Origin of the sequence: Micromonospora sp. LOL_013 (genome assembly GCF_048060315.1) — a bacterium.
Taxonomy (GTDB): domain Bacteria; phylum Actinomycetota; class Actinomycetes; order Mycobacteriales; family Micromonosporaceae; genus Micromonospora_E.
Genome location: NZ_JBHMIQ010000027.1, coordinates 1 through 55,149, shown reverse-complemented (window position 1 = coordinate 55,149; position 55,149 = coordinate 1). Strand labels below are relative to the sequence as shown.

Sequence of the window (55,149 nt, the reverse complement as noted above, 5' to 3'; positions counted from 1 at the left end):
TCACCGTCGAGGATCTGCGCCGCGTCGTCGACGTCAACCTCGTCGGCTACGTCCTCTGCGCCCAGCAGGCAGCCCGCCGGATGACCAGCGGCGGTGTCATCGTCAACGTGTCGTCGGCAGCCGCCACCCTCGGCAGCCCCGGCGAGTACGTGCACTACGCCGCCGTCAAGGCCGCCACCGACACGCTCACCGTCGGCCTGGCCAAGGAGCTCGGACCCCGGGGTATCCGGGTCAACGGTGTCGCGCCGGGCACCGTGCTGACCGGCATCCACGCCCTGTCCGGTGAACCGGGCCGTCCGGCCCGGGTGGCACCGACCGTGCCGTTGCGCCGGGCGGGGCGGCCCGAGGAGATCGCCGGCGCCGTCGGCTGGCTGCTCAGCGCCGAGGCGTCGTACACCACCGGGACAGTGCTGCGGGTCGCCGGCGGACTGTGAGTAGGCGTCCGCGCGTGGACACCGGGGTCTGCCCGGACGGCGGTTCCGGGACATTGCCGATATCAGTTCGATAATGAACATTATGTCAACTAGAGGCCTGGGTGAAGGCGACTGGCCGGCTCGGTTCGGCCCGAAGTGACCTCGCCGGGGGTCGGTGAATTCTTTCCCGGACCTCCCGTCACCGGACGTCCGACGACGCGACCGGCGCGCCGCCGGCGACACGTCCGCTTTCAGCCTCGCATCCGAGGTGTCGCCTGACCCGTACGGGGCGCTGGCGGATGCCGGGACGCTCGATCCGCTCCTTTGGTCGACATCCCCTGCCGGCCACAGCCCTCGGACAGCTCTGGCGGCAATCCGAGAAACATGCATAATATCCCTTATGCACCAATTTGTGGATCTGGTGGCGGTACGGCTCGTCGAGGACTTCCTCGCCGACCGCGCCTCCCGCAAACCCTCCCCGCACACCCTGGACGCCTACCGCCGCGACCTCGTCGCCGTCCTACGCCTGATCGGCGACTCCACCGAACCGACTCCCCTGCCCTGGACCGACGTACCGCTGGACGCGCTCGACCAACGACGGCTCCGCGCCGCGTTCGCCCGGTTCGCGGCCCCCCGCTCCCCCGCGTCGGTGCACCGGGCCTGGTCGACGTGGAACTCGTGGTTCAACTTCCTGGTCGCCGATGGCATCGCCGCCGGAAACCCGATGCCCGCCGTGGGCCGCCCCCGGGCCCCGGTGCCACTACCGAAGCCGCTGCGGGGCGAGGAGACGCCGGAGACGCTGCTGGCTGCCGCCGCCCGGACCGACCCCGGCCAGCGCGACCCGTGGCCGGAGCGTGACCTGCTGGTGGTCGCCCTCGCCCTGTGCGCCGGTCTGCGGCTCGGCGAACTGCTAGGGCTGCGGGTCGGCTCGGTCGCGGGACGTCCCGGTGAACGCCGGATCGAGGTAGCCGGCAAGGGCGGTCGGCTGCGGACCGTCCCGGTGGAGGCGGCCGTCGACGTCGTCGTCGACGGCTACCTGGCCAGCCGGCGGCGACGGTTCGGCCCCCGGTCGGTACGCCCCGGAGGTCCGCTGCTGGTCGACCGGCGCGGTGCCGCCCTACGACGCGGCGGCCTTCAGTACCTGGTGCGGTCGTGTTTCCGGCGGGCCGGGATCACCGAGCGGGTGCCGCGGGGGGCGCAGCTGCACGCGCTGCGACACACGTTCGCCACCCGGTTGGCCGAGGACGGGGCGAACGCCGCCGAGATCATGCGGCTGCTGGGCCATGCGAGCCTCACGGCCAGCCAGAACTACATCGAGGTGACGGCCGACCAGCAGCGGGCGGCGGCGCGGGCCAACCGGTCGAACCGGTCGCTGCGCCAAGTCGTCGGGCCGGCCTGAACCGGCGGTGACGGCGCTGGCCCCGAACCGGTCGGGGCCAGCGCCGTCACCGGGTGCCGGTCGAGACGGTGACGGTCAGTGGGCGGTGGTCGGAGACGGCGACGTCCGGTGCGGCGACGGCGGTCACGGCGGTCAGCGCGGGCGGCGCGTCACGCGGATCGAGCAGGATGTGGTCGAGTTGGATCCGGGGCCGGGCGGCCGGGTAGGTGGGCAGCCGGCCCAGTGGCCGCCAGCCGGTGGCCGCGGCGGCCACCCCGGCCGGCATGTTGAGGTCGCCGAGGAGGAGCCGCGGTGGCGGCATGGCCCGCAGGGCACGGGTGACGATCCGCAGCTGACGCAGGTTCCAGCCGGGTACGAACGACAGGTGGGTGGCGGCGACGGTGACCGGGCCGTGCGGGGTGTCGAGGACGGCGGCGAGCAGCACCCGTGGTTCGTCGCGTAGGAGCAGCAGCCGGGGGCCGGGGCCGCCGACGGCGACCGGAGCGGGTACGGGGGCCGGGCCGAGCCGGAGGGTCCGCCAGTGCCGGGCCGGGTACCGGCTGATCAGGCTGACCCCGTAGCGGGGTTCGTCGTGTCCGTCGTGGTCGTGACGGGGCACCCGGTAGGTGCTGCCGGGGGTGCCGACGAGGGCGGCGGCGAACCGGTGGGTGCCGGCGGTGAGCGCGGCGGCGGCCAGCGCGGTCAGGTCGAGGTGCCCGCTGCGGGGTTGGGCGTGGTCGACTTCCTGCAGGGCGCAGATGTCGGCGTCGAGGTCGACGATGGTGGCGGTGATCCGGTCGGGGTCGACGTGCCCGTCGTGGGGTGAGCGCCCGTGCAGCAGGTTGTAGGTGGCCATGCGCACACGGGCACCTTACGGGGCGCGGGTGGTGTGGCAGGGTGGCGGGATGGTGGTGAAGGCGTTGTGCTGCAGCGCGCCGGTGTTCCTGGCGGCGGGCTGGTGCGGGGTGTGGCTGCGGCGGCGTCGGGGGCGGTGAGGCGTGCCGGCCGTGCCGGTGGTGTGCCGGTCGGCTGTGGGCGGTGCAGGCCGAGGTCCGTGGGAGGTGCGGTGTCGACGGTGGAGTGTCCGGACGTGGCGGCGACGGTGGCGGCGGTGCGGCGGCGCCGGCCGGAGCTGGTGGATGCGGTGACGGCGGCGGTGCCGGGGGCACGGGCGGCGGTGCTGGCACGGTTGTGGGGTGCGTTGGGGCGTGAACCGGTGCCGGAGGTGACGGACCGTCGGGTGGTTGACGGACGGCTGGTGCTGGGGTTGGTCGACGGGCGGCGGGTGGTGGGACCGGCGGAGGCGGCGGAGTTGTTCGCGGCGGCGGGCCCGGGGCTGGGGGTGTCGGTGGTGGGGCCGGCCGGTGACCGGGCGGTGGCGGATCCGGCGGAGTTGTTGTCGGTGCTGGGGTGGCCCGGTGGTGGGGCGGTCGCCGGCGAGCTGGCGAACAGTGTGGCGAATCTGGCGTTGGCGCGGGGTGCGCGGGCGGTGGCGGGTGGTGGCGGGGGTCTGGTCCGGTCGGCGCACGGCTGGGAGCAGGCGGTCGTGGACGGGCATCCGGTGCATCCGGGGTGCCGGACCCGGGTGGGGATGTCGACGGAGGAGGTGCTGGCGTACGCGCCGGAGCATCGGCCGGTGGTGGAGGTTGAGTTGGTGGCGGTGCCGGGTGACCGGTGGGTGAGTTCGGGTTCGGGGTTGCCGCCGCTGCTGCCGGTGCATCCGTGGCAGCGGGATCATGTGCTGGGCGGGTACGGGTGGTTGCGGCCTACCGGCCGGGTGGTGCGGGTGCGGCCGTTGTTGTCGTTGCGGACGGTGGAGCCGGTGTCATCGGGTGGGGGCTGGCAGTGGAAGACGGCGGTGGATGTGCAGATGACCAGCGCGGTCCGGACGGTGTCGGTGGCGGCGGTGCGTAACGGTCCGGTGGTGACGGCGTTGGTGGCGCGGTTGGCGCGGCATGTGCCGGGGTTGTGGGTGTTACCGGAGGTGGCTGCGGGGGCTGTGGTGGTCGATGGGAGGTTGTGTCGGTCGTTGGCGGTGGTGCGACGGCGGGTGCCGCAGGTGGGCCCGGGGGTGCAGGTGATGCCGTTGGCGGCGTTGGCGGCGCCGGTGGCGGTGCCGGGTGGTCCGTCGGTGGCGGCGGGTCTGGTGCGGGCGGGGTACGGCGGTGATCCGGTGGCGTTCGTGTCGCGGTTGGCGCGGGTGGTGCTGGGGCCGGTGGTGAAGTTGCTGGGTCGAGGGGTGGGGCTGGAGGCGCACGGGCAGAACGTTTTGCTGGTGTGGCGTGGGGGTCGGCTGGTGCGGGTGTGGTATCGGGACGTGGGTGGGGTGCGGTTGGATGTGCGGCGGCTGGCTGCGGCGGGGGTGCCGGTGCCGGCGGTGTACGGCGATGTGGTGGCCGAGGATTCGGCGGAGGTGGCGGTGACGGCGGTGGCGGCGGTGGGAACGGCGTTGGGTGAGCCGGTGGCGGTGCTGGCCCGGGAGTTCGGGGTGGAGCCGCACGTGTTGTGGCGGGCGGTGGCGGTGGTGGCGCGGGACGTGGTGGCGGGGTTGCCGGCGGCGGTGCGGGGGTCGGTGGCATCGGCGGTGCTGGGTGGGCGGTGGCCGGTGAAGGCGATGTTGTCGATGCGGTTGGCGTCGGATCCGTTGACGCCGCGGTGGGCGTGGGTGGCGAGTCCGTTGGCGGGTGCGTGGTGAGCGGGGCTGGGTCGGCGGTGGGGGTGCTGTCCGGCGGCCGGTCGTGTGGTTGCGGGTTGGGTGTGGTCGGGGTGGACGCGGCGGTGACGGCGGCGGCGGCCGGGTTGGGGCGGGTGGCGCCGGACCTGGTGACGGGGTTCGGGGAGGCGGTGCCGTGGGCGGCGGGGGTGGTCGGTGGACGGCTGGTGGACGCGTTGTGCCGGGAGGATGTGGGTGGGGTGCGCCAGGCGTGGCGGGGCGCGGGCCGGTGGCACGGGTTCGACCGGTTCGTGGCCGACGCGGGGTCGGTGGCGGATCCGTTGGCGGTGTTGCCGGTGTCGGTGTTGGCGCGGCGGCGGGGGTGGGCGTTGGCGGCGGAGTTGACCGACGCGGTGGTGAATTTGGCGGTGGCGGCGACGCGGCCCGGTCCGGCGCGGGGTCCGGATGATCCGGACGGCTGGGGGGTGTGGGCCGAGCGGCTGGCGGTGACGGGGCACAACCTGCACCCGTGTGGGCGTACCCGGTTGGGGTGGTCGGTGGCGGATGTGGTGGCCCACGATGTGGAGTCGCCGGCGACGGGGGTCGGGTTCGTGGCGGTGCGCCGGGATCTGCATGTGGGTGAGGACGTGGCGGCGGAGTTGGCGCGCTGGTATCCGCAGGTGCCGGTGGCGCAGCCGGGCTGGGTGGTGCAGCCGGTGCATGTGTGGCAGCGGTCGGTGGTGTCGTCGCGGTACGCGGATCTGCTGGACCGGGGGGTGGTGCGGTTGTTGCCGGCGGTGGTGCCGGCGGTGCCGACGGCGGCGGTGCGAACGGTGCTGTTGCCGGCGGGGCGCGACGGTGCGCGCCGGTATCTGAAGTTGTCGGTGGACATTCAGGTGACGTCGACGCGGCGGACGATCTCGATGGCGAGTGTGCGTAACGGTCCGGCGTTGTCGACGGTGCTGGCGTCGTTGGTGGCGGCCGACGAGGTGGCGGCGCGGCGGCTGGTGTTGTTGCCGGAGGTGGCGGGTGCGGCGGTGCGGGTGGGGTCGGGGCGGGACATGTCGGTGATCGTGCGGGGCGGGTTGGCGGGGCGGCTGGTGCCGGGTGAGGTGGCGGTGCCGGGGGTGGCGTTGGTGACGTCGGCGCAGTTGGCGCGGCGGGTGGCGGATTTCGGTGGGGTGCGGGGGCTGGTGGGGGCGGTGGCCGGGTTGGGGTTCCTGGGGGCGTACGCGCGGGTGGTGTTGCCGCCGTTGCTGCGGTTGGCGAGCCGGTTCGGGGTGGCGTTGGAGGCGCATCTGCAGAACTGTCTGCCGACGTTCCGTGACGGGGTGCCGTATCGGTTGGTGGTGCGCGACTTCGCGGGGCTGCGGTTGTTGTTGCCGCGGTTGGCGCAGGCGGGGGTCGAGGTGGGGTTGGCGCCGGGTTCGGTGGTGGGTACCGACGACGCGGCGGTGATGCGGGCGAAGTTGGGGTACACGGCGTTGCAGGCGCATCTGGGTGAGGTGGTGTTGGGGTTGGTCACCGGGTGGGGGGTCGACGAGGCGGCGGCGTGGCGGGTGGTGCGGGAGGTGGTGGACGAGGTGTACGAGGGTCTGCGGTCGGCTGGTGGGGTCGAAGCCGGGTGGGCGGCCGACGATCATCGGGCGTGGACGGCGCCGATGGTGGCGCACAAGGCGTTGGTGCGGATGCGGTTGTCCGGTGCCGGGGACGTGTACGTGCCGGTGCGGAACCCGGTCGGTGATGCCGGGTTCGACGGCGGTCCGCCGGTGGGGGCGCGGTGACGGTGCCGGCTGTGGTGGTGCCGCCGCGGGTGGCGGCGGTGGTGGCGGAGTTGGCCGCCGGTGACGAACCGGTGTGTGCCTACGTGTACGACCGGGCGGTGTTGCGGGAGGCGGCGGCGCAGGTGCGGGCGGCGTTGCCGGCGGGTTCGGTGCTGCTGTACGCGATGAAGGCGAACGGGCATCCGGCGGTGGTGGCGGAGTTGGCGGCGGCGGTGGACGGGGTCGAGGTGGCGTCGGGTGGCGAGTTGGCGGCGGCGGTGGCGGCGGGTGCCGGTCAGCTGGTGTTCGGTGGGCCGGCGAAGACGGACGGGCAGTTGGCGGCGGCGGTGGCGGCGGGTGCGGTGGTGAACGTGGAGAGTGTGTTGGAGTTGCGGCGGCTGGATCTGGTGGCGCGGGCGGCGGGAGTACCGGCGGTGGCGGCGCTGCGGGTGAACCGGCCGGGTGGCGGGTTGGCGGGTAGTCACCGGATGGTGGGTGCGGCGACGCAGTTCGGGGTTGACGAGGCCGATCTGGGTGCGGTGGTGCAGGTGGCGGCGGAGCTGCCGGGGGTGCGGCTGGTGGGGTTCAGTCTGCACGCGGTGTCGAACAATGTGGATGCGGTGGCGCATGCGGGGTTCGTGGTGGATGCGGTGGGCTGGGCGGTGGCGGCGGCGCGGCGGTGGCGGGTGGGGTTGGAGTATGTGAATGTGGGCGGCGGGTTCGGGGTGGACTACCGGGGTGGGCGGCGGTTCGATGTGGCGGCGTTGCGGGCCGGGCTGGCGGGGTTGGTGGTGCCGTCGGGGGTACGGCTGGTGTTCGAGCCGGGTCGGCTGCTGGTGGCGGACGCCGGCTGGTATGTGGCGCAGGTGGTGGATCTGAAGCGGACGCAGGGCCGGTGGTTCGCGGTGGTGCGGGGCGGTACGCACCATTTCCGGTTGCCGGCGGCGTGGGGGTACGACCATCCGTTCGGGGTGGTGCCGGTGGACCGGTGGCCGTATCCGTTCGCCCGGCCGCAGGTGGCGGCGGTGGCGGTGGATGTGTCGGGTGAGTTGTGTACGCCGCGCGACGTGCTGTGCCGGGGGCAGGTGGTGGGGCGGCTGCGGGTGGGTGACGTGGTGGTGTTCGGCCGGGCCGGCGCGTACGGGTGGGACATTTCGCATCATGATTTCCTGCGGCATCCGTACCCGCGGATGGTGGTGGTGTGACGGGGCCGGCCGCCCGGCGCCGGGGTCGGGCGGGGGGTCAGCGGCGGGCCCAGTGGGCAGCGCGGATTTCACGTAGCGCCCGGCGTCGGGCGTCGCCGCGCAGGGTGTCGACGTAGAGGCGGCCGTCGAGGTGATCGGTTTCGTGTTGCAGGGCGCGGGCGAGGAATCCGCTGCCGGTGACGGTGACGGGTTGGCCGTGCTGGTCGACGCCGTGGACAGTGGCGTGGCGGGCCCGGGTGGTCGGGAAGTACAGGCCGGGGATGGACAGGCAGCCTTCGTCGTCGGTGTCGTCGGGTGACAGCTCGCCGGCGGGTGGTTCGAGCCGGGGGTTGACGACGTGGCCGCGGTGGCCGTCGGCGTCGTAGACGAACACGCGGGCGCTGACGCCGATCTGCGGGGCGGCGACCCCGGCGCGGCCGGGGGCGCCGAGCAGGGTGTCCATCAGGTCGGTGACCAGTGCGCGCAGGGTGTCGTCGAAGTCGGTGACCGGTTCGGCGGGGGTGCGCAGCGCGGCGTCGCCGATGATCCGGATCGGGCGCATGGTCATGGCGGTCAGGCTACCTGGGCGTGGTGCGGGTTGCCGGATGGCGGGCCGGGTGTGCGGGTGGTGCGAGTCGTTCAGGGCAGGCAGTGGGCGGCGGCCGGGGCCTAGGATGTGTGGGAGCGTTTCCACGCCGACCGGTCGGACATGCCTCGGCCGAAGGGAGGATTCTTGGTTCCGCAGGCCGTCACCTGCTCGGAACGGTGTCGTTCGGCTTGGTAACGTTCATCACTGGTCATGTGAACCATGACACAGCACCCCCCACAGTTCCCGGAGATCCCGATGTGCCAGCACCAACCGATCTGTCCCTCGGCTGACGCCGTCGACCGGGAAGCGGCCCGCGTCGTCGCCTGCTTCCGCGAACAGGGCTGGAGCCTGCTCTGCAACGGTGTCATCGTGTTCGAGGACACCGGCGAGCTGCTTCCCGACGGCAGCAGCATCGCCCCGCACCGCGGCCCCGCCCGGCACGCTCTCGCCGCCTGACCGGCAGCAGCCACCGCAGGCTCACCGTCGAGCCGACCCGACCTGTCCTCAGCCGGCGGCGAACGCCTCCGGCGGAGGACACGCGCACACCAGATTCCGGTCCCCGTAGGCGCTGTCGACCCGCCGTACCGGTGGCCAGTACTTCCCGGTCCGCTGCCCCGGCCCCGCCGGGTACGCGGCCACCGACCGCGGATACGGCAGCGCCCATTCGTCGGCGGTGACCAGCGCCGCCGGGTGCGGTGCCTGCCGCAGCGGGCTGTCCGCCACCGGCCACCGGCCGGCCGCGACGTCGTCGATCTCCGACCGGATCGTGATCATAGCGTCACAGAACCGGTCCAGTTCGGCCAGGTCCTCGCTCTCGGTCGGCTCCACCATCAGCGTGCCGGACACCGGAAACGACATCGTCGGCGCGTGGAACCCGTAGTCGATCAGCCGTTTCGCCACGTCCTCGACGGTCACCCCGGTCGCCCGGGTCAACGCCCGCAGGTCCAGCACACACTCGTGCGCCACCAGGCCCTTGTTACCGGCGTACAGGACCGGAAAATGCGGCCGCAGCCGCGCCGCCACATAGTTGGCCGCCAGCACCGCCGCCCCGGTCGCCCGCACCAACCCGTCGGCACCCATCAGCCGCAGATACGCCCACGGGATCGGCAAAATCCCGGCCGAACCGTACCGGGCACCCGACACCACCGGCCGGTCAGCATCGCCGCCGACCGGATCACCCGGCAGGAACGGCGCCAGATGCGCCCGCACCGCGACCGGACCCACCCCCGGCCCGCCACCGCCGTGCGGAATGCAGAACGTCTTGTGCAGATTCAGGTGCGACACGTCCGCCCCGAACCGACCCGGCCGGGCGAACCCCAGCAACGCGTTCAGGTTCGCCCCGTCGACATACACCTGCCCGCCGGCGTCGTGCACCCGGGCACACAACTCGGCGATACCGTCCTCGTACACGCCGTGCGTCGACGGATACGTCACCATCATCGCCGCCAGGTCGGCACCGTGTACGGCGATCAGCCGCGCCGCGTCGTCGACGTCGACGTTGCCGTCGGCGTCGCAGCCGACCACCACCACCCGCATGCCCGCCATCACCGCGCTCGCCGCGTTCGTGCCGTGCGCCGACGACGGAATCAGACACACGTCCCGCCGCGTCTGCCCCCGGGACCGGTGGAAGCCGCGGATCGCCAACAAACCAGCCAACTCCCCCTGCGACCCGGCGTTGGGCTGCACACTGACCGCGTCGTAGCCGGTCACCTCTGCCAGCCAACGCTCCAACTCGCCGATCAGCTGCCGGTAGCCGGCCGTCTGCCCGGCCGGCGCCAGCGGGTGCACGTCGGCGAACCCAGGCCAACTGACCGGCTCCATCTGCACCGCCGCGTTCAGCTTCATCGTGCACGACCCCAACGGGATCATCCCCCGGTCCAGGGCGTAGTCGACGTCGGCGAGCCGCCGCAGATACCGCAGCATCGCCGTCTCGCTGCGGTACGCGTGGAACACCTCGTGGGTGAGGAACTCCCCGGTGCGCCGCCACCCGGCCGGAATCAGCACCGGCGCCTCCCCCGCGTACGCGGGCACCCCGAACGCCGCCCACACCACCGCCAGGTGCTCCTCGGTGGTGGTCTCGTCGCATGCCACCGCCACTGTGTCGGCGTCCACCAGCCGCAGGTTCACCCCCCGGTCCGCCGCCCGCGCCACCACCGCGGCGGCCCTACCCGGCACCACCGCGGTCACCGTGTCGAACAACGGCCCGTCCGCAACGGCGACCCCGCCGGCGGCCAACCCGGCCCGCAACCGGGCCGCCATCGCATGGGTACGCTGCGCGATCGCCGTCAACCCCTGCGGGCCGTGGTACACCGCGTACATGGCGGCCGTCACCGCCAACAGCACCTGCGCCGTGCAGATGTTGCTGGTTGCCCGCTCCCGGCGGATGTGCTGTTCCCGGGTCTGCAACGCCAGCCGGTACGCCCGGTCACCGGCCACGTCCCGCGACACCCCGACCAGCCGGCCCGGCAGCATCCGTTCCAGACCGGAACGCACCGCCAGGTAACCGGCGTGCGGACCGCCGAACCCCATCGGCACCCCGAACCGTTGCGTGGTGCCGACCGCCACGTCCGCACCGTACGCCCCCGGTGGCCGCAGCAGTGTCAACGCCAACAGGTCCGCCGCCACCGTCACCAGCGCCCCTGCCGCGTGCGCCACCGCCACCAGCGGGGCGTCGTCCCGCAGCCGCCCCGACACGCCCGGGAACTGCAGGTGCAGCCCGAAGAACTCGTCCGGCAGGCCGGCCCGCACGTCACACACCCGCACCTGCACACCCAGCGGCTCCGCCCGGGTCCGCAGCACCGCCACCGTCTGCGGCAACGTGTCGGCGTCCACCACGTACACGTCGCTGCGCGCCTTCGACGCCCGCCGTGCCAACGTCATCGCCTCCGCCGCAGCGGTCGCCTCGTCCAGCATCGACGCGTTCGCCGTGGCCAGCCCGGTCAGATCCGACACCATCGTCTGATACGTCAGCAGCGCCTCCAACCGGCCCTGGCTGATCTCCGGCTGGTACGGGGTGTAAGCGGTGTACCAGGCAGGATTCTCCAGCACGTTGCGGCGGATCACCGCCGGTGTGTGGGTGCCGTGGTAGCCGGTCCCGATCATCGACACCGCCGCCGTGTTCGCGTCGGCCAGCCGCCGCAACGCGGCCGTCATCTCCGGCTCGCTGACCGGCTCCGGCAAGTCCAGCTGGCCCCGCCAGCGGATCACCTCAGGAATCGCGGCATCCATCAGATCAGCGACGCTGGAGTAACCGACGACATCCAGCATCCGCTGCTGGGCGACCGGATCGACGCCGACGTGACGGTCGACAAACAGGGACGAGGCACTCACCAGGCGGCTCCCGGGACGAGGTCGGCAGGCAACCTCCCCCTCTGTCGGCGCCGCCGCCTCCAGAGTCGCCAACCCGTGTGGTCCTTCTGCCTGAGAGGTTCCGGGGAGGATTTGCCCCTTCGGCGCCGCCCACCGGGTAGCGGACGGTCTCTCCCACACGGGATGTACGGCGGTCTACACGCTACCGGCAGCACCCGCCCTGCCGGGCGGTGACGTCGATCACGAAGCCAGCTTCGCCCGTGTCGCCCCGGCCGCCGCAGCTGCGGCGCGCGAATTCAGCCGGCGCGGCGGCGCGCCCGGCGCGCCGCCAACTCGTCGCCTCCGGCCACCGGCACCACCACCTCCGGCTCGGAAGTCACCGCCGGCTCCGCCGGAAGCTGCGACAACGATCCCTGGATCTCCTTGAACGCCCCGCCGATCGCGATCCCGAACACCCCCTGGCCGCCCTGCAACAGGTCGACGACCTCCTCGGGGGACCGGCACTCGTACACCGTCGTCCCGTCCGAGATCAGGGTGATCCCCGCCAGGTCCCCGACCCCGCGGGACCGCAACGTCTCGATCGCCCGACGGATGTTCTGCAGCGACACACCGGCGTCCAGCAGCCGCTTGACCACCTTCAGCACCACCAGGTCGCGGAACGAGTACAGCCGCTGCGAACCCGAACCTGTCGCGTCACGCACGCTCGGCACCACCAGCGACGTCCGCGCCCAGTAGTCCAACTGCCGGTAACTGATCCCCACCGCGTGGCAGGCGGTCACTCCGCGATAGCCGACGGCGTCGGCGTCCGATCCGGCACCGTCCACGTCACCAGACGACCCCGGCTCCGGCTCTCGCTGTGCGGGCATACGGAAACCTCCCCGTCAGGGCGGCCCACACCAGGACGGAACATGAGCCGATCGACAGGACCAGCGTAACGCCGGCAGCGGGCCGTACCAGGCAACCCGGGCCGCGACACGCCGCGTACGGGCTGCCACGCCACGGGATGACACCCGCCGGCAGCGGTCAGCCCGCGAAATCCTCTGGACGCACCTGGTCCAGAAACTCCCGGAACTTCTCGACCTCGTCCTCCTGCTCATCCGGAATCAGGATGCCCGCCTCGGACAGCACCTGCTCAGCACAACGAATCGGAGCACCGACCCGCAACGCCAATGCGATCGAATCACTCGGCCGAGCCGAAACCCGCACACTGTCACCGATGACCAGGTCCGCGTAGAAGACGTTGTCCTTCAACTCGGTGATCTCCACCGCCTGCAGCGGCGCCCGCACAGCGGCCAGCACGTCCCGCAACAGATCATGCGTCAACGGCCGCGCCGGCTTCACGCCCTGCTGCTCGTACGCGATCGCCGTGGCCTCCACCGCACCGATCCAGATCGGCAGGTAACGGTCCCCGTCCACCTCACGCAGCAGCACGATCGGCTGGTTGGTGGGCAACTCCACCCGCACCCCGACCACGCTCAGCTCACGCACCGCCGCCTCCGTGTCGTCGTCACCAAACCCGCTCCGGCCCTCCCTGCACGGTACACGGACCACAGCGCCACCGTCCGGTCCCGCCAGTCACCTCACCGGCCGAGCGCCCCCCGCAGACCTGCCCGCACCAGCGCTGCGTGAAGCTGCTGCGACAACCCGATCAGCTCCCGCGCCGTCTCCGCCGCCCGAGCCCGGGCAGCCGGATCACTCTGCCGCGCCAACGGCGCCACCAACTGGGCGAACAGACCCGACTCGCGGTCCGCCGCCGCCCGTACCGCCCGCAGATGACGCACCTCGAGGCCATGCCGCAGCAGCCCCGCCACCGCCGTGGCGATCACCAGCGCATCGGCGTCGTACCAGCCCGGCGCCACCGCGACCACCAGACCCAGCCGCTCCACCTCGGTCAACGTCACCGACTCGAGACCACTGCGGGACAGCAGCTCCGTGCGGCTCAACCGGGACTGCGCCAGCTGCCCCTGCGCCGGCACCGGCGACCGGCCCGGCACCTCACCGGACGGACCGACCGCCACCAACGTCGGACGCGACCGGCCCGCCGCCGACTCGGCGTCCCGCGCCGCCAGCTGCTCACGAATCACCCGCAGCGGAAGATACTGGTCCCGCTGCGCCGTCAGGACGAAACGCAACCGATCCAGATCGTCCCAGCTGTACTTGCGGTAACCCGACGGCGACCGCCGCGGCTCCACCAGGCCCTCGGCCTCCAGGAACCGCAACTTCGAAATCGTCGTGTCCGGAAACTCCGGGCGGAGCTGGGCCAGCACCTCGCCGATACTCATCAACGACGAACCGGCCACGTCCTCCCGGGCCGCCGCCTGCTCACTCACCACGACACCCCCGGCTCACCGACCGGCGTCACCCACACACCGCGCACGAAGCCACCTCCGTCCGCGCCCCGGACGTCAACCGCGGCCGGCCTCCTCGTCCGGCCGCGGACCGGCGATGAAGACCAGCCGGAACTTACCGATCTGGACCTCGTCACCGTTGCTCAGGGTCGCCGCCTCCACCCGCTCACGATTGACATAGGTGCCGTTCAGGCTACCCACATCGCGCACCGTGAAGGTACCGCCGTCACGGTGGAACTCCGCATGCCGCCGCGACACCGTCACGTCGTCCAGGAAAATGTCACTGTCCGGATGCCGGCCGCTCGTCGTCACATCGTGGTCCAGCAGGAACCGGGCCCCCGCATTCGGGCCCCGCCGCACCACCAGCAACGCCATCCCCGGCGGCAACGAACCCGACATCCGGCTCGGCACCACGTCGGCGTCCGGCCCCTCCAGCACTTCGTCGAGCGAACCGAGGTTCAACGTCGACGTGACGTCGAGCGGGGGGAACTCGTCGTCTGGGCGCGTCATGGACCACCTCACGGATCTGTTCGGTCGGCGTCGGGTGTGTCGGGTCGGCCACCAGACCTTGAACGATCGCAAGGCGCAAGCTCCCCCGTGCCAGGACGGCAATTTCCGCAACGCTCAACTGTTGTTGGCTTCTCGGTCGACTGGGCGAGCCTAGCCAGCGCCGAAAACAAGGGTCAACAAGACTCGCGGGCACACGATACCTCGCCGACGCCGCCGGGTCAGCGCTCGGTGAGCTCCCGGTACGCCGCGGCGTCGAGCAACCCGCTCACCGCCTGCGGATCAACCGGCGACAACTGCACCAGCCAACCGGCGCCGTACGGGTCGGCATTGACCGTCTCCGGTGCGTCCACCAGCGCCTCGTTACGGGCCACCACCGTGCCGGTCAACGGCGCGTAGATCTCCGACACGCTCTTCGTCGACTCGATCTCACCGCACGGCTCGCCCGCCGACACCTCGGCGCCGACCGCGGGCAGCTCGACGAACACGATGTCGCCCAACGCCTCCTGCGCGAAATGGGTCACACCCACCCGCACAGGACCGGCGGCGTCACCCGCCACCCACTCATGCTCCGCGGTATACCGCAGATCCTCTGGAATCACGGCCGGTCCTTCGGTCTGTGCACCACTCACCACCACTGACAACCCGCCCACCGACGACACCCCGTCCGATCAGGAGACCGGGCGGGCGTACCGCAGCTGACTCGGATCACTCAAGGCCGACACCTCGACCACGTCGCGCTCCTCGACGATCACCGTACCGCCGTCACCGGACACCGAAGCCACCACCCCACCCGGAATGTTCAACGCCGTCCGCATCGTCGACGGCTCACCGATCACCAGCACCTCGTACGGACCGGTCAACCGTACGCCGTCCACCTCCACGCCGCCGTCGACGTCCAGCAGGTAGCTGCTCGCCACGATCCGCACCGACTGCCCGTCCCCGCCGCTGACCTGCATCACCTCGGCACCCGCACCCCGCAGCTCCTGCACCGCGTCCAACAGCTCCGACGCCCGGATCGGCTCCCGACCGGCGACGAACCGCACCCGCAGGCCCGGCCCCTGCGCCGGCAGACTGCCGCCCAGTACCCCCAGCTCGTCCGCCCGACGCGACGCTTCCTCCAACGCCGCCGCCCGGCCCTCGGCACCAGAGGTCAACTGCCGCTGACTCGCCTCCAGCTCCGCGATGTCCTGCCGCAGCCGCTCCTCCCGGGCCTCCAGGTCCGACAGAATCCGTACCAGATCCTCCTGGCGGGCCGCCGCCAACGTCGGATCCGTCGACGTGCTGCGAACCTGAACGGCCAGGGTGAACCCGAGCAGCACCAGCAGACCCACGATCATCAGCCCGGCAGTGGACACCCGCCGGGAACCCCGACCCGCGCCGGCACCCGACGACCCGTCCTCACCACCGTCGACCCCAGCGCCTGGACCGTCCGGAGCTGGCACCCCGGCGGTGTCCAGCGGCTCACCGGACCCGGCCGGAACCCGCCCACCCGCACCCGGCGACCGCGCCGCGTCCGGCCAGCCCGTACCGGTACTCCTACGTTGCACCATCAGCCACGCCTCACGCCCGGAACAGGTGCCGTCGGATCGCCGCCACGTTGCCGAAGATCCGCACCCCGAGCACCACCACCACGCCGGTGGACAACTGCCCGCCCACCCCCAACTGATCGCCCAGATACACGATCAGACCCGCCACCAGAACATTCGAGATGAACGAGATCACGAACTGCTTGTCGTCGAAGATCCCGTCCAAACTGGCCCGGACCCCGCCGAACACCGCGTCCAACGCCGCCACCACCGCGATCGGCAGGTACGGCTGCAGCACCGCCGGCACCACCGGGTCGAAGTAGATCCCCAGCAGCATTCCGACGAGTAGCGCCAACACGGCGATCATCGAGGGCTTCCTCCCGAGGCGGTCACGGACGGGTCGGCGCCACCCGTCCCGGATGGGCTGGCCGACGCCGACGGCGCACGGGCGTACCGCAGCTGCGGCCCACTCGCCGCCGGCAACATCAGATCATCAGCCGAACGGACCCCGAACGACAACCCGTGATCAGCCGAGACCGCCCGCAGCACCGCGGCTGCCTGGCTGGTCCTGAACGCGTCGGCCATCGACTCCGGGCCGATCGCCGACACCTCGTATGGGCCGGTCACCGGCCGGAAATCGACCAGGATGGCGCTGCCCGCCGCCCGGATCGTCGAGGTCGCGGTCAGCCGTCTGCCGTTGACCGCGACCGCCTCGGCGCCGACGCTCCACAAGGCGTTGGCCACGTCCTGCAGATCCCGGTCCAATACCCGACCCAACTCACTGACCGAGCCCTCACCGGTCACCGGATCCACCATCTCCGGCGCGTCCGCCAACTCGACGACCACTCCGTCCCCGGTCACCCGGGCCAGCCCGGCGGCGGCTTCCAGGTCACGCAGGTCCGCCGCCCGGGCCCCGTCCAGCACCGTGTCGCGCTCCCGGGCCACCTCGTCCCGCAACGCGTCCACGCGGTTCTGCAACTCGTCGGTCTCCGCCTGACGCTGGGTCACCTGCTCCACCAGGCCGGCCCGTGCCTGCGACCGGCTCGGTTCGTCCGCCACCGTCTTCTGGTAGGCGAGCACCACCAGGAAGCCGACCGCAGCCATCGACAAGGCCATCGCCGCCCGTGCCGTCACCCGCCGCCAGCCCTGCGGTGGTCCGGTCACCGACCGGCGAGCCGCCGCGTCGGTGTAGCCGGGATCCAGCGGCGCCCGGAACAGTTCGGTCAGAAAGTCCGGCGCGTATCCACGGTGCGGGCCGGACTCGCGGCGGTCCGCCTCGCTCATGCCCGCTCCGTTTCTGCCCCGGCGGCCCGGACCAACGCTGCGGCCTGCCGTACGTACAGCAAGCCCGCGATCCAGTACAGCACCAGACCCCACCAGGCCAGACCCCATCCGACCGCAGCCGCCACCGACGCCGCCGCAGTGAATCCCAACACTGCCGACAGCAACAGAATGGGAAACGCCGCCAAAAGTACGAAGGTTGCGGTCTTTCCTACATAGTGCACCTGCGGCGGTCCGTAGCCAAATCGGCGCAACACGACAAGGCAGCCGGCCAGTAGCACTTCGCGACTGAGCAACGCCACTGTGAACTGCCAGGGCATCACCTCGCGGGCGGTGAACGCCAGCAACGTGGCCAGGATGTACAGCCGGTCGGCGAGTGGATCCAGCAGTTCACCGAGCCGGGACACCTGACGGATCCGGCGCGCGACAAACCCGTCCACCCAGTCGCTGGTCCCGCCGACGGCCAGGACCAGTAGCGCCGCGATATCAGCACGATGCACCAGAAAAAGGTACAGAAACAGAGGTACGCCCAATAAACGGACAAAGCTGATCAGATTAGGAATGGTGAAGACCTGGCTCGCCACATCGGTCCGCGTCGACGCGGACTGCGCGGACGGACGCGACACCGACACTTCCTCTCCCCCGCTCCGACCGGCCTGTCCCACCGGACCGGAATCGAGCGGCGGCGAACGAGCCCGACGGTCCCCCAAGGGGCACTGTCACCTGGCGAGCGCCACTATAACGCGCCCCTCACCCATCACCTGCCGACTCACCGTGGCCGCCCCCGCCGACGGCCACCCGGCGACGCATGAACGACTGCCAGTAACCGATCATCCGCTCCACCCCGTCCACCCCGTCCACCAGTTCAGCCAGCCACCGGGCCCGCTCCGGGCTCCACAAGCCGTCGCTGACGATCCAGCCCTGGCCACCCAGTTCGTTGAGCACCTCCAGCCGTCGGCCGGTCAACACCTGGCACCGGTGCCCTGCGCCGTCAGCGACCACGGTGACCGTCGGCCCGGCGGCCGGCTGCCTACCCCCTTCGGCAGGTGCCACCGTCTGCACGAAGTACAGGTACCCGTACTCCCAACGATCGTCGAGCGGTGACCCGACGCCCACCGTCGGTGCCACCGCCTGCCGCTGCTCGGCCACCCGGCCCGGCTACCCGCGCGTACCGGGTGGCAAACCCCTGCCCACCCGGTACGACATCCCCGCTACCTGCGACCCCTTGCCATGGGACGGCAGTCGATCATGCTTGGATGATGGGCATGCCGGCCCACCACGAACCAGACGCCCGGCGTGACCGGTCCACGGCCGACGCCTCGCCCGGCGAAATCTCCCGCCGTCGTACGCAGCGGACCCGGTGGTACCCGGTCGACCAGCTCAGCCCGCTCGCCCGAGCGCTGCTCAGCGACGACCTCGGCGGTCGCGACGTGGTGCCGCAGCACGTCGCCGACCGGGTCAACGCGGAGGCTGACCAGTGGGCCAGCCATGGATTCACCGAGCAGACCGTCCGTCCCTGGCGGGACCTGCCCCCGGCCGCCGCCGGGCACCTCGCCGGCCGGCAGGTCGACCCGAGGGTGCTCGATCTGCCCGTCGCCGTCGTCGCCGGAACCCCGCCGGTGCCGTTGCGGATCGCGATCGTCACCGGCCGGCTGCCTGCTGAACGGGCCTACGAGCTGTTGGTGCTCACCGGCGAACACCAGCCGGCAGAGTCCCCGGTGAGCAATCCCCCGCCGACGACCCCCGAGCCTCCCCGGGCCCGACCGGTGACCCCGGTGCTGTTCTCCCATGCCCAGCCTGACGATGCCGCCGGGCGGAGCTGACCAGGTACTGCTGCGGTGTTGGTGACTTCGTTGGTGCTGTCTCATGTGTGCGGGGTCGGCATATTTCCTTGAGGAGGCTAGGACGCTAGGTTGAGTCATGCGACAACATCGCCGCCGGGCTGCGATCAATCGAGAGACTTCTCTAGTATCGGAATGTCCCGTGCCGGTCGTCGTCTTCGGTGGGCGCCCGGCTGCCAGGAGGTGAAACCATGTCCGAGCTCCGGGCCGCCGAACCCCGCAGCTACCCCTTCTCCGCGCCCGACCGTCTCCACCTCGACGACACCTACCGGCAGCTACAGCAGGACCGGACGCTGGTCCGGGTCCAGCTGCCGTTCGGGGAACCGGCCTGGCTGGCCACCCGGCACGCCGACGTCCGGTTCGTCCTCGGCGACGCCCGGTTCTCCCGCGCCGCCAGCGTCGGCCGCGACGAACCACGGATCACCCCCCGACAGATCGAGGGCGGAATTCTGTCGATGGACCCGCCGGAACACACTCGGTTACGGCGCCTGGTCGCCAAGGCGTTCACCGCCCGGCGGGTCGAACAGCTCCGACCGCAAACCCGGCAATTCGCCGACGAACTGCTGACCGACATGATCGCCGACGGGCCGCCAGCGGACCTCGTCGAACACTTCGCCACCCCGCTGCCGGTCCGGGTCATCTGCGAGCTCCTCGGTGTGCCCTACGCCGACCGGGAACACTTCCATACCTGGAGCGAAGCCGTCGTCTCCACCACGTCGCTCTCCCCCGACCAGGTACGGGGGTATCTCGAGAACCTGCACGGCTACATCGCCGGACTGGTCGAACAGCGCCGCCGGCACCCGACCGACGACCTACTCGGCGCCATGGTCCAGGCCCGGGACACCGACGCAAGCCGGCTCACCGAGGCCGAACTCGTGCAGCTCGCCGCCGGGCTGCTGGCCGCAGGCCATGAGACCACCGTGACCCAGATCCCCAACTTCGTCTACGTCCTGCTCACCCAGCCGGACCAGTTCGCCGCCCTGCGCGCCGACCCGGCCCTGGTACCGGGCGCCGTCGAGGAGCTGACCCGGTACGTCCCGCTCGGCGCCGCATCCTCATTCGCTCGGTATGCCGCCGTGGACGTCGAGGTCGGCGGAGTGCTCGTTCGGGCCGGTGAACCCGTCATCGGATCGTTGTCGGCGGCCAACCGCGACCCCGAGGTCTTCACCGACCCGGACCGGCTGGACCTGACCCGGACCAGCAACCCGCACGTCGGCTTCGGTCACGGCGTACACCACTGTCTCGGCGCCCAACTGGCCAGGATGGAGCTGCAGGTGGCAGTGGAGGCGGTGGTGCGGCGGCTGCCGCAGCTACGGCTGGCCGTACCCGAGGATCAGCTGGTGTGGAAGACCGGCCTGCTGGTGCGCGGGCTGAGCGCGATGCCGGTGACCTGGGGATGATCCTCCTTCCCGGGCCCGACGCGGGCCGTGCCGTCCATCGAAGATGAGTCGTCCCAGTCCCCTGCGGCCGATGCCATGGCTGTTCTCCGGAGGTGACGATGAACAAGCGGTCCTGGCAGGTCAGCGTCGACGGGCAACGGTGCGTCGGGACCGGCATCTGCGCCGGTACCGCCCCGGGACATTTCAGCCTGGTCGACGGGGTGTCCCGGCCGGCCGCGTCCGACATCGACCCGGCTGACACCGTCGTCGACGCTGCTGAGTCATGCCCGGTCGAGGCGATTCTGGTCCGCGACTTCGACGGCACCCCGCTGGCACCGCTGCCCTGACCCCGGCGGGTCGGGCCCGATCGACGGCCATCCGGATCTGACCGGAGGGCGGACCGGACGACCACCGGCGGTCGGCTTGCACACATCCGGCCCGGTCGACAACGATTCATCCCGGCACGCACGCGTCCGTTCCTGGCGCTCGGCCCACGAAACGACCGACGGCACCGGCGGTCGGTACGCCCACGACCCGCCCGGAGTCAATCGCGATGAACCGTTGCCCCGGTCGCACCGAACTACCAGGAGTGAGACAACGACGAGCCGCCCGGCGGGCCCGGCACGCCGCAGCCGGCGTCGCGGCACTGCTACTCGGCGGCATACTGGTGATGGTCGCCCCCGCCGGCCCGGCGGCCGCACACGCGGTGCTGGTCACGGCGGAGCCAGCCCCCGGATCGGTGCTGGGCAACTCGCCCCGGGAAGTGGTGCTGACGTTCAGCGAACCGGTCCGCCCGGTCACCGGGCGCCTGCAGGTGCTGGCGCCGGACGGTAAACGGATCGACGACGGAACGCCACAAACCAACGGGACCACCGTCACCGTCCCGGTCCGGGTCGCCGACCGCCCGCTCGGCACCTACCTGGTCAGCTACCGGGTGATCTCGGCGGACAGCCACCCGGTGGGCAGCGGTTACACGTACTCGGTGGGAGCGCCGTCCGCGACCGTGCCCGAGCCCCGCGACGGCGGACAGCGGCTGCCGGTCGCGATCGCCGTGACCACCGCGAAGTACGTCGGCTACGCCGGGGTGCTGCTCGCCGTCGGGCCCGCGCTGCTGCTGGCGCTGCTGTGGCCGCCCCGGCTGAGCCGCCGGCCCGGCAAGCTCATGGTCGGCACCGGGCTGGGGCTTGTCGGTCTGGCCACAGTGGCCGGACTGTACCTGCAGGCACCGTACTCGACCGGCAGTGGACTGCTGGAGGTCTCCGCCGGGGACCTGGCCGCCGTCGTGGACAGCGGGTACGGGCTGGCGCTGCTCGGCCGGCTGGTGGTCCTGGCCGCGGTGGCGGCACTGGTGTCACCGGCCCTCGCCGGGGTCGGTGGCACCCGTCGCGGGCTGGCCCTCGTCGGGCTGGGCGTGGCCGGCCTGGTCACCTGGCCGCTGACCGGTCACGCGGTGGCGGCGCCGCTACCGCCGGTCAGTATCGCCGCCGACACCGTGCACATCGCGGCGGTCGGGGTGTGGATCGGCGGGCTGGTGACCCTCGGCGCGGTCCTGCTGCGCCGCACCCACCCCCGTGTGCTGGGCCGGATCCTGCCGGTCTGGTCCCGGTGGGCGACGGTGGCGGTCAGCTGGCTGCTGCTGGCCGGTGCCGTCCAGGCGCTGATGGAGACCCGCGACCCGACCGCACTGGTCACCACCGCGTACGGACGGTTGGTACTGGTGAAGATCGCGCTGGTGGCGGTTCTGCTGCTGACCGCCGGGTACGCGCGACGGCTGGTCGGGCGTTGGCGGGCGTCGCAGGTGCGGCGACTCACCGGCCTGGTCGGTGTCGAGGTCGCGGTGGCCGTGGTGGCGCTCGGGGCCAGCGCGGTACTGGTGCAGACGACACCGGCCCGTACCGCCGTCGTCGAGGCCCAGGCCCTCGGGCAGGACACCTTCGCCCAGACGCTGACCAGCTCGCTGTACACCCTCCAGTTCGACATCTACCCGGTACAACTCGGCGAGCACAACACGGTGCACGCCTACGTGTACACGCCGGAGGGCGCGCCGGTACGGGTCGAGGAGTGGACGATGACCACCTCGCTGCCGGCACAGGACGTCGAACCGGTGACCACCCTGCTACTGGGGGTGGACGACAATCACGCGGTCGGCGCGGTCGCGTTCCCGGTGCCGGGCGAGTGGGAGCTGCGCTTCACCATCCGGCTGTCCGACATCGACCAGGCGACCGTGCGTACCACCGTGCCGGTGCGCTGAGCGGCGGCGGGCCGGCGTGCGGTAGGGAGACCGGGACGGCAGCGGTCACTGTTCGGTGAGCCGCCAGGGGGTCGTGCCGCCGGTGACGACCAGTTCGCCCTCGTCGTCGGCGGTGCCGCTCGGGTCCGCCGGGACGCTGCGGTGGTGGCGGCGGCTGCGCCACCAGACGACGGCCGCGCCGATCGCCGCTCCGCCGGCCAGGCCGGCCAGCAGCAGTCCCATCCCAGTGCCGGCGGCGGCGTCCGAGCCCCCGGCGGCGGCCGGTGCCGGGGGGTCCTGGGCGGCGGCCGGTGCCGGGCCGCCGTGCTGGGCTCCGTGACCGGCCGCCGCCGGGTCGGCCGGCCCGAGGGTCAGCACCGGGCCGGGCCGCTGCGCGGCCGGGCCGCCCCAGCGGACCGCGGTGCCGTCGGAGTAGGTCTGGGTCACCGCGAAGTCGATCCGGTCCGCGTCCGGCAGCGGGCCGACCGACACGGTCAGCAGCACCGGCGCCGGTTCGTCGGCGGGTGGGGCGACCAACTGCCAGATGATGCTCTCGGCGGCCTCGGTCATCAGGCCACCGTGCAGGCCGGGCAGCGGCTCCGGCAGGGTCCGGTTGATGATCCGGGGTGCCCAGTCGTCGACCGACATCGGGTAGACCTCGGCGATCGGCAGGTCCGCCGGCAGGTCGAGGCGCACCTCGGTGGTGTGTGTGTCCGGCCGTTCCTGCGGCAGTTCGAAGGTGAGTTGGATGCCGGCTCCACGAGGTGCCTGAGTCGGTTCCAGGCCGATGCCGGCCGCAGCCACTGCCGGACCGGACAGCGCGACCGCCAGCACCGGACCGGACAGCACCGCGCCAATCCGGACGGCGTTCGCGCGCAGACAGTTGACCATGAGCCTCGCCTCCCGTACGTCGGCGGCCGCTGCCGCCGGATCCTGATCCACCGGTAAGGGGTTCGGCGGACGAGGCCGAACGGTTCAATCCGACCACGGACCCTTTTCGCCGGACGGGGCGGGGGCGATCGGCGGCGGTACCGCCGGTGGGCACGGCCACACGTACGGTACGGGGGCGAGGTCGCCGAACCGGGGACGGTAGTGGTCGGGGTCCTTGTGTACCAGCGCGGCGCGGTGCGACAGGTGCAGGTCGGCTCGGCCGAGCCAGGCCGGCAGTGCGGTGGCGGCGCCGAGTTCGGCCTGGTCGCGGACCAGGGTGCGGCCGGTCGCGGCGGTGAATTCGCGGCGCAGGGTGTCGGCGACGGTGTCGGCCCGGCCAGCCCGGGTCCATTCGACGCAGACCGTCAGCCCGTACCGGACCAGTGCCTCCAGGTGGCCGTGCCACATCCGGACCGCCGGATGGTGACGCCAGCCGTACCCGGGCACGGTCAGGCCGCGCAGCACCTGCAACGCTTCGACGCGCTGTTTGCCTAGTCGTCGGGCGTCGAGCACGGCGGCGCTGGCCGCGAAGTCCGGGTACGGCAGGAACGTCTGCATGGTGCCGAGGTCGACCGGAGTGGTCAGTCCGGTTGGTCGTCGGATTCGCTGTCGTCGGCGGCGGCCGGCGGGTGAGGACCGTACGGCGAGACCTGACCGGCCGGGACGGGCCGGTTGCCGCCGCCACGGCGCCCGGGCCGGCGGTCGGCTCCGTCGGGACCCTTGCTCTCCTGGACCAGCGGGTTGTCCCCACTGCGACGCATCTCCGGTTGCTGGACGTTGGTCACGATGCCTCCCGGTGATCTGGTCGGTCATCGTCCGGTTACCCGGTACGGGCGGCGGTATTCCGTCGGCGGGTCGGGCTAGCCCGGCCGAGGGTGGTGGATCATCCGCCGTCGGCCGGCGGCGCTCATCCCGGCCGGCGGGCATGGCGTCCGGGGTGCCGGGTATCTCGCTGCCCCGACGAGCGCTGAGCGAGGAGGTACCACGATGAGAAGGACCGTAGTGACCCGGCTGGGGCTGTTGGCGGGGCTGACCGCCGTCGCGTTGATCCCGGCGGCCGCGCACGCGACGGCACCGTCCGAGCAGGACAGCGAGTACCTGCGTACGATCCACCAGGTCAATCTGGCCGCTGTGCAGATCGGCCAGTTGGCGCAGGACAAGCAGGATGCCGACCAGGCGGTGAAGGACCTGGGCGGTGCCATGGTGGCCGACCACACCCGGCTGGATGAGGAGGTCACCCGGGTGGCCGGTGAGGTCGACGTCACCCTGCCCGACTCGCCCACCCGGGAGCAGCAGGACGTGGTCACCCGACTGGACGGGTTGTCCGGTGCCGAGTTCGACACGGCGTTCGTGGAGAGCCAGCTGACGGGATACGCCCAGGCGATCGAGGTGAACAACGCCGAGATCGCGCAGGGCTCCGACGAACGGGTGGTGAACCTGGCGCAGGAGGCCGGACCGGTGCTCGACGACCTGTACGCGGCGTTGCAGCGCCTCGCGGCGCAGCTCGGGCTGCCGACCTCGCCGAGTCCCGGGGTGAGCCCCACGGTTGACCCGACCGTGCCGGGCACCGCCACGCCCGAGCCGACGGTGAACCCGACCCTACCGTCGCCGACGGTCAGCCCGCAGACGCCCCTGCCGGCGCAGAGCTGACCCGGACCGTGGCCCTACGCCGGTGCGGTCGGACCGGGACGACCGCACCGGCGGGCACGGACGAGATGATCGCTCACAGTGGTCGACCGGGTTGGTGCACAGTCCGAAACGGGGCTGGCACATCAGCCGCACATACCGTAACGTGACGGCTCACACACCGCGCGCATCAGCGGATATCGGCAAATACCAATGCCTCAACACTCTCCCTCCCCGGCACCCGTCGCCACCCGACCGGAGGTACGACGTGGATTTCGTCATCACCAGGAGCTACCAGGGCACCACGGTACGACTCGCCTTGCACGGTGAACTCGACCTCGCCACAGCCGGCGAGGTCCGCGACGCGGTCACCGCGCTGCTCGCCCGGTCCGCACCCGAGCGGATCGTGCTGGACCTCACGTACGTCAGCTTCATCGACTCGACCGGGATCGGCAGCCTGGTCGCCTGCCACCAGGCTGCCGGGGTCAGCGGCAGCCGGCTCGAGCTGGAGAACATCAGCAGCTTCACCCGACGGCAGCTGTGGGCGACCGGGCTTCTCGGGCTGTTCGGCTTCCCCACCGACCACGCGACGCCGTCCGACCTGCCGGTGGGGCGCTGACCGTACGGTCACAGCACCCGGCCCAGTTGGGTGTGCCGGCTGCGTCGCGACTGCCGGCTGGCCCACCGGGCCTCCACGACTCGCAGGTAGCAGGCGGTCAACGGACCTGGGTGGTACATGGTGGCGGCGAACCCCCACTGGGCGGCCAGGCTCTCCCCTCGACGGAGGAGGTTGTCAACGTCATGCAGGGTGAGCCGCAGCCGCCAGACCGCCGTACCGATCACCGCCCGCCGTACCGCAATGGAACGACGGGATTCGATGTCAGCGATTTCGACGTGCTCCCCGAACTGGTAGCCGACGATGCGGATCACCTCGTCGGCGGAGACCGGTTCCCGGCCGGCGGCGGTCAGCCGTACCGCGGTGTCGGCGAAGCAGCGCAGCTCGGTCAGTGGGAACCCACTACGACCCAACTGGTCGACGACCGTCACGAAGGCCCCCTCGGCCACCCCGAACAGGGCGATCGGATCCAGGCCAGCGCCCCGGCGCTCCAACTGACGGATGAGCCAGGACTGGCCGAGGACGCAGGCCCGCAGGTGGTGTCCCTCAAGCGTGGTCAGCAACTAGCCCTCCCCGGTCGGCATCCGTCCCGAACCGGGACGGATGCACCCACGCCAGCCGGATGATGGAGCTATCCACCGTCCAGCCATCAAACCCGACCAAACGTTACCGCGAACCGTACGTCGGGACGAATCCTGGGGCCACGGCGGCACCCACCAACCATTTGATTGATTAGTCACGCAACTGCCCTGCTGCCGGGTCAGCGTAGCGAGACCCGGCACAGGGCACCGAACGGGATCGTCCGCGCTCCGGGGCACTGGTCGGGACACCGGATCCGGCCGTCAACTGGGCGATGCCGCAACGGTCTGGCAGGATGGGTACGCATGTGCGGACTTGCGGGTGAGCTGCGCCGCGACGGTTCCCGCGCCGACATTGGTGCGGTGGAGCGGATGGCGGCGACAATGAGTGACCGGGGCCCCGACGACGGGGGTTCCTGGTCACACGGAAGTGTGGCCTTCGGACACCGGCGCCTGAAGATCATCGATCTGTCTGCGGCCAGCAACCAACCGATCGTCGACTCCGCCGCCGGCCTGACCGGCGTCTTCAACGGCTGCATCTACAACTACCGCCAGCTGCGCGAACAGCTGCAGACACGGGGGCACACGTTCTTCTCCTCGGGCGACAGCGAGGTCGTCGTCAAGGCGTACGCCGAGTGGGGTGTCGACTTCGTCGACCATCTGATCGGCATGTTCGCCATCGCGATCACCGAGCGCGACAGTGGCCGGCTGGTCCTGGCCCGCGACCGGCTGGGCATCAAGCCGCTGTACGTCGACGAGCGCCCCGGCGTGGTCCGGTTCGCCAGCACCCTGCCGGCGCTACTGGCCGGCGGCGGGGTGGACACCGGCATCGATCCGGTGTCACTCGCCCACTACCTCAGCTTCCACAGTGTGGTCCCCGCGCCGCGGACGATCCTCAACGGCATCCGTAAGCTGCCCCCGGCCACCGTACGGGTCTACCAGCCCGACGGCCGGGTGGACGAGCGCTGCTACTGGGATCCGCCGTTCGGCCGGGACCCGCGCCGCGCCGACTGGTCGGAGCAGGACTGGCAGGACGCTCTGCTCGAATCGTTGACCACCGCGGTGCAGCGCCGGATGGTCGCCGACGTGCCGGTCGGCGTCCTGCTCTCCGGTGGGCTCGACTCCTCGCTGGTCGTGGCGCTGCTGGCCGAGCAGGGCCAACGTGGTCTGGCCACCTTCTCGATCGGCTTCGACGCGGTCGGTGGACGGGAGGGCGACGAGTTCGTCTACTCCGACCTGGTGGCGCAGCGGTTCGACACCGACCACCATCAGATCCGGGTGGCCGCCCGTGACCTGGTGCCGCCGCTGGAGGCCGCCGTCGCGACGATGAGCGAACCTATGGTCAGTCACGACTGCGTCGCGTTCTACCTGCTCAGTCAGGAAGTCGCCAAGCACCTCAAGGTGGTGCAGTCCGGCCAGGGCGCCGACGAGATCCTCGGCGGGTACCACTGGTACCCGCCGCTCGCCCGGGTCGGCCGTGACCAGGCACTGGACACCTACGCCACGGCCTTTTTCGACCGCGACGCCGCCGGTCTCACCCAGGTACTCAACCCGGAGTACCTCGCCGCCGGTGATCCCGCCCGCGAGTTCGCCGCCGCCCACCTGGGCCGCGCCGGCGCGCAGGACGCGGTCGACGCGGGGCTGCGGATCGACACCACCGTGATGCTCGTGGACGACCCGGTGAAACGGGTCGACAACATGACGATGGCGCACGGGCTGGAGGCCCGCGTGCCCTTCCTCGACCACGAGTTCGTCGAGCTCGCCGCCACCTGCCCGCCCGAGCTCAAGTTGGCCCAGGGCGGCAAGGGGGTACTCAAGGAGATCGGCCGCCGGGTGCTGCCCTGGGAGGTGATCGACCGGCCGAAGGGGTACTTCCCCGTACCCGGGCTGACCCACCTGGAGGGCAAGCTGCTCGACCGGGTGCGCGACGCCCTGCACGCGCCGCCGGCCCGCCGGCGCGGGCTGTTCCGCGACGGGTACGTCGACGGGCTGCTGCGCGACCCGAACGCCGAACTCACCCCGCTGCGGGGTAACAAGTTGTGGCAACTCGGACTGCTGGAGATGTGGCTGCAGAACCATGGCATTGACTGACGACACGAGCGCCCCCCGCCCCGACTCCCCCGCCCTCCGGCGGGAACGGATCGGCCCTGGTGGCGACCCGGTCGTCCCGGGCGATCCGCCGGCCAAACCCACCGACAGCGCCGACGTCATCCTGGAGTGCGGCTGGGGCCGGCTGGTCTTCGGTCAGACGTTCGCCGACCCCTCCGACGTCGCCGACGTGCTGCGTTCGGAGGCCGCCGGCTCCCGCGACATCTGCATCTACCTGCCCGACCCGCACGTGCTGGTGTCGCGGCTGCCGGACGAGTTGTTCATCGACCCGTCGCTGACCTTCCGGCTGGATCTCACCCAGGTACGCGAGCCGCAGCCGCCGGAACCGGGGCTGCGGATCCGGCTGCTGCGCGACGATTCCGACGCCGACGCGGTCAACCGGATATACGCCCACAACGGGATGGTCACCGCCCCGGTCGACATCCTGGTCGACAACGCCGCGACCGAACGTTTCGTGCACCTGGTCGCCGAGTCGGTCACCGGGCAGGTCGTCGGTACCATCACCGGCATCGACCACGTGGCGGTCTTCGACGACCCGGAGAACGGCTCCAGCCTGTGGTGCCTGACCGTCGACCCGCTGCACGCACCGCCCGGCACCGGTCAGGCGCTGCTGCTGGAGCTCGCCGGCCGGCTCGCCGACCGCGGCCGGGTCTACGTCGACCTGTCCGTGCTGGCAGAGAACGACGGTGCGATCCGTCTCTACGAACGGCTCGGTTTCGAACGCACGCCGACGCTGTGCGTCAAACGCAAGAACCCGATCAACGAACGGCTCTTCCTGGCCAGCATGCCGGACGGCTACGACGAGCTGAACCCGTACGCCCGGATCGTCGCCGACGAGGCGATGCGCCGCGGCATCCGGGTCGAGGTGATCGACGCGTCCTGGGGCGAGCTGCGGCTGACCAACGGTGCCCGCAGCATCGTCACCCGCGAATCGCTGTCCGAGCTGACCTCGGCGGTGGCGATGAGCCGATGCGACGACAAGCGGGTGACCCGGCGGGTGCTGCTCGACGCCGGGCTGGCCGTGCCGCACGGCCGTACCGCCACCGGCGACGCCGACGACGAGGCGTTCCTCGCCAAGGTCGGTGAGGTGGTGGTCAAGCCGGCCCGCGGCGAACAGGGCACCGGGATCACCGTCGGTGTCACCGACGCGACCGCCCTAAAGGCCGCCGTCGACCTGGCCCGCAGGCACTGCCCGCAGGTGCTGATCGAACAGCGGCACCAAGGGGAGGACCTGCGGGTCCTGGTAATCGACCACGAGGTGGTGGCTGCGGCGGTCCGCCGCCCAGCGGCGGTCACCGGCGACGGCGTACACACGGTGGCCGAGCTGGTCCGGCGACACAGCCGGCGGCGGGCCGCCGCCACCGGGGGCGAGTCGAAGATCCCGATGGACGGCCTGACCCGGGAAGTGGTCACCGAGGCCGGGCACACGATGGACGACGTGCTGCCGGCCGGCGAGGTGCTGACCGTACGGCGGACCGCGAACCTGCACACCGGCGGGACGATCCACGACGTCACCGACCGGTTACACGCCGACCTGGCCGCGGCGTGCGTGGCCGCCACTCGGGCGCTGGCCATTCCGGTGGCCGGGATGGACCTGCTGGTGACCGCTCCTGATCAGCCCAACCACGTCTTCATCGAAGCCAACGAACGGCCCGGGCTGGCCAACCATGAGCCGCAGCCGACCGCGGAACGCTTCATCGACCTGCTGTTCCCGGGCACCAGCGCGCAGCAGCGGCGGTGGAGCCCGCCCGGCCCCGGCGGGGCGCCGGCAACGCCGTGATCGGCGACGGTACGGTCTTGGCATGCCGGCCGACCCGAACTTCCCCGCCCCCCTGAAACTGGACCTCGATTACCTTCAGCAGGTGGTGCTGGAGCTGCTGGACATCCCCAGCCCGTCCGGCCGCACCGACCACGTGCAGCAGTACGTCGGAGAACGGCTGTCCGCTCTCGGCATCCCGTTCACGGTCACCCGGCGGGGCGCGCTCAGCGCCTCGCTGTGCGGGCCACGGACCACCGGCGCGGATCGGGCGATCGTGGTGCACACCGACACGATCGGCGGGATGGTCAAACGGTTGAAGGAGAACGGCCGGCTGGAGCTCAAGCAGATCGGCACCCACAGCGCCCGGTTCGCCGAAGGTGCCCACGTGCGGGTCTACACCGACAGCCTGGACCGGGTGATCACCGGCCAGGTGCTGCCCTTGAAGGCCAGCGGCCACCGCTACAACGAGGATGTCGACCTGCAGGGTGTCGGCTGGGAGCAGGTTGAGGTGCGGGTCGACGAGCCGGTCACCGACATCGCCGGACTCCGCGCGCTCGGCATCGACGTCGGCGACTTCGTAGCGATGCTGCCGGCGCCGACGATCACGTCCAGCGGGTACGTCAAGTCCCGGCATCTGGACGACAAAGCAGGGGTGGCGGCGGTGCTGACCGCGGTGAAGGCCATGGTCGACGCCGGCCAGCAGCCGCCGGTCACCGCCCATCTGCTGATCACCTGCACCGAGGAGGTCGGGCACGGTGCCAGTCACGGCCTCGACCCGGACGTGGCCGAGATCGTCTCGGTCGACGCCGCGGTGGTGGCGCCCGGACAGCAGTCCCGGGAGAACGCCGCGACCCTGGCCATGGGTGACGGCGTCGGTCCGTTCGACTACCACCTGACCCGTAAGTTGGCCGGCCTGGCCGCCGATCACGGCGTCGATCTGGTCCGTGACGTGTTCGACTACTACCGGTCAGACGTGGCGGCGGCGGTCGAGGCCGGCGCGCACGCCCGGGTGGCGCTGCTCGGCTTCGGAGTGGACGCCACCCACGGTCACGAACGCACCCACCTGGACGGGCTGCGTCATCTCACCCAGTTGCTCTGCCTCTACCTGCAGAGCGAGCTGGTGTTCCCGGAGTGGGACGCCGAGCCGGACGGCGACCTGGCCGACTTCCCGTCGCTGGCGGTGCAGCCGGCGCAGGAAGCCGGGCCCCGGGAAGGGCCGATCGGCGTGGCCTGACGCCCGGTCGTCGGTCGGCCTCAGCGCCGGTTGCCGAGCAGGGTGGCCAGCACCGCCGGATCGCTGGCCGACGCGGCCTGGGCCCACGCCTCGTACTGCACCGAGGCATCCAGGCCGGACGAGGCGGCGATCCGGACGCTCTGCTTGACGTGGCGGACCAGATGCGGGTCCAGGTCGGCGTAGCGGCGCGCGGCGGCCAACGCGGCGGCCAGCGGATCGTCGACCACGTCGAGCACCAGACCGAGGTCGTGGGCCCGCGCGGCGTCGAGCATCGCGCCGTCCAACAGGATCTGCATGGCCCGCTGCGGGCCGAGCGCGTCGACCAGGAAGTAGGTGCAGCCGCCGCCGGGGTGCAGGCCGATCCGGGTGAACGTCGCCCCGAACCGGGCCTGGCGACCGGCGATCCGCTGGTCGCAGCACATCGCCAGGTTGAGACCGGCACCCACGGCGGGTCCCTGTACTGCGGCGATGGTCACCAGGTCCAGGTCGCGCACCGCGAGGAAGCTGCGGTAGATCTCCTCCAGGTCGCGGCGGGTCTGGCTGACCGGCCGGATGGGGCCGCCGAAGATCTCGTCGAGGTGCGCGCCCGAGCAGAAGGCGCTGCCGGCGCCGGTGACGACCAGAACCCGGGCGTCGCGGTCGGCGGCGACGATCGACACGGCCTCGGTCAGTTCCCGCTTCATCAGGGCGCCGATCGCGTTACGCCGGTCGGGATCGTCGAGGGTCAGCACCCGCACACCCGGATGGTCGGCGGTACGCAGCGAAACGGTCTGCACGTCAGCTCCTGATCCGGTCGGTGAGGACCCACTGCCATAGGTCGCCACCCTCGGCGACCACCATGTCCAGGGTATGGGACGCCGTGCGGGTGGTGACCGGCTCGTCGCGCCGGGCGAGCAAAGGGCGCCGCGCAGCGCCGACCGGCTCTGCTCCCGCTCCCCCGCCATGGTCGCCACCGCGTACCGCTCGTCGCGGTCCGGGTCGAGCCAGCCGGCCTCGCCGAGCAGCCAGCTCGCCTGCATCGCCTCGTCAGTCGCTTCGTCGGCGCCTGCCTGGCCACCCGCCTCGACGACTACATGACCGGCAACCACCGCTCGCACGGGCACCCGATCGCCAAGGGTGCCCGGCTGGACCGGCTGATGGCCGAACCGCTGGGCCGCGCCGACGGCCGGACCCGACTGGACGTCGGTCGGGTCGCCGTGCTGACCGCCTCGTTCGACCACCGGGTCTTCGACGGCGCGTACTGCGCCGCCTTCCTCGGCCGGTCCGGCACCTGGTCGAGTCGGCCGCCGACCAGCGGTAGTCGTCACCACCAGGGGATACGCCGGGCGGGACGGTTCCGTGCCGGTCCGCCCGGCGGTAGGTTCAGACCAAACCTGCGTGACGACGACGTTTCAGGAGAGTTCCGATGAGCCAACACGTCCGGGGTGTGATCTCCCGGAGCACCGGTACGCCGGTCGAGGTCACCATGATCGTCGTACCGGACCCCGGCCCGGGCGAGGCGGTGGTGCGGGTGCAGGCCTGCGGTGTCTGCCACACCGACCTGCACTACCGCGACGGCGGCATCAGCGACGACTACCCGTTCCTACTCGGCCACGAGGCGGCCGGCATCGTCGAACAGGTCGGTGACGGGGTGACCGACGTCGCCCCCGGCGACTTCGTGGTGCTGAACTGGCGGGCCGTCTGCGGCACCTGCCGGGCCTGCGTCCGGGGCCGACCCTGGTACTGCTTCGCCACCCATAACGCCACCCGGAAGATGACACTGACCGACGGCACCGTACTCTCCCCCGCGCTGGGCATCGGCGCCTTCGCCGAGAAGACCCTCGTGCACGCCGGCCAGTGTACCAAGGTGGACGCGGCGGCCCGGCCGGCCGCCGTCGGCCTGCTCGGCTGCGGAGTGATGGCCGGGCTGGGCGCCGCGATCAACACCGGCGGCGTCGGCCGCGGCGACTCCGTCGCGGTCATCGGTTGCGGCGGCGTCGGCGACGGCGCGATCGCCGGGGCCGCCCTGGCCGGTGCGACGACCATCATCGCCGTCGACACCGACCCCCGGAAACTCGACTGGGCGCGCGGCTTCGGCGCCACCCACACCGTGGACGCCCGGCAGACCGACGTGGTCGAACGGATCCAAGAACTCACCGGCGGGTTCGGCGCCGATGTCGTCATCGACGCCGTCGGCCGCCCAGAAACCTGGAAACAGGCGTTCTACGCCCGGGACCTGGCCGGCACCGTCGTCCTGGTCGGCGTACCGACCCCGCAGATGCGCGTCGAACTGCCGCTGCTGGACGTGTTCGGTCGCGGCGGCGCGCTCAAATCCAGCTGGTACGGCGACTGTCTGCCGTCGCGCGACTTTCCGATGCTGACCGAACTGTACCGGCAGGGCCGGCTCGACCTCGACGCCTTCGTCACCGAGGAGATCCCGCTCGACCAGGTCGAGCAAGCCTTCGGCAAGATGCACCACGGCGACGTGCTCCGCTCGGTGGTGGTGTTCTGATGACCGCCCGGATCGACCACACCGTCACGTCCGGGACGTTCTCCCTGGACGGGGAGACCTTCGATGTCGACAACAACGTCTGGGTTGTCGGCGACGACACCGAATGCGTGGTGATCGACGCCCCGCACGACGTCGAGGCGATCCGCGCCGTCATCGGCGCGCGTACCGTCCGGGCGATCGTCGCGACCCACGCCCACGACGACCACGTACGGGTCGCGGCGCGCCTGGCCGACGAGACCGGCGCGCCGGTGCTGCTGCACCCGGCCGACCGGGTGCTCTGGGACCAGGTCCACCCGCAGCGGCCCCCGGACGCCGCACTGGCCGACGGGCAGCAGCTCACCGTCGGTGGCACCACGCTGCGGGTCCTGCACACCCCCGGGCACAGCCCCGGTGCCTGCTGCCTGTCCGCGCCCGAGCTGGGCGTGGCGTTCACCGGCGACACGCTGTTCGCCGGCGGCCCGGGAGCCACCGGCCGCTCCTACAGCGACTTCGGCACGATCCTTGCGTCCATCCGCGACCGGCTGTTCACCCTGCCGGACGACACGATCGTGCACACCGGACACGGCGACAGCACCACGATCGGCGCCGAACGGCCGCACCTCGACGAGTGGATCGCCCGCGGCCACTGATTGGCCACTCCGCGACCGGGCCGGCGGGGCACCGGGAATCCCGGTCAGTTCGCCGTCGACGGCGGCGTCCGGCGCCCGCTGCAGCATCCCGCCGGAGAACTCGTGCGGGTACGCCCAGGCCCGGGACCGGGCGTTCGGCACGCCGACCAGGTCGAGCAGTTCGACCGCCCGGTCGGCGGCCGTCCGGCGGGACAGCCCCCGGTGCCGGCGCACCGACTCGACGATCTGCTCGCCGATGGTGAACGCCGGGTGCAGGTGGTGCTCTTGCCGCAGCCCGACTCCCCGACCAGCCCTACGGTCTCACCTGCGGCCACCTCGATCGACACCTTGTGAACGAGGTCGGTCCAGCCGCCGGCGGCGCTACCCACCGCGACGGTGAGGTCGGTGACCGGCGAGCACGTTCGTGGCCAGCACGGTCAAGGTGATCACCGCGCCGGGGGCGACCGCCAGCCACCAGGCGGTGTCGATGTACGGCAGCGCCCGGCCGAGCAGCGCGCCCCAGCTCGCGTCCGGCGGCTGGACACCGAGCCCGAGGAAACTCAGACCGGCCTCAGCGAGCATGGCGAACCCACTGGCCACCGCCACCTGCACGACGACCGGGCCGATCACGCCGATCGCCGGCAGCAGCACCGCGAGTAGCCCGGTCGGCACTCCGAAGCCGACCCCGACCGCAGTCACACGCGCCGGGTTCAGCTCGGCGGATGCCGCGAGACCATCAGGACTGGCGGACGAACGCCGCCGCCGACTCTGTCCGGGACAGGGCACGAGGGATCAGCTGATCGCTCGTAGCTGCCGGCCGGACTGCCGCCCCGAGTCCGTCATTGCGGCGACCAGGTCCTCGCGGGCCCGAGCGACCCGGGACCGGATCGTCCCGACCGGGCAGCCGCAGACCTCGGCGGCCTCGGCGTAGCTCAACCCGAGCATCTGGGTCGCCACGAACGCCTCCCGGCGGTCGGCGGCCAGGCCGACCAGCAGCTGACGCAGCGCCACGGCTTCTTCGAAGCGTGGGCCGGTGACCGCGGCCTCGGCCACCGCCTGCCAGTCGGCCAGGTCGGCGACCCGGGGCCGTACCACGACGGCGCGGATATGGTCGACGGCGACCCGCCGGGCGATGGACAGCAACCAGGTACGCGCGCTGGAGCGCCCAGCGAAGCGCGGCAACGACCGCATCGCCCGGAGGAACGTCTCCTGGGCGAGGTCCTCCGCCTCGGTGTTGTCCACCAGATGGGTGAGGAACCTCTGCACCTGACCTTGGGTGGCCCGGACGAACGACGTGGCGGCCGCCCGGTCACCGTCGCGGGCTGCGAGGGCCCAACGGGTGATCTGGGCGTCGTCCGGTGCGGCGTGCGGCATGCCTGAAGAGTATCCGGGAAGCCTCCCCCCGCCATAGTCCACCCACCGGGGTGGTGCCTGCCCTGCCGGCGCTACCCCGGTGGGAACCGTCCCGGCCGACGGGCCGACTATTGACATGTGGGGTGCGTGGACTTTCGTGAGCTGCTGTCGGCCGAACTCGACGGGGAAACCGACGCCGCCGAGTCGGCTGCGGCGCGGGACCATCTGACCGGCTGCGCCGGGTGCCGATCCTGGTACGCCGACGCCGACATGGTCACCGACCTCGCCCGGCGTACCGGCCCGGAACCGGTCGGCACCGTCGACGAGTCGGTGCTCGACGCGCTCGCGCCACCCCGACGGCTGACCGCGGCCCGGGTCGCCCTGCTGCTGCGGTACGCCCTCGGCGTGCTCGGAATCGCGCAGTTCCTGCTCGGTGCCGCCCAGATCGGCGGCGTCGCCGACGGCCATCTGCATGTGCCCGATCCGGTCGGTGGAACTGCCCCCAACCACCTGTGGCACGAGTCTGCGGCCTGGAACGTCGCACTCGGCGCCGGCTTCGTGTGGATCGCCGTCCGGCGCACCCGGCCGGCCGGGATGCTGCCGACCCTGACCGCGTTCGTCGCGGTACTGGCACTGCTGTCGGTCAACGACGTGATCACCGGGCGGGTCGACTATCCGCGGCTGCTCAGCCACGGCCTGGTCGTCGCCGGATATCTGCTCATCCTGACGCTGCGCCGACGCGGCGGCGACCCGGACACGTCACCGGGGGACGCTGGCCGCACCCGATCACGCTGGCGCGTCGAACTTGACGACGAGCCACCAGCGACCGGCCCGACACCATTGCGGGTGGTCCGGGGTGGCGCGGCCAGCATCCGCCGGGACCGGGCGGCCTGATCCGTCGGCCCGGTGCCGTTGATCTGACAACCCGGCCGGTCAACCTCCGCTCCCGCTGGCGGGACATGGTGACGACGAAACAGCCTCCGGCTTCGTCCGGGAGCATCCGCAACGACACCACCGTCCAGTACCGGCCAGGGAGCAGTCATGCCGGCCACCCCGCCCGCCGAGCGCCCGACGAACGCCCAGATCGTCAGCCGGTACCTCGCCGGAGCGCCGATCAGGCGCATCGCCGCTGAGCTCGGCGTGTCGTACAGCTACGTGCACCGGCGACTGCACTTCTCGGGCGTACCCATCCGCGGTCGCGGCGGACGCCGCCCGGATCCGACCGTCCATGCTGACCGTACGCCTGAGTCTCAGGACAGCGTCACAGGCGCTGATCAGGACACACTGGACTAGGTCACGACGCATACGGTTAATCGTCTTGCCTGGGTCCTAGACTGACGGATGCACCTCCTCCGCCCCCAAGATGGCCACAAGGTCACCGATCACATTGGCCAGAGAGCCACCATGGTTGACTGCCGAATCCGGCTGGGTCCGCCAGGCCGGTTCGTCGCGGAAGGTGCCAGCAAGTGTCCGCTTCACCGCTACACGACCAGGGAGACATTGGTGACTTCCCGCAGCCGACGAGAGCACATACTCCACCGGGCTGGCGCACTGTTCGCCAGCCGAGGCGTCGCCGGCACGACCGTCCGCGAGATCGCCGACGACGTGGGCATCCTGTCCGGTAGCCTCTACCACCACTTCGAATCCAAAGAGGCGATGGTCGACGAGATCATCTCCAGCTACCTCGCCGACCTACGCGCCCGCTACCAGCAGATCCTCGACGGGCCGGACGGGCCGGACGACCAGCTGCGGCAACTCATCCGGGCCTCGCTCGAGTGCGCCGCCAGCCACCCGCACGCCACTGAGATCTACCAGAACGACGCGAACTACCTGCGTGGCCTGCCCCGGTTCGGCTATCTCAAGGGCGTGGCCAAGGAGGTGGAGAGCGTCTGGCTCACCGTCATCGACGCCGGACGCCGGGACGGCACCCTGCGCTCCGACATCGACCCGAAAACCTTCTACCGGCTCACCCGCGATGCGGTTTGGCTCACCGTGCGATGGTTCAGGCCGGGCGGCAAGTACTCGCTGAACCGGCTCATCACCGACTGCACCACCCTCTTCTTGGACGGCATCGCCGCACGCCGCTGATCAGCGGCGCTACGGCCGGCCCGGCGATGCGCCGCAGTTTACTGGGTGGTTGAGCAACGCTCCCGCCCAACCGCTGCGCCTCAGCCGCCGGTCGGCCGGTCCAGCTCTGACGCTCCACTGCAGACATTCTCGTTGGTAAGTAGCTGATGGACGTTCACGTCCGCTGGGCGGGGGCGCGCACAGTCCCTATGGCATCCTAGGAGGCTGGGTTAGCTTCCGTGCCCGCCGCTGCCGTACGCGCCCGCCCCCTCGGTACCGCGCGGCCAACCACCTCCCGCCCGGCCGGCGTCAGCCACCCACGAAACGTCACGGAGAGTCGCCCGACCACTTCGTCGTGGGCGGCGTTGGTCGCACGATCGACCATCGGCCGAGTACATCGGTGCACGCCACCGGCGAGATCACAGCGGTTCGGGGAAACGCGACAGTGCATGAGCCTCGAATGCGTGTTCACACCGAGTCATGTCGATCCGGTCCTCGGCAACACGGCGGGAGCTTACGATATCCGGCGGGAGCGCCCGACATCTTCCCTGATCGTCAGAAGACGACGCGACTCGGCATCCCCCACCTCCTGGTCCGCAATATCCGAATAGGCACCAGGCATCGACCCCTGCCGCGCCCGGTCGTCGGGGAAGTATCGTCGGCCGAGCAACGTTACGACCTGTCCCGGCGATCAGAGGCAGTTTCCAATAATGCGGTACGAGCTCCGGTGAGCGGCACGGGCCGCAGCTCGCGCCTGCCACCAACCGGCACGGCGGGCACCGTGACGGCGTACCGACGAGGTGATCCGATCTGGATCCACCGTACCGGGGCCTGGCGGCCCGGAGTGGTGCTCAACTTGTCCGACACCGCGGTCACCGTCCGGTACCGGGTCACCGGCGCGGAGGGCACCGGCGTGGACACCGTGGTGCTCGGCCGCCCCGAACTCGCGCCCCGCGCCGACCGGCGGCCACCGCCCGAACCAGTGCGTGCCGCCCGAGCGGCGAGGCCCGCGACCGGGCCGGGCCCACCGAACGGCCGCACCATGACACCGACCTGCCGACCGGAACGCGATCCGCCCCGGCGTCCCCAGCGCCAACCGGCGGCACGCGTCCGGCCTCAGCCGGCCGGTCGACCCGCCCCTCCAGCCAGCGGGCCCATGGTCGATCGACGGGTCTCCGACGGCGTGGTCGAGCTGCGGGTCCTGGTCCGATCGCCGGGTGGCCGGCCTGCCGAACTACCGCTGCGCTGTGCCGTGGACCGGCGTACCGGCACGGTCGCGCTGCGGCTACCCGACGGCCGCACCGGACAGTTCGACCTCACCTTGGCGCGGGCGGCCAGCATGATCCTGCATGAAGCGGTACTGGCCTGTCTCGACCCGCAGGAGCTGCGTCTCTGGATTCAACGGTGACCACGAGCGGTATCCGCGCCGCTGTGCTGATCCGCGGCGATGACCAGCTGCGCCCGACCCGGTTCTGCCGAGGTCACCGTCACGGTCAGCGAACCGACCCCCGCCGTCTGCCCGACCGGGATGTAATAGGGCTGTCCGGCGTAGACCACGGTCACCGATCCGGCGGCAAGATCCCGGAATTCCATCTGGTGATCGAGAATCTCCACGCTTGCAGTTTCGGTTGTCTTGACGGCGACCGTACAACTGTTATTTCGGCATTTCGCGCTGGTCGCGCTGCAGGCAGACAGACACAGCAGCAGAACAAGGAGGATCCCGGCATGTCGGGCCGTTCGTGACGGGCGCATGCCATCGACGATCACATCTGTCCGCAGCGAACGGACCCGGCCGCCCCGTAGATGGCACTTTACCGGGAGACGGCCGGGCGATCAGCCGACGACGAGCAGCAGGACGACGCTCAGCACGGACCCGACCACGCCGACCAAGCCGATCACGATCGCTGCCAGCGCCCTGCCCCGCTGGTCTGGAACCCGTCGACCCGGACCCGCCAGCGCGATCGCTGCGACAGCCGGTACCGCGCCAGCGCCGTAGCAGGCGGCGAACGGCAGCGACGCGACGGCCATAACCAACGCAGCAGAGGTACGCCGGGCTCGGGACCGGTCGGCGACGGACGAACCGACGACCGGCGTACCAGGGTCCCAGTCGAACCGCCGTGGCAGCTCGGCCAGTTGCGCAACGAGCTCCCCCGACGTTGTCGCCGCAGTCGCCTCAACCAGCCGCCGCTCGTACTCGGTGAGGTCCAGATAGCCCTCACCGAGCGCCTGGGCGAGCAGCTCGATGACGTGGTTGCGCTGCGCGTCACCGACCCGCTCGTCACCGACCCGCTTGCTGACCCCGTCGCCGCCTTCCACCGTGTTTCCGAGGCTACCCCATCTGACGGTCTCCGCAGGTCACGCTGGACCAGCGGGCCGAAATCCCCCATCATGACTACGTTCGGTACGCGATGCAGTCGTGGCGCCCCTCCGGGTATGGCGCAGACCGGATTCCTCTTCCTTCAGGAAGAGGACGTCAAGGGGGTCCGTCGGCATGACGCCCAGGGGTGGCAGGACCTGGCCGCTGCTGTTGGTCGCGGTCGCACTCGCCGCGCTCGGCGCGGCCACCGGCGGGATGCTGGCCCTGGCGTACCGTCCCATCGGGCTGGCGTATCTGGACGTGCTGACCCGTTGCCCGCCCTCGGCCAGCGACCAGACGATGTGCCTGACCGAGGTGACCTGGGCCGTCGGCGCCCTGATGACCTCCGGGGCGGCGATCGCGCTCGGCAGTGGTCTGGCCGGGACGCTGGTCACGACGGTACGCGCCCAACACTGGATCGCCCGGTTACCCCCGGCCCATCCGATGGCCGAGGCGCGTTTCGAGGAACTCTGCCGGCAGCACAGCTTGGTCGGTTCCCACCGGCCTCGGTTGCGGATCGGCGGCCATCGGACGGACAGCATCGCCGGTCCCGGCCAGCGGACGGCGGTCGTGCTGCCGGCGGCGGCGGTCCGACAACCGTTGGTTCCGGTGGTGTTCGACCCGCTCGTCCGCGCCGAACTGGACCGGATCACCTCCGGCCGGAGCACTCGCCGCGCCGTGCTGCGCGGCTGGCCGTGGCTACTGGCCTCGGTGAGCGCCGCACTGGCCGCAGCGGCCGCGTTCACCGGACCCGCGTTCACCGGGTTAGGGCCCGGCACGCTTGCCGGGTCGACGGCCCGCGTGCTGCTGCTGGCCGCCGCCGTCGCCGTCCTGACTGTCGGATTGCGCCGCGGCCCGGGCGGGACGCGCGGCGCCCGGGCTGCGGTCTGGTGCGCCGTGCCAGCCGCCGGGGTGATCGCCGGTGCGGGGGGCCAGGCCGGGGCGTCCGTCCTGTGGCACCTGGCACCCGCCGCGGGAGATTGGCTGGTCGCCGGCGCCGCACTGGCACCCGCTCTGCTGGTCCTGGCCGGCCTGCTGCCGGCGCTGACCGCTGGACGGCCCAGCGCGGCCGGATCCTGGGGCACAGCTGCCGTCCCGGCGATGTTGGCGGGAGTAGTCGCCGGTCTGCTCGCCTTCCCGGTGGACACCGCGGCCGCGCCGAATCTCGCCGCACCGCTGCTGGTCCAGCCGTCGCCCGCCGTCCCGGACAGCGGATCCGACCCGGGCGGCGGAGCCGACCCGGACCACGCCCGCCGTGCCCGTCCGGATGGCCCGAGGACCGCCGGTCCCGTCCCGATCGACACGACCGCGGCGGACCGGGTCGCCCGAGCCGTCGAGCTCGTGCTCGGCCCGGCGTGGCGGGCGGATCCGCTCCCGGCACCACCACCGGCTGGGAGTCGACCGGCCGGCTGTCAGCCGTCGATCGTCAACGACTATCTGCGCCGGGCGGCCGCCGGACGTACCGGGCGGGGCGTGGCGCGCTACGCGACGCTTGCACCGGGCGGCGGTGGGCTCGGCAGGACCACCCTGCAGATCGACGTCGTGTCGTACCGGCCGGACGCGATGTCCTCGACGCGGCCGGTGGAGATGGTCTTCGCCGCAGTCGAACGGGCCGGCGCGGCCTGTCGGGAGTTCACCGACCGACGATCCGGGCTACGGGTCCAGTCGCTGCCCCGCGCGGCACCGGCCGTCGGCGATCGCGCCTGGCGGATGGACCTGGTACGGACGCTTGGCCGCGGTGCCGGACGGGTCACCGCGACGACCGCACTGGCTGTCATACAGGTCGACACCACGCTGGTCGTGGTGTCGATGACCGCGTCGCTGGCCGTCGTCGACGGGGAGCTGTTCGAGCAGGCCATGCGGCGGACGGTGGCCGCGCTGGTGGCCGAGCGGTGAGCCGGGTCCAGCCTGTCGACGGCTCCAGCCTGTCGAGTCGGGTACGTCACCCGGTCAGGGCGTCACCGGGACGGTCAGTCGCCAAGCGTCGATGATCTGCACCGGCCGCATGCCCTCGGAAAGGTACAGGCGCAGCGCCAGCCGCCGGGGGTCGGTATCGACGTGCAGGAAAGGTGCCCCGCCGCTGGTCGGCGACGTCGGCGGCGAACGCCCGGCGCAGCAGCAGGCGACCCAGGCCACGCCCCTGCCATTCAGGTCGGACCGCGAGCAGCCGCATGTAGCCGCTCTGCCCGTCGGCCACGAAGGCATGCGACCGCAACACAATCGCGGCCGGGACGCCGTCCAGGTATGCGACCTCACCCAGCGACCAGTCGTGGTCACTGTGCGACTCGAGATGCCGGACCCAGTCGGGGTAGGCCTTGGCCGCGAAACCGAAGTGGTCGGCGAAGGCGGCTTGGTGCACCGTCCATGCCTGGTGACGGACCTCGAGATCGTCGCCGGTGCTGCGGATCCGCACAGCGTCGGGTTCCCCGGGGTCAGCCATCGGGCTCGCCGCGTCGTGCGGGACGAATAATCGGTTCAACACGGTCGCCACCGAGAAGCCGAGCTCGGTGCGCCGTCCGGCCGTGGCGGTGTCCTCCCGGTAGCAGCCGACGTCCAGCACGGCCCGGGAATGGCCCAGTTCGGCGGCGATCGCGACGTCGGGCCTGGTACCAGAGCCAGTCGCCGGCCGCCGGCTCGGTGTCGAGATGGTACGCATCGATGTCGGCGGTGTCGCTACTCCCCTTGCGGCACACCCAACCCCAGCCGACCGTCACGCCACCCGGGTCCTGCACCAGCCAACCGTCCCGCGTCGGGTCGGCCGATGACCGCGGTGTTGCAGGTGGCGATCAACTGGAAGACGGCTGGTGCGTCATCGGGCCCGGCGGGCCGCTGGGTGTATCCAGCAGGAAGTGACGGAATCTCGGTGGTCGCTGTCATCGGGCGATTGTCGGGCCGGCCGCCACGCCGGCACGAACGAATTTCAGCTGCCCCGGAAAACCAGATCTGGGCGCATATAACCAACTTAGGGTGATTTAATGCCTATATCGATTATTAGGTTCTAGAAAGTAGGAGGACATGGCGAACACACCGGTGGTGATCGTCGGCCAGGGATACGTCGGCCTGCCCGTGGCAATGCGCGCCGTAGCGGTCGGACACCTGGTCGTCGGGCTGGACACCGACGCCGAGCGGATCCGGATGCTGCGCGCGGGCATCTCGTACGTCGAGGATGTCACCGACGCCGAGCTGCACGCCGCGTTGAGCAGCGGCCGCTACACCGCGACCACCGATTACGCCGCAGCCGCGGGATTTGACACCGCAGTGATCACCGTGCCGACGCCGTTGCGGGACGGCGCACCCGACCTGCGGTACATCGACCAGGCGGCCCGGTCGCTCGCCGAGCAGCTCACTCCCGGCGCGACGGTGATCCTGGAGTCGACGACCTACCCCGGCACCACCGACGAGTTTCTCCGGCCGCTGTTGGAGAAGGGCAGCGGTCTGCAGGCAGGGCTCGACTTCCACCTCGGGTACAGCCCGGAGCGCATCGACCCGGGCAACCGCGAATGGACATTCGTCAACACTCCGAAAGTGGTCTCCGGGATCACCCCCGAGTCGTTGCGGTCGGTGCAGTCGTTCTACGACGGTCTGGTGGACCGGACGGTGCCGGTCGCCGGCACCCGGGAGGCCGAGACCACCAAACTGCTGGAGAACACCTTCCGACACGTCAATATCGCCCTGGTCAATGAGCTGGCGGTGTACGCGCACATGCTGGGCATCGACATCTGGGAGGCGATCGACGCCGCCAGCACCAAGCCGTTCGGCTTCCTACGGTTCACCCCCGGCCCGGGCGTCGGTGGGCACTGCCTGCCGGTCGACCCGTCCTACCTGTCCTGGGAAGTCAAGCGGACCCTCGGCCGCAACTTCCGGTTCGTCGAACTCGCCAACGACGTGAACAACTACATGCCGATGTACGTCGTGGAACGGTTGACCAACGCGATGAACCGGCGCAGCCGGGCGTTGCGGGGCGCGCGGGTGCTGCTCATCGGGCTGGCGTACAAGCGCAACAGTGGCGACTGTCGCGAGTCTCCGGCTGTCCGCGTCGCCGAACTGCTGCACCTGGCCGGCGCGCAGGTGCACGTCGTCGACCCACACCTGCGCCCGGAGCAGATGCCAGCCTTCGTGCGGGCGGTGCCGCTCACCGTCGACCAGGTCGAAGCCGCTGACGCGGTGGTCGTGCTGACCGACCACGACGGGATCGACTACTCCCTGCTCAGCGATGCGCCACTGGTGCTGGACACCCGCCGGAGGCTGGCCGCCACCGCCGGCACGGAACTGCTGTGACCGGCCCGCCGCCTACCTGGGCGGCGGGGCGCTGACCCGGTCTCAGCTCGTCGGGGCGCGTTCCCGCGCCCGGGCCGCCAGTGCCACCGGCATCGGACGACCGGCCATCCGGACGGCACGGTAGAACATCGCCCGCCGAGGTGCCACGAGCTCGGTGCGGTAGCCGCGGGACCGGACCAGACCGGCCGCCGCCACCTCGACCATCCGCTGCGGCTGGTTCAGCAGCCGCCGGACCACCTCGGCCAGCGTCGCCGGATCACCGGGGCTGACCAGACAGTCCGCCTCGAACAGGTCCGGCGGGCCCACCGCCGCGACGGCGACCACCGGCAGGCCCCGGGCCATCGCCTCGACCACTACCGGGGAGTGCGCGCCGGCGGGAGTCGGCGACACGAACACGTCGGCGGCGTCCAGCCAGGACCGGATCTCGGTAGCGGGACGCTCACCCGCGATGACGACCCGGTCGGTCAGTCCCAGCCGGGCCGCACGGCGTTCCAGCTGCGGCCGGGACCGGCCGTCGCCCAGGTGGACCAGGTCGGCCCGGATGCCGTCGTCTGCCAGCCGACGCATCGCCGCCAGGACGACGTCGACGCCGTGCCGGGAGCGGTCGAGCGTCCCGGCCGAGATCAGCGTCACCGGGCCGCCGGACGCCACCGGTTCGCGTGGCTCGCAGACGAACGCGTCGGCCCGCAGGTCGACGTCCGGATAGTCGGCGGCGACGGTGTGCGGACCCGGCGGGCATCGCAGCTGCAGCGATGTTCCGGTGGTGTAGGCCACGGCGATGGCGTCCCGGCACTGCTCCAGCAGCTGGCGCGCCGCCCGGTGAGCGCGCCAGCGACGCACCGGGTACCTCGCCACCGGGCCGTCGAACATGTCCTGCGGGTCTGCCACGACCTCGACCGCGTAGCCACGGTGCGAGCGCCGCAGGATCGGTGCGAGCAGGTTGGCGGCTGGTGACGGACTCCGCAGGATGACGGCGTCGACGTCGTCTACCCCGTACCGCAACGACCTGCGCAGCGCCGCACGACCCGGCAGCAGGCTGCGGGGCCCACGACCGCACGGCAGCGGCCAGACTTCCACTCCCGCGCCGTCCACCCGGCAGGCCCCGGTCGGCGGTAGCGGTACGTCGGTGACCTCAGCGAGCAGTCGGACCCGGTCGAAGGCAGACAGGTACCGGGCCCAGAAGCCGTGCGCCGGCCCGATCACGGTCCACACGGCACCATCCGGTGTGCGTTGGAACCGGCTCTGGGTACTGACCGCGACGGTGCCCATCGCGGAACCTGGCAAGTTCTCCACTGTGCTCCCTACAGGGCGGTCGTCAGAGTCAGCCGCCGGCGCGGCACCGGCTGGCCCCCGCCGGCCGTCTCGACCAGGTCGGCCACCGCTCGGGCGCAGTCACCGCTGTCGAACCGCCGCTGGATGTGTTCCCGTGCCGCCGGTGAACGCCGGGCGAGTTGACCGGACCGGAGCTCCGCGTGTGCGCCGCGCAGCGCGGCGGCGAGCGCCTCGACGTCACCGGTCGGGACCACCCAACCGCTGTCCCGGTTGACTGTCTCCGGCAGTCCGCCGGCGTCGGACACGACACAGGGCACCCCGCACGCTCCGGCTTCCAGCGCCGCTCCGTGGTTCTCCGACCGCGACGGGCTGACGCTGACATCAGCCGCAGCGTAATACTGCCGTACGTCGATGACGCCGGCGAACCAGTCGACGGTCGGATCGGCCGTCACGTCGAAACGTCGTAGCAGGTCCTGCCGGTGCTCCTCACCGGACGTGTCCCAACCCCCACCGACCAGGATCAGCCGGGAGCGGGGACAGTCCTGGGCGAACGACCGCCACGCCGCGAGTAGCACGTCGTGACCCTTGATACCGGTTCCCCGGTGCACCATCGACTTGGGGGCGTACACGTACGCCACCATGACCGCCACGAACACGTCTGCCGGTAGACCCAGCCGGCGACGCGCGGCGGCCCGGGTGGCGGCGTCCGGCGGGCGGAACAGCCGGGTGTCCACCCCGTACGGCACCGCCGCCAGCGCGTCACCACGACTGCCGATCGACCGGTAGAGGTCGGCGGTGTGCGTGCTGCCGGCGATCACGAGGTCGTCCAGCCGGGCCAGGAGGCGCTCCGCAGTGCGGATCGGCGCCGCCTCCAGAAAGAGCGGACCGGGCACCATGAAGACCCTGACGACGTCGAGCCCGAGCAGGCTCAACCGGACCGCCAGCGCCGCGTGGTAGTGGTGGTAGTGCACCACGTCCGGCCGCAGGCGACGCAGCAGCCGACGTAGCGACAACAGCTGCATGGCCGTCGCCAACGTCGGGCGGAACCGAAACCGGAACGGCGAGTCGATCATCGGCACCCCGGCCCGGTGCAACTGTTCGCGCAACCGGCCCGGACCGGCAGGCAGCACGACCGTCACCTCGTTGCCGCGCCGACGCAGCTCCTCGACCTGGGGCACGATCCACCGGCCGCCCTCGGCTGTCTTGAGTATCACGACCACCCGCATGTCTGACGCCTCCCTCGATACCGGCGGCACCCGTCGCGACCGCCAACGGACCTTCATCGCGCGGGCACCCCCCTGACCACCGCGCCGGGCAGCACGTCACGCACGACACACGCGCCGGCGCCGACCGTGGCTGCGGCACCGACCCGGCGGCCCTGAAGAATCGCCGCAGTCGTCCCCACCAGGACGGCTTCGTGCAACGTGCAGGATCCGGAGACAGCCGCCAGCGGTCCGACCGAGCCGTAGTCCGCGACGGTCGTATCGTGGCCGACCACGCCGTTCTGGTTGATGTGCACGTGCCGGCCGAGTGTCACGTTGGTGGTCACTCGGGCACCGGCGAACAGCACCGAACCCGCGCCGATCCGGCTATCCAGACCGACCGTGGCGCTGGGATGGATCAAGGTGGCGGCAACCAGCGGTTCCGCCGCCGGCCGGGCAGCGTCGATCCGCCGGCCTACCGCCCGGCGGTACGCCGGCAGGCCGATCCCGATCACGTACGCCGGCGGGACACCCTGCCCGGTCAGCCAGTCCACGGCGCCGAGCAGCACGGCACCGAGCCGGTCGAGGCGGTCCTTGTTGGCCGGGCTGGGATCGTCGTCGACGAATCCGATCACCCGCCACGCCGGTGCCGGACCGGCCCGGTTGACGGCCTCGACGATGCCGAACACCTCACGGCCGTGCCCACCGCAGCCGACGATCACCAGGTCCCGAACGCTCATCGGCCGATCCGGTGTCCGTCGAGGAACGCCTCGATCGCCGCGAGCACCCGGCCGATCTGCTCGTCGGTCAACGACGAGCCGCTCGGCAGGGCCAATCCGGTCGCGAAGAGCCGGTCCGCCGCCCCGGTGAGGATCCGCGGCGCGGCAGCGAAGACCGGCTGCCGGTGCATCGGTTTCCAGACCGGCCGGGTCTCGATCCGCCGATCAGCGAGGTAGCAGCCCAGATCGGCGGCGTCCCAGCCGGCCTCGGCCGGTTCCACGATGATCACCGTGAGCCAGGCGTTGCCGCCGAGGTCCGCCTCGTCATCGAGATCGCCGAGCAGGCGTACCCCCGGAACGCCGGCGAGGGTCTTCGCGTACCGCTGACGGGTCTCCCTGCGGTGGGCGACCATCGAGTCGAGACGGTGCAGTTGTGCCCGGCCCAGCGCGGCGAGCAGGTTACTCAGCCGGTAGTTGTAGCCGATGTCGGTGTGTTCGTAGTGGGCCACCGGCTGGCGTGCCTGGCTGGCCAGGTATCGGCACCGGTGGGCGATCGCCTCGTCGTCGGTGACCACCATCCCACCCCCCGATGTCGTCATGATCTTGTTTCCGTTGAAGGAAAAGACCCCGGCCTGGCCGAAGCCGCCGGCGGGACGACCGCGCAGGCCGGCACCGAGCGCCTCCGCCGCGTCTTCCACGATCGGCAGGCCGTACGCCGCGCACAACGGGATGATCTCGTCGTAGTCGGCGCAGCGGCCGAACATGTCGACCGGCACCACCGCGCGTACCGGCGGCTGACCGGGCTCCCGCCGGGTCAGCGCTTCGGCCAGCAGGTCGACGTCGACGTTGCCGGTCCGTGGATCGCAGTCGACGAAGACCGGCTGGGCACCGGTGTAGACGATGGCGTTCGCGGTGGCGACGAAGGTCAGGGTGGGTACCGCCACCGCCTGGCCCGGCCCCACTCCGAGGGCCAGCAGGGCCAGATGCAGACCGGCGGTCGCCGAGTTGACCGCGACCGCGTGAGCGGCCCCGACGCGCCGGGCCAGCTCCTGCTCGAAGGCGTCCACCTCCGGACCGGACGGGGCGACCCAGCCGGAGCGCAGCGTCCGGACCAGGAACTCCTCTTCGAGCATGCCGACGTCCGGCGGGGACAGGTAGATCTGCCGGGTCATCGCGCGGCTCCGGAGAAATGTCCTGGTCGCGGGCTAGGCTGGCCTGGTCGCGGCCGGGTCGATGGCTGCGTCCGACTGGCCGGCTCGGTCCGGCGGCCGGTCGCGGAGACATCGGATTGGCTGGCGTTGATGACCACTGATCGGTTCACCATCCTGTTCGTGTGCCGGGCGAACATTTGCCGCTCGCCGCTTGCTGAACGGCTGACCCGGTACGCCGTGCAGACCCGGTTGGGCGCGGACCGGGCCGATGTCGCCGCGTACAGCGCCGGCATCGAAGCGCTGACCGGCCGGCCGATGCATCCGTATACCGAGCAGGTCCTGCGAGAACGCCAGGCGGATCCGGACGGGTTCGCCAGCCGGCAGGTGAATGCCGCCATGCTGGCCCGCGCGGATCTGGTGCTGACCGCCAGCCGCCGGCACCGGGCGTACTGCGTCGCGCTGGCCCCGGCCGCGCTGACCCACACCTTCACCGTCCGCCAGTTCGGACGGCTGGCCCAGGCCGCGCTCCTGTCACCGGCTACCTCGTCACCCGACGCCGCCGGCCGGGCCAGGTCGTTGGTGGCTGCTGCGGCGGCCGCTCGCAGCCGGGTACAGCCGGTCTCCGCCGAGCAGGACGACCTCGCCGACCCGGTGCTGCGGCCGGTCGGGGACTTCCGGATGTGCGCCAGCCAGATCGACCAGACCATCGACATCCTGCTGGACATCATCACGAAGTCTTGACCGGTACGCCAACGTCCGCCGTCGCTTGGTCCTCGGCGGCCGTCATGGTGTCGGAAACCGCGACCGCCTGACGCTGCCGGGCCGGAGCGGCCGGGTTGGCGGACCGACGCCGGCGGCCGTGCTCGTGGTAGTAGTAGTTGTAGGCACCACTGCGGTGTGGCGTCATGTTCAACACGCAGCCGAGCAGCCGGGCGTCCACCGCGCGTAGCGCGGCGACCGCCGTCCGCAGGTGCGTCTCGGTGGTCTTGGCGCACCGTCCCACCACGATCACGCCGTCCACTTGGGCGGCGATCGGCGCCGCGTCGGTGACCGGCGCCAGCGGCGCGGTGTCCACGATGACCACGTCGAACCGGCTGCGCAGCGTGGCGAGCAGGTCCGCCATCTGCTGTGAGCCGAGCAGTTCGCTCGGATTCGGCGGGATGAAGCCACTGGGCAGCAGCGTCATCCCGCTGTCCCCCCATGGTTGCAGTACGTCGTCGAGTTCGGCCTGCCCGGCGAGCACATTCGTCAGCCCGACCGCGCCCTCCATGTTCAGGTAGGAGGCCGCCTGAGGCCGGCGCAGGTCCGCCTCCACCAGCAACACGGAGTTGCCCGCCTCGGCGAAGGTCAATGCCAGGTTCGCCGCAGTGGTGGTCTTGCCCTCCTCAGGCATCGCACTGGTCACCACCAGGCTGCGCACCGGCTTGTCGACGTCGGCGAACTGTAGGTTGGTCCGCAGTTGGCGGAACGCCTCGGCCCGCGCCGAGTGTGCCTGCCGGCCGATGATCAGCGGGTCGCGCCGGGCCGCGTTGTCCAACGGGATCGTGCCGAGCACCCCGGTCGCGGTGACGTCGCGCATCTGATCGACCGTGCGCACGGTATCGTCGAGCATCCCGCGCAGCAGTGCCAGGCCGACCCCGCTGAGCAGCCCGAGGAACAGGCCCAGGCTGATGTTGCGCACCGGTTGTGGCGAGACCGGCACCGGGTTGAGTAGCGGGCCGGCGATCACCTCGACCTTGATCGCCGGCCGGTCGGCGCCCGGGGAGGTCTCCAGTTGCTGGACCAGGCGGACGAACTCAGCGACGATCGCCTCGGCGACCTGCTCCGAACGGTTCGGCGAGCTGTCGGTCACCGTCGCCTGCAGCAGGACCGTATCCGGCACCGGGCGGGCGCTGACCCGCGACTGCACCTCGCCGGCGGTCAGGCCGAGACTGTGCCGGTTGACCACGGTCTCGGCGAGCCGGCTGCTGGTGAGTAGGCCGCCGTAGGACTTGACCCGCTGCTGGGAGAAGAGTCCGCCCTGGTATGCGTCGGTCACCCCCTGGCTGCTGGAGGTGGAGACGAAAAAGGTGACCGAGGTGGCGTACTGCGGGGTGGTCCGGACATTGATCAGCACGGCGGCGCCGACCGCGACGGTCACGGCGGCGAGTACCCAGAACCATCGCTTCCGCACCGCGTCGAAGTAGTCACGCAGTTCCATCGGTACGGCCTCCCAAAGATACTGCTCCGTCATGGTCAGCACCATCTTGTACCAATCTGCACTGGCAAACGGGGTTTTCTGGTCAAATAGTGTCATTGCTGCGCTATCCATCCGGAGTGAACACCGCAGGCACTGCCGGCCGTACCCGGCGGAGGCCCGTACGCCGACTGAACGGGGCTGGAATGCAGACATCGACCCGAGCCGCTGACACCACCACCCGCCGCAACCGGGAACGCGCCGTCGCACCGATGTGGCTGGTGGACCTCGGCGCCTGGTGCGCCGGCCTGATCGTCGCCGTCTGGACCCGCTACGAGTTCGCCCTCGCCGGAACACACCTCAACGGTCTGCTCCTGGTCGCACTGGCCGCGATCGTGCTGCACACGGTGGCCGGTCACCTCAACTACCTGTACCGGGACCGGTACCGGCTGGGCAGCTTCGACGAGGTGTGGGCGGTATCCCGCTGCGTGCTGGCCACCATGGTCCTGCTGCTGCTGCTCGACCTCGCCGCACCACAACGGCCGGTGCCGGCCAGCGCACCGCTGGTCGGTGGCTGCCTGGCCCTCGTCCAGATGCTCGGCGTCCGGTACCTGCGCCGGCTGCACCGGCAACGGCGCCGTCGACCCGCCGGCCGAAACATCCAGCGGGTGCTGCTGTTCGGTGCCGGCGCCGCCGGCCAGTCGCTGCTCCGGGCGATGCTGGACGAGCCGAGCGGGCGGTACCTGCCGGTGGGGCTGCTCGACGACGACCCGGCGAAACGGCAGCTACGGCTCAGCGGGGTGCCGGTACTGGGCAGCCGACAAGACATCCCGGCCGTCGCCGCCCGTACCGGTGCCACCACCGTCGTCGCCGCGGTCGCCAACGCCGACGCCGCGCTGATCCGGGAAGTACGCCACCTCGCGAACCAGGCCGGTGCCCGGTTCAAAGTGGTCCCGTCGGTCGGCGAACTGCTGGAGAACGAGCCGGCCGTCACCGACCTGCGCGACCCCGACTTCAGTGACCTGCTCGGTCGGCACCAGATCGAGACCGACCTCGACTCGATCGCCGGCTATCTGACCGGCAAACGGGTGCTGGTCACCGGGGCCGGCGGCTCGATCGGCTCCGAGCTGTGCCGACAGATCCAGCGGTTCCAGCCCGGTGAGCTGATGATGCTCGACCGCGACGAGTCCGCGCTGCACGCCGTACAACTGTCGTTGCGCGGCCGGGCACTGCTGGACAGCCCGGACCTGATCCTCGCCGATCTGCGCGACAGCGACACGATCCGGCAGATCATGCGCGCCCGTCGCCCCGAGGTGGTCTTCCACGCCGCCGCGCTCAAACATCTCACGCTGCTGGAACGTCACCCGGGTGAGGCTGTGAAGACCAACGTGTGGAGCACCCAGACCTTGTTGGAGGCCGCATCCGGTGTGGAGCGTTTTGTGAACATCTCCACCGACAAGGCCGCCGACCCGACCAGTGTGCTCGGCTTCTCAAAGCGGATCACCGAGCGGCTCACCGCCTTCGCGGCCAGCGCCAACCCGGGTACGTTCCTCAGCGTCCGGTTCGGCAACGTGCTCGGCAGCCGCGGCTCGGTGCTGCACGCGTTCCTCGCCCAGGCGGCGGCCGGCAAGCCGATCACCGTCACCGACCCGGACGTGACCCGGTACTTCATGACCATCCACGAAGCGGTGCAACTGGTCATCCAGGCAGCCGCGATCGGCCGCGACGGCGAGTCACTGGTGCTCGACATGGGTGATCCGGTACGGATCGCCGACGTCGCCCGCAGCATCGCCGGGCAGTACGACAATCCGGTCAGTATCATCTACACCGGGCTGCGCCCTGGCGAGAAACTGCACGAGGACCTGCTCGGTACCGGCGAGCCGGACAACCGGCCACTGCACCCGCTGATCTCCCAGGTCCCGGTGCCGGCGCTGGACCCGGTGCACGTGCACCTGCTCGACCCGTACGGCCGGCCGGACGATCTCGTTGACGAGCTGGCCGCGCTCTGTGAGCCGCACCGGCCGCTGGTCGGCGCGCGTCGGCAGCGTGGCGCTGCCCCGGCCGACATGCTCGCCGCAGACAGCGACGGCAGTCTCGCCTCGCCGGACTACCCGCCCGGCACCCCAATCGTCAGCAACAACGGGTCCACCGGGACGGTCTGACCTGACCTGGTGGCCGGTCAGAGCGCCGCTGGTGGCTCGGACGGTGGGTCGGCCACCGTGGCTGACAGATGCAGGGACAGCTCCTGCACCAGGTCGTCCATGCTCTGTCCGATCTGCGCCCGGACCAACGTGAGCGCCGACTCGGCGAACGCGAGGCGGTCGCCGCCACCTCATGACAAGACGATTGGGCTGGCTGCCGACCTGGTGGCGGCGGATCGGGCCGCGACGCCGCTCCAGTCGATCAGATCCCACAGGCGGTCGAGGTAGTCCGGACGAACATCGCGGTACTACAGGTAGTAGGCGTGCTTCCAGGCGCTACCGCAGTAGCAACTACACCTCAACTGCGTCAATGCCGGGTCACCTCGACGCGCCCGGCCCGATCGTCGTCCAGACCGCCTCCACCTCGCCACCGCGTACCGCCGTCACCTCGCCAAGGCCGGCGAACACCATGCAGACGTGGTTCGGAACCACCTGCACCCGCTGCCCGACCGTGAGCGGACTCGGCTGCCCCGGCCCGGCCCACCGCAGCCAACCGTGCTCCTCGGAAAGCCGGTCGATCCGCCACCCGGGCAACCCCACCAGCAGCCCGTGGCCGCCATAGGCATCGAGATGCGCCGATGCCGGCAGCCCGTCCTGGCCGAACGTCTTCGACCCCGCGTCGATGCAGGCACGGTGCGGCTCCGGATGACTGACCACGGTGGCGAGGACCCGCACCGCGCAGGTCGCAACGGTGGCATTGCCGAGCGCGATCTGCCCCAGGTCGTTGAAGGCGTAGATGCCGGGCCGGATCTCAGTCACCCCGGGCTCGGCCACCACGGTCCGGGCGGAAGCGGAAGCACCTAGCGACACCGTCGACAGGGTCAGCCCGGCCGACCGGATCGCGGCCGCGGTATCCACCATGACATCGGCCGCCTCCTGTGACCGCCGGGTCAGATCCGCACGGTCAGTCGCCGCGTACACCGATCCCTCGTACGTCATCACCCCGGTCAACCGAACGCCGGGCAGCTCGGCGATGTCCCAGGCGATCCGCGCGGCATCCGCCGGCGCCACCCCACACCGACCCAGACCACTGTCGACAATCAGCAGTACGTCCAACAGCCGTCCGGCAGCGGCAAACGCCTCCCCCAGCGTCCGGGCACCGGCGACGCTGTCCGCGCCGACGGTCAGCTCACAGCGCTGCGCCAACCGTACGGCGCGTTCGGCCTTGTCCCGGCCGACCAGCGGATAGGCCACTGTCATCCGGGTCACCCCGGCCGCGGCGAACGCCTCGGCCTCACCAAGCTTCGCCACACAGATGCCGTCCGCCCCACGATCCAGCTGCATCGACGCAAGCCGAGGCACCCGGTGGGTCTTGGCATGCGGCCGCAACCCCACCTGATGCAGTTGGCACAGTCCAGCCATCTCGTCGAGGTTGCGCTCCAAAACGTCGAGGTCGAGCAGCAGATTGGGAGTCTCCAGGCCGGCCGGCACGGCGAACAGGTCCGGCGTAGCGGTCTGCGGTCGGGTATGGGTGGTCACGGCGTCTCCGGCAGTCGTCGTCGCGGTACGAGCGTATCCGTCGCCCATCCTGCCGTACCGCGATGGTCATGCGACGACCCCGCAACGTGGTGTCGCGCTCACCCGCGCGTACCGGCCAGCAGCCAGTACGGTCGGTAGTCGTCGAGCTGGGTGTCGTGCCCAACCGGAGCGTTGCTGCCGACGTGCTCGTGCCGGCCGATCCGCACCCCGGTCTCGGAATCGAGCCGGGCCAGGCCACAGCACCGTGGGGGTCCGAGATCGGCATCCTGGCAGACCGCCACCGTGCCACGACCCGTGCAGCCGAGCACCTTGTGCGCACCCGCTGCCTCGGCGGTGGCCAGGGTTTCGCCGACTTGACCCCGCATCCGTCGAGAGCCGGCATACCCCAGATCCTTCGGACCCGAAACGGACCAGCGGCGCTTGTCCTCCGACGCGAGTCGCCACAAGTCGGACATCACTCGGGTCCATCCGGTGCTACGGCGACGGCCTGGATCTCGATGAGCAGGTGCGGGTGGGGCAGTTGGTGGACGGCGACGGTGG

General features: G+C 71.3%; 58 protein-coding genes, 1 pseudogene and 1 riboswitch (1 of these 60 only partly in view). Of the genes and pseudogenes, 27 read left to right on the top strand and 32 right to left on the bottom strand.

What is annotated here, in order from left to right:
* Together ACFHWS_RS18895 and ACFHWS_RS18890 are read left to right on the top strand one after the other, a co-directional pair.
* On the top strand, positions 1-434 hold the 3' portion of the coding sequence (locus tag ACFHWS_RS18895) for an SDR family NAD(P)-dependent oxidoreductase (protein ID WP_416555928.1). The gene continues 295 nt to the left of window position 1, outside the view; only the last 434 of its 729 coding nucleotides appear in the window; its start codon lies beyond the left edge, outside the window; the stop codon is at positions 432-434.
* A 379-nt stretch (positions 435-813) separates the two neighbouring features.
* Positions 814-1,812, top strand: coding sequence for a tyrosine-type recombinase/integrase (locus ACFHWS_RS18890; RefSeq protein ID WP_416555927.1), 999 nt, complete (start codon positions 814-816; stop codon positions 1,810-1,812).
* Positions 1,813-1,858: 46 nt separating this feature from the next.
* Here the strand turns inward: ACFHWS_RS18890 and ACFHWS_RS18885 are convergent, their stop codons facing one another.
* The gene (locus ACFHWS_RS18885; RefSeq protein WP_416568657.1) at positions 1,859-2,653 is read right to left on the bottom strand and encodes an endonuclease/exonuclease/phosphatase family protein; all 795 of its coding nucleotides are present in this window, start codon (positions 2,651-2,653) and stop codon (positions 1,859-1,861) included.
* On the opposite strand from ACFHWS_RS18885, the gene ACFHWS_RS18880 reads away from it, so the two are divergent.
* The 4 genes from ACFHWS_RS18880 (at position 2,646) to ACFHWS_RS18865 (ending at position 7,412) form a co-directional block, all read left to right on the top strand.
* Positions 2,646-2,786: a hypothetical protein gene (locus ACFHWS_RS18880; RefSeq protein ID WP_416568656.1), complete on the top strand. Its 141-nt coding sequence runs from the start codon at positions 2,646-2,648 to the stop codon at positions 2,784-2,786. The two genes, ACFHWS_RS18885 and ACFHWS_RS18880, sit on opposite strands and share 8 nt — an antisense overlap.
* A gap of 71 nt (positions 2,787-2,857) precedes the next feature.
* Positions 2,858-4,486, top strand: coding sequence for an IucA/IucC family protein (locus ACFHWS_RS18875; protein WP_416568655.1), 1,629 nt, complete (start codon positions 2,858-2,860; stop codon positions 4,484-4,486).
* Positions 4,483-6,228: an IucA/IucC family protein gene (locus ACFHWS_RS18870; RefSeq protein WP_416555923.1), complete on the top strand. Its 1,746-nt coding sequence runs from the start codon at positions 4,483-4,485 to the stop codon at positions 6,226-6,228. The genes ACFHWS_RS18875 and ACFHWS_RS18870 overlap by 4 nt, the downstream gene beginning before the upstream one ends.
* Positions 6,225-7,412 carry an alanine racemase gene (locus tag ACFHWS_RS18865; protein WP_416555922.1) on the top strand — a complete coding sequence of 396 codons (1,188 nt, stop codon included), beginning with the start codon at positions 6,225-6,227 and terminating at the stop codon, positions 7,410-7,412. The genes ACFHWS_RS18870 and ACFHWS_RS18865 overlap by 4 nt, the downstream gene beginning before the upstream one ends.
* A gap of 37 nt (positions 7,413-7,449) precedes the next feature.
* Here ACFHWS_RS18865 and def read toward each other — a convergent pair whose 3' ends face one another.
* Entirely contained in the window at positions 7,450-7,959 is a 510-nt protein-coding gene (gene def / locus ACFHWS_RS18860; RefSeq protein ID WP_416555921.1) for a peptide deformylase, read from the bottom strand.
* A 276-nt stretch (positions 7,960-8,235) separates the two neighbouring features.
* On the opposite strand from def, the gene ACFHWS_RS18855 reads away from it, so the two are divergent.
* Positions 8,236-8,436, top strand: a complete 201-nt coding sequence (locus ACFHWS_RS18855; RefSeq protein ID WP_278174506.1) for a DUF5999 family protein — start codon at positions 8,236-8,238, stop codon at positions 8,434-8,436.
* A 48-nt stretch (positions 8,437-8,484) separates the two neighbouring features.
* Here the strand turns inward: ACFHWS_RS18855 and gcvP are convergent, their stop codons facing one another.
* The 11 genes from gcvP to ACFHWS_RS18800 form a co-directional block, all read right to left on the bottom strand.
* Positions 8,485-11,310 (bottom strand): aminomethyl-transferring glycine dehydrogenase, encoded by a 2,826-nt coding sequence (gene gcvP, locus ACFHWS_RS18850; RefSeq protein WP_416555920.1) that lies wholly within the window; start codon positions 11,308-11,310, stop codon positions 8,485-8,487.
* Positions 11,311-11,378: 68 nt separating this feature from the next.
* A riboswitch (glycine riboswitch) is annotated at positions 11,379-11,476 on the bottom strand.
* A gap of 109 nt (positions 11,477-11,585) precedes the next feature.
* Complete coding sequence (locus tag ACFHWS_RS18845) at positions 11,586-12,155, bottom strand: MerR family transcriptional regulator (RefSeq protein WP_416555919.1); 570 nt, start codon at positions 12,153-12,155, stop codon at positions 11,586-11,588.
* Positions 12,156-12,312: 157 nt separating this feature from the next.
* Positions 12,313-12,777, bottom strand: coding sequence for a bifunctional nuclease family protein (locus ACFHWS_RS18840; protein WP_123604662.1), 465 nt, complete (start codon positions 12,775-12,777; stop codon positions 12,313-12,315).
* A 92-nt stretch (positions 12,778-12,869) separates the two neighbouring features.
* Entirely contained in the window at positions 12,870-13,571 is a 702-nt protein-coding gene (locus tag ACFHWS_RS18835; RefSeq protein WP_416568688.1) for a MerR family transcriptional regulator, read from the bottom strand.
* A gap of 123 nt (positions 13,572-13,694) precedes the next feature.
* Positions 13,695-14,147 (bottom strand): FHA domain-containing protein, encoded by a 453-nt coding sequence (locus ACFHWS_RS18830; RefSeq protein ID WP_123601610.1) that lies wholly within the window; start codon positions 14,145-14,147, stop codon positions 13,695-13,697.
* A 218-nt stretch (positions 14,148-14,365) separates the two neighbouring features.
* Positions 14,366-14,746, bottom strand: coding sequence for a glycine cleavage system protein GcvH (gene gcvH / locus ACFHWS_RS18825; protein ID WP_416555918.1), 381 nt, complete (start codon positions 14,744-14,746; stop codon positions 14,366-14,368).
* A gap of 69 nt (positions 14,747-14,815) precedes the next feature.
* A complete protein-coding gene (locus ACFHWS_RS18820; protein ID WP_416555917.1) occupies positions 14,816-15,697 on the bottom strand; it encodes a DUF881 domain-containing protein in 882 nt (293 codons plus the stop codon).
* A gap of 10 nt (positions 15,698-15,707) precedes the next feature.
* Positions 15,708-16,040: a small basic family protein gene (locus tag ACFHWS_RS18815; RefSeq protein WP_416555916.1), complete on the bottom strand. Its 333-nt coding sequence runs from the start codon at positions 16,038-16,040 to the stop codon at positions 15,708-15,710.
* Complete coding sequence (locus ACFHWS_RS18810; protein ID WP_416568654.1) at positions 16,037-16,957, bottom strand: DUF881 domain-containing protein; 921 nt, start codon at positions 16,955-16,957, stop codon at positions 16,037-16,039. Before ACFHWS_RS18810 ends, ACFHWS_RS18815 begins: the two co-directional genes overlap by 4 nt.
* Complete coding sequence (locus ACFHWS_RS18805) at positions 16,954-17,586, bottom strand: CDP-alcohol phosphatidyltransferase family protein (protein WP_416555988.1); 633 nt, start codon at positions 17,584-17,586, stop codon at positions 16,954-16,956. Before ACFHWS_RS18805 ends, ACFHWS_RS18810 begins: the two co-directional genes overlap by 4 nt.
* Positions 17,587-17,704: 118 nt before the next feature.
* Positions 17,705-18,103: a hypothetical protein gene (locus ACFHWS_RS18800; protein ID WP_416555914.1), complete on the bottom strand. Its 399-nt coding sequence runs from the start codon at positions 18,101-18,103 to the stop codon at positions 17,705-17,707.
* 107 nt (positions 18,104-18,210) lie between these two features.
* On the opposite strand from ACFHWS_RS18800, the gene ACFHWS_RS18795 reads away from it, so the two are divergent.
* From ACFHWS_RS18795 to ACFHWS_RS18780, 4 genes are all read left to right on the top strand, one after another.
* Positions 18,211-18,777, top strand: coding sequence for a hypothetical protein (locus ACFHWS_RS18795; protein ID WP_416555913.1), 567 nt, complete (start codon positions 18,211-18,213; stop codon positions 18,775-18,777).
* Between the two features lie 209 nt (positions 18,778-18,986).
* Positions 18,987-20,195: a cytochrome P450 gene (locus ACFHWS_RS18790; protein WP_416568653.1), complete on the top strand. Its 1,209-nt coding sequence runs from the start codon at positions 18,987-18,989 to the stop codon at positions 20,193-20,195.
* Positions 20,196-20,293: 98 nt separating this feature from the next.
* The gene (locus ACFHWS_RS18785) at positions 20,294-20,521 is read left to right on the top strand and encodes a ferredoxin (protein WP_416555911.1); all 228 of its coding nucleotides are present in this window, start codon (positions 20,294-20,296) and stop codon (positions 20,519-20,521) included.
* 323 nt (positions 20,522-20,844) lie between these two features.
* Positions 20,845-22,425, top strand: coding sequence for a copper resistance CopC/CopD family protein (locus ACFHWS_RS18780; RefSeq protein WP_416555987.1), 1,581 nt, complete (start codon positions 20,845-20,847; stop codon positions 22,423-22,425).
* 45 nt (positions 22,426-22,470) lie between these two features.
* On the opposite strand, the gene ACFHWS_RS18775 is transcribed toward ACFHWS_RS18780, so the two are convergent.
* Genes ACFHWS_RS18775 through ACFHWS_RS18765 form a run of 3 tightly spaced genes read right to left on the bottom strand, consistent with a single transcriptional unit; the run spans position 22,471 to position 24,119 of the window.
* The gene (locus tag ACFHWS_RS18775) at positions 22,471-23,346 is read right to left on the bottom strand and encodes a DUF1775 domain-containing protein (RefSeq protein ID WP_416568652.1); all 876 of its coding nucleotides are present in this window, start codon (positions 23,344-23,346) and stop codon (positions 22,471-22,473) included.
* A 33-nt stretch (positions 23,347-23,379) separates the two neighbouring features.
* Positions 23,380-23,892 (bottom strand): MSMEG_6728 family protein, encoded by a 513-nt coding sequence (locus tag ACFHWS_RS18770; protein WP_416555909.1) that lies wholly within the window; start codon positions 23,890-23,892, stop codon positions 23,380-23,382.
* A 23-nt stretch (positions 23,893-23,915) separates the two neighbouring features.
* Complete coding sequence (locus tag ACFHWS_RS18765; RefSeq protein WP_416568651.1) at positions 23,916-24,119, bottom strand: hypothetical protein; 204 nt, start codon at positions 24,117-24,119, stop codon at positions 23,916-23,918.
* Positions 24,120-24,321: 202 nt separating this feature from the next.
* Here ACFHWS_RS18765 and ACFHWS_RS18760 point away from each other — a divergent pair, with 202 nt between their 5' ends.
* The gene (locus ACFHWS_RS18760) at positions 24,322-24,984 is read left to right on the top strand and encodes a DUF4142 domain-containing protein (RefSeq protein ID WP_416568650.1); all 663 of its coding nucleotides are present in this window, start codon (positions 24,322-24,324) and stop codon (positions 24,982-24,984) included.
* Positions 24,985-25,228: 244 nt separating this feature from the next.
* Complete coding sequence (locus tag ACFHWS_RS18755) at positions 25,229-25,579, top strand: STAS domain-containing protein (RefSeq protein ID WP_416555906.1); 351 nt, start codon at positions 25,229-25,231, stop codon at positions 25,577-25,579.
* Positions 25,580-25,587: 8 nt separating this feature from the next.
* Here ACFHWS_RS18755 and ACFHWS_RS18750 read toward each other — a convergent pair whose 3' ends face one another.
* A complete protein-coding gene (locus ACFHWS_RS18750) occupies positions 25,588-26,139 on the bottom strand; it encodes a hypothetical protein (RefSeq protein ID WP_416555905.1) in 552 nt (183 codons plus the stop codon).
* Positions 26,140-26,460: 321 nt separating this feature from the next.
* Between ACFHWS_RS18750 and ACFHWS_RS18745 the strand changes: the two genes are divergently transcribed.
* Genes ACFHWS_RS18745 through ACFHWS_RS18735 form a run of 3 tightly spaced genes read left to right on the top strand, consistent with a single transcriptional unit; the run spans position 26,461 to position 31,256 of the window.
* Complete coding sequence (locus ACFHWS_RS18745) at positions 26,461-28,245, top strand: N-acetylglutaminylglutamine amidotransferase (protein ID WP_416568649.1); 1,785 nt, start codon at positions 26,461-26,463, stop codon at positions 28,243-28,245.
* Positions 28,232-30,043: an N-acetylglutaminylglutamine synthetase gene (gene ngg / locus ACFHWS_RS18740; protein WP_416555903.1), complete on the top strand. Its 1,812-nt coding sequence runs from the start codon at positions 28,232-28,234 to the stop codon at positions 30,041-30,043. Before ACFHWS_RS18745 ends, ngg begins: the two co-directional genes overlap by 14 nt.
* Before the next feature lie 22 nt (positions 30,044-30,065).
* Positions 30,066-31,256: an osmoprotectant NAGGN system M42 family peptidase gene (locus ACFHWS_RS18735; RefSeq protein WP_416555902.1), complete on the top strand. Its 1,191-nt coding sequence runs from the start codon at positions 30,066-30,068 to the stop codon at positions 31,254-31,256.
* Positions 31,257-31,276: 20 nt separating this feature from the next.
* Here the strand turns inward: ACFHWS_RS18735 and ACFHWS_RS18730 are convergent, their stop codons facing one another.
* Positions 31,277-32,344, bottom strand: coding sequence for an enoyl-CoA hydratase (locus ACFHWS_RS18730; RefSeq protein WP_416568648.1), 1,068 nt, complete (start codon positions 32,342-32,344; stop codon positions 31,277-31,279).
* Between ACFHWS_RS18730 and ACFHWS_RS18725 the strand changes: the two genes are divergently transcribed.
* Genes ACFHWS_RS18725 through ACFHWS_RS18715 form a run of 3 tightly spaced genes read left to right on the top strand, consistent with a single transcriptional unit; the run spans position 32,330 to position 34,376 of the window.
* Complete coding sequence (locus tag ACFHWS_RS18725; protein WP_416555900.1) at positions 32,330-32,665, top strand: hypothetical protein; 336 nt, start codon at positions 32,330-32,332, stop codon at positions 32,663-32,665. The genes ACFHWS_RS18730 and ACFHWS_RS18725 overlap by 15 nt on opposite strands.
* Positions 32,662-33,747: an S-(hydroxymethyl)mycothiol dehydrogenase gene (locus ACFHWS_RS18720; RefSeq protein WP_416555899.1), complete on the top strand. Its 1,086-nt coding sequence runs from the start codon at positions 32,662-32,664 to the stop codon at positions 33,745-33,747. Before ACFHWS_RS18725 ends, ACFHWS_RS18720 begins: the two co-directional genes overlap by 4 nt.
* On the top strand, positions 33,747-34,376 hold the full coding sequence (locus ACFHWS_RS18715) for an MBL fold metallo-hydrolase (RefSeq protein WP_416555898.1): 630 nt from the start codon (positions 33,747-33,749) through the stop codon (positions 34,374-34,376). Before ACFHWS_RS18720 ends, ACFHWS_RS18715 begins: the two co-directional genes overlap by 1 nt.
* A 44-nt stretch (positions 34,377-34,420) precedes the next feature.
* On the opposite strand, the gene ACFHWS_RS18710 is transcribed toward ACFHWS_RS18715, so the two are convergent.
* The 3 genes from ACFHWS_RS18710 to ACFHWS_RS18700 form a co-directional block, all read right to left on the bottom strand.
* Positions 34,421-34,690: a hypothetical protein gene (locus ACFHWS_RS18710; RefSeq protein WP_416568687.1), complete on the bottom strand. Its 270-nt coding sequence runs from the start codon at positions 34,688-34,690 to the stop codon at positions 34,421-34,423.
* A 46-nt stretch (positions 34,691-34,736) separates the two neighbouring features.
* Complete coding sequence (locus ACFHWS_RS18705; RefSeq protein WP_416568647.1) at positions 34,737-35,054, bottom strand: hypothetical protein; 318 nt, start codon at positions 35,052-35,054, stop codon at positions 34,737-34,739.
* A 93-nt stretch (positions 35,055-35,147) separates the two neighbouring features.
* A complete protein-coding gene (locus tag ACFHWS_RS18700) occupies positions 35,148-35,729 on the bottom strand; it encodes a sigma-70 family RNA polymerase sigma factor (RefSeq protein WP_416568646.1) in 582 nt (193 codons plus the stop codon).
* Positions 35,730-35,855: 126 nt separating this feature from the next.
* Here ACFHWS_RS18700 and ACFHWS_RS18695 point away from each other — a divergent pair, with 126 nt between their 5' ends.
* The 4 genes from ACFHWS_RS18695 (at position 35,856) to ACFHWS_RS18680 (ending at position 39,183) form a co-directional block, all read left to right on the top strand.
* Positions 35,856-36,602, top strand: coding sequence for a zf-HC2 domain-containing protein (locus tag ACFHWS_RS18695; RefSeq protein WP_416568645.1), 747 nt, complete (start codon positions 35,856-35,858; stop codon positions 36,600-36,602).
* Between the two features lie 147 nt (positions 36,603-36,749).
* A complete protein-coding gene (locus ACFHWS_RS18690) occupies positions 36,750-37,001 on the top strand; it encodes a helix-turn-helix domain-containing protein (RefSeq protein WP_416555894.1) in 252 nt (83 codons plus the stop codon).
* Between the two features lie 210 nt (positions 37,002-37,211).
* Positions 37,212-37,796, top strand: coding sequence for a TetR/AcrR family transcriptional regulator (locus ACFHWS_RS18685; protein ID WP_158632114.1), 585 nt, complete (start codon positions 37,212-37,214; stop codon positions 37,794-37,796).
* Positions 37,797-38,931: 1,135 nt separating this feature from the next.
* Positions 38,932-39,183: a hypothetical protein gene (locus ACFHWS_RS18680; protein WP_416568644.1), complete on the top strand. Its 252-nt coding sequence runs from the start codon at positions 38,932-38,934 to the stop codon at positions 39,181-39,183.
* Here the strand turns inward: ACFHWS_RS18680 and ACFHWS_RS18675 are convergent.
* Positions 39,174-39,542 carry a hypothetical protein gene (locus tag ACFHWS_RS18675; RefSeq protein WP_416568643.1) on the bottom strand — a complete coding sequence of 123 codons (369 nt, stop codon included), beginning with the start codon at positions 39,540-39,542 and terminating at the stop codon, positions 39,174-39,176. The two genes, ACFHWS_RS18680 and ACFHWS_RS18675, sit on opposite strands and share 10 nt — an antisense overlap.
* A gap of 66 nt (positions 39,543-39,608) precedes the next feature.
* Positions 39,609-40,091 carry a DUF1707 SHOCT-like domain-containing protein gene (locus tag ACFHWS_RS18670; protein ID WP_416568642.1) on the bottom strand — a complete coding sequence of 161 codons (483 nt, stop codon included), beginning with the start codon at positions 40,089-40,091 and terminating at the stop codon, positions 39,609-39,611.
* A gap of 175 nt (positions 40,092-40,266) precedes the next feature.
* On the opposite strand from ACFHWS_RS18670, the gene ACFHWS_RS18665 reads away from it, so the two are divergent.
* Positions 40,267-42,027, top strand: coding sequence for a hypothetical protein (locus ACFHWS_RS18665; RefSeq protein WP_416555890.1), 1,761 nt, complete (start codon positions 40,267-40,269; stop codon positions 42,025-42,027).
* Between the two features lie 46 nt (positions 42,028-42,073).
* On the opposite strand, the gene ACFHWS_RS18660 is transcribed toward ACFHWS_RS18665, so the two are convergent.
* On the bottom strand, positions 42,074-42,787 hold the full coding sequence (locus ACFHWS_RS18660) for a GNAT family N-acetyltransferase (protein ID WP_416555889.1): 714 nt from the start codon (positions 42,785-42,787) through the stop codon (positions 42,074-42,076).
* Between the two features lie 359 nt (positions 42,788-43,146).
* Here ACFHWS_RS18660 and ACFHWS_RS18655 point away from each other — a divergent pair, with 359 nt between their 5' ends.
* Positions 43,147-44,409 carry a nucleotide sugar dehydrogenase gene (locus tag ACFHWS_RS18655; protein WP_416568641.1) on the top strand — a complete coding sequence of 421 codons (1,263 nt, stop codon included), beginning with the start codon at positions 43,147-43,149 and terminating at the stop codon, positions 44,407-44,409.
* Positions 44,410-44,451: 42 nt separating this feature from the next.
* On the opposite strand, the gene ACFHWS_RS18650 is transcribed toward ACFHWS_RS18655, so the two are convergent.
* Genes ACFHWS_RS18650 through ACFHWS_RS18635 form a run of 4 tightly spaced genes read right to left on the bottom strand, consistent with a single transcriptional unit; the run spans position 44,452 to position 48,774 of the window.
* Positions 44,452-45,702, bottom strand: coding sequence for a glycosyltransferase family 4 protein (locus tag ACFHWS_RS18650; protein WP_416555886.1), 1,251 nt, complete (start codon positions 45,700-45,702; stop codon positions 44,452-44,454).
* Positions 45,703-45,710: 8 nt separating this feature from the next.
* Positions 45,711-46,907, bottom strand: coding sequence for a glycosyltransferase (locus tag ACFHWS_RS18645; RefSeq protein WP_416555885.1), 1,197 nt, complete (start codon positions 46,905-46,907; stop codon positions 45,711-45,713).
* 53 nt (positions 46,908-46,960) lie between these two features.
* Entirely contained in the window at positions 46,961-47,623 is a 663-nt protein-coding gene (locus tag ACFHWS_RS18640) for a NeuD/PglB/VioB family sugar acetyltransferase (protein ID WP_416555884.1), read from the bottom strand.
* Positions 47,620-48,774 carry a DegT/DnrJ/EryC1/StrS family aminotransferase gene (locus ACFHWS_RS18635; RefSeq protein WP_416568640.1) on the bottom strand — a complete coding sequence of 385 codons (1,155 nt, stop codon included), beginning with the start codon at positions 48,772-48,774 and terminating at the stop codon, positions 47,620-47,622. Before ACFHWS_RS18635 ends, ACFHWS_RS18640 begins: the two co-directional genes overlap by 4 nt.
* A gap of 129 nt (positions 48,775-48,903) precedes the next feature.
* Between ACFHWS_RS18635 and ACFHWS_RS18630 the strand changes: the two genes are divergently transcribed.
* Positions 48,904-49,494 carry a low molecular weight phosphatase family protein gene (locus ACFHWS_RS18630; RefSeq protein WP_416555882.1) on the top strand — a complete coding sequence of 197 codons (591 nt, stop codon included), beginning with the start codon at positions 48,904-48,906 and terminating at the stop codon, positions 49,492-49,494.
* Here the strand turns inward: ACFHWS_RS18630 and ACFHWS_RS18625 are convergent.
* Complete coding sequence (locus tag ACFHWS_RS18625) at positions 49,481-50,986, bottom strand: polysaccharide biosynthesis tyrosine autokinase (RefSeq protein ID WP_416555881.1); 1,506 nt, start codon at positions 50,984-50,986, stop codon at positions 49,481-49,483. The genes ACFHWS_RS18630 and ACFHWS_RS18625 overlap by 14 nt on opposite strands.
* A gap of 149 nt (positions 50,987-51,135) precedes the next feature.
* Here ACFHWS_RS18625 and ACFHWS_RS18620 point away from each other — a divergent pair, with 149 nt between their 5' ends.
* Positions 51,136-53,091 carry a polysaccharide biosynthesis protein gene (locus ACFHWS_RS18620; protein ID WP_416555880.1) on the top strand — a complete coding sequence of 652 codons (1,956 nt, stop codon included), beginning with the start codon at positions 51,136-51,138 and terminating at the stop codon, positions 53,089-53,091.
* A gap of 357 nt (positions 53,092-53,448) precedes the next feature.
* Here ACFHWS_RS18620 and ACFHWS_RS18615 read toward each other — a convergent pair whose 3' ends face one another.
* The 3 genes and pseudogenes from ACFHWS_RS18615 to ACFHWS_RS18605 form a co-directional block, all read right to left on the bottom strand.
* The gene (locus ACFHWS_RS18615) at positions 53,449-54,609 is read right to left on the bottom strand and encodes an alanine racemase (RefSeq protein WP_416555879.1); all 1,161 of its coding nucleotides are present in this window, start codon (positions 54,607-54,609) and stop codon (positions 53,449-53,451) included.
* Between the two features lie 98 nt (positions 54,610-54,707).
* On the bottom strand, positions 54,708-54,974 hold the full coding sequence (locus ACFHWS_RS18610; protein ID WP_416555878.1) for a hypothetical protein: 267 nt from the start codon (positions 54,972-54,974) through the stop codon (positions 54,708-54,710).
* 89 nt (positions 54,975-55,063) lie between these two features.
* Positions 55,064-55,149: pseudogene (locus ACFHWS_RS18605) on the bottom strand (RidA family protein); the annotation flags it as partial.

Excerpts from the sequence above, each read along its gene's own strand:
- ACFHWS_RS18780 (WP_416555987.1), top strand. The coding sequence starts at position 20,845 with ATGGTCGCCCCCGCCGGCCCGGCGGCCGCACACGCGGTGCTGGTCACG.
- ACFHWS_RS18855 (WP_278174506.1), top strand. The coding sequence starts at position 8,236 with ATGTGCCAGCACCAACCGATCTGTCCCTCGGCTGACGCCGTCGACCGG.
- ACFHWS_RS18630 (WP_416555882.1), top strand. The coding sequence starts at position 48,904 with ATGACCACTGATCGGTTCACCATCCTGTTCGTGTGCCGGGCGAACATT.
- ACFHWS_RS18645 (WP_416555885.1), bottom strand. The coding sequence starts at position 46,907 with ATGCGGGTGGTCGTGATACTCAAGACAGCCGAGGGCGGCCGGTGGATC.
- ACFHWS_RS18795 (WP_416555913.1), top strand. The coding sequence starts at position 18,211 with ATGATGGGCATGCCGGCCCACCACGAACCAGACGCCCGGCGTGACCGG.
- ACFHWS_RS18660 (WP_416555889.1), bottom strand. The coding sequence starts at position 42,787 with ATGCGTACCATCTCGACACCGAGCCGGCGGCCGGCGACTGGCTCTGGT.
- ACFHWS_RS18810 (WP_416568654.1), bottom strand. The coding sequence starts at position 16,957 with ATGAGCGAGGCGGACCGCCGCGAGTCCGGCCCGCACCGTGGATACGCG.
- ACFHWS_RS18745 (WP_416568649.1), top strand. The coding sequence starts at position 26,461 with ATGTGCGGACTTGCGGGTGAGCTGCGCCGCGACGGTTCCCGCGCCGAC.
- ACFHWS_RS18735 (WP_416555902.1), top strand. The coding sequence starts at position 30,066 with ATGCCGGCCGACCCGAACTTCCCCGCCCCCCTGAAACTGGACCTCGAT.
- ACFHWS_RS18790 (WP_416568653.1), top strand. The coding sequence starts at position 18,987 with ATGTCCGAGCTCCGGGCCGCCGAACCCCGCAGCTACCCCTTCTCCGCG.
- ACFHWS_RS18770 (WP_416555909.1), bottom strand. The coding sequence starts at position 23,892 with ATGCAGACGTTCCTGCCGTACCCGGACTTCGCGGCCAGCGCCGCCGTG.
- ACFHWS_RS18640 (WP_416555884.1), bottom strand. The coding sequence starts at position 47,623 with ATGAGCGTTCGGGACCTGGTGATCGTCGGCTGCGGTGGGCACGGCCGT.
- ACFHWS_RS18655 (WP_416568641.1), top strand. The coding sequence starts at position 43,147 with ATGGCGAACACACCGGTGGTGATCGTCGGCCAGGGATACGTCGGCCTG.
- ACFHWS_RS18715 (WP_416555898.1), top strand. The coding sequence starts at position 33,747 with ATGACCGCCCGGATCGACCACACCGTCACGTCCGGGACGTTCTCCCTG.
- ACFHWS_RS18635 (WP_416568640.1), bottom strand. The coding sequence starts at position 48,774 with ATGACCCGGCAGATCTACCTGTCCCCGCCGGACGTCGGCATGCTCGAA.
- ngg (WP_416555903.1), top strand. The coding sequence starts at position 28,232 with ATGGCATTGACTGACGACACGAGCGCCCCCCGCCCCGACTCCCCCGCC.
- ACFHWS_RS18720 (WP_416555899.1), top strand. The coding sequence starts at position 32,662 with ATGAGCCAACACGTCCGGGGTGTGATCTCCCGGAGCACCGGTACGCCG.
- ACFHWS_RS18820 (WP_416555917.1), bottom strand. The coding sequence starts at position 15,697 with ATGGTGCAACGTAGGAGTACCGGTACGGGCTGGCCGGACGCGGCGCGG.
- ACFHWS_RS18890 (WP_416555927.1), top strand. The coding sequence starts at position 814 with ATGCACCAATTTGTGGATCTGGTGGCGGTACGGCTCGTCGAGGACTTC.
- ACFHWS_RS18760 (WP_416568650.1), top strand. The coding sequence starts at position 24,322 with ATGAGAAGGACCGTAGTGACCCGGCTGGGGCTGTTGGCGGGGCTGACC.
- ACFHWS_RS18700 (WP_416568646.1), bottom strand. The coding sequence starts at position 35,729 with ATGCCGCACGCCGCACCGGACGACGCCCAGATCACCCGTTGGGCCCTC.
- ACFHWS_RS18690 (WP_416555894.1), top strand. The coding sequence starts at position 36,750 with ATGCCGGCCACCCCGCCCGCCGAGCGCCCGACGAACGCCCAGATCGTC.
- ACFHWS_RS18680 (WP_416568644.1), top strand. The coding sequence starts at position 38,932 with ATGGTCGATCGACGGGTCTCCGACGGCGTGGTCGAGCTGCGGGTCCTG.
- ACFHWS_RS18665 (WP_416555890.1), top strand. The coding sequence starts at position 40,267 with ATGACGCCCAGGGGTGGCAGGACCTGGCCGCTGCTGTTGGTCGCGGTC.
- ACFHWS_RS18785 (WP_416555911.1), top strand. The coding sequence starts at position 20,294 with ATGAACAAGCGGTCCTGGCAGGTCAGCGTCGACGGGCAACGGTGCGTC.
- ACFHWS_RS18830 (WP_123601610.1), bottom strand. The coding sequence starts at position 14,147 with ATGACGCGCCCAGACGACGAGTTCCCCCCGCTCGACGTCACGTCGACG.
- def (WP_416555921.1), bottom strand. The coding sequence starts at position 7,959 with ATGACCATGCGCCCGATCCGGATCATCGGCGACGCCGCGCTGCGCACC.
- ACFHWS_RS18845 (WP_416555919.1), bottom strand. The coding sequence starts at position 12,155 with ATGCCCGCACAGCGAGAGCCGGAGCCGGGGTCGTCTGGTGACGTGGAC.
- ACFHWS_RS18625 (WP_416555881.1), bottom strand. The coding sequence starts at position 50,986 with ATGACGGAGCAGTATCTTTGGGAGGCCGTACCGATGGAACTGCGTGAC.
- ACFHWS_RS18880 (WP_416568656.1), top strand. The coding sequence starts at position 2,646 with ATGCGCACACGGGCACCTTACGGGGCGCGGGTGGTGTGGCAGGGTGGC.
- ACFHWS_RS18610 (WP_416555878.1), bottom strand. The coding sequence starts at position 54,974 with ATGCGGGGTCAAGTCGGCGAAACCCTGGCCACCGCCGAGGCAGCGGGT.
- ACFHWS_RS18815 (WP_416555916.1), bottom strand. The coding sequence starts at position 16,040 with ATGATCGCCGTGTTGGCGCTACTCGTCGGAATGCTGCTGGGGATCTAC.
- ACFHWS_RS18620 (WP_416555880.1), top strand. The coding sequence starts at position 51,136 with ATGCAGACATCGACCCGAGCCGCTGACACCACCACCCGCCGCAACCGG.
- ACFHWS_RS18835 (WP_416568688.1), bottom strand. The coding sequence starts at position 13,571 with ATGAGTATCGGCGAGGTGCTGGCCCAGCTCCGCCCGGAGTTTCCGGAC.
- ACFHWS_RS18725 (WP_416555900.1), top strand. The coding sequence starts at position 32,330 with ATGACCGGCAACCACCGCTCGCACGGGCACCCGATCGCCAAGGGTGCC.